Below are 57,395 nucleotides of genomic sequence, written 5' to 3' on the forward strand. Positions count from 1 at the left end.
ATCACCGATATATAGTAAGACTGCTGGGAGACCAGACGAACCGGTCGCAAAGCGATGCGTATTGGTCAAGCCAGCATACAAACCACCAGAAGCCCCACCAATCATTGCCGCAACTAACGGATATTTTTTTGGCAAATTGATTCCATATAAAGCGGGTTCAGTAATCCCCATGTAGGCAGTGATCGCCCCTGATACCGCCAACTGCTTAGTCTTTTTCTCTTTCGTACGCAATGCGACAACTGCTACTGCGGTTGCTTGAGCAATGTTTGAGACCAATGCCCCTGGACCAAAAATACTGTCATACCCAAGTTCTGCCATTTGCATCACCCCTAAAGGAGCAATCCCATTGTGCAAACCAAACATCACCATGATTGGTAAAAAGCCCCCAATCAAAACTGCTGGAACCCAGCTAGCATGGACACTTAAGAAGGTAAAGAAAGTTGCCAAATAGCCACCCAAGATACTACCGATCGGTCCAAATAGCGAGAAGGCTAATGTACCCATTATCAAGAATGTTAGCATTGGAACAAAAACCAGTTCTACTGATTTTGGAATCACTTTGTTCAAAAACTTTTCAACATACGATTGGAAAAAAATCACGATCAGGATCGGAATAACTGATCCCGTATAGTTTGCTAATGTAAAAGGAATAACCCCAAAAAAGTGAACGGGTTCGTCTGCTGTGACCAAGGCACCCCAATTAGGATGCATCATCATAGCAGCCACTGAAGCCGCTAAAATCGGATTGCATCGCAATTTTTGTGCCACAGTGAAGGCCAGGATCATTGGTAAGAAGAAGAAAACACCATCTGCAAAAAGATTCAGCATGTAATAGGTTTGCGAATCAGCGGTGATCACATCAAAGACGATCAACAAAGCCAAAACTGCCTTAACCATTCCAGCACCGGACAATGCCGGAATAATTGGTTGAAACGTTCCTGCCACAAAATCGATCACTGCAGCTGCCGGTCCTTTTTTCTCCCCAGGCTCTGACGTCCCTGATGATTGAAGCGAAACCAATTTTGTGACTTCTTCATAGACATCTTTGACATGTGTTCCAATCACGACTTGATGCACCCCTGCGTTATTGATGTATTTGGCAACCCCATCGAGTGCCTCTAATTCTCCTTCATCTATACGCTTTTCATCTTTGACTTTAAAGCGTAATCGTGTTTGACAATGATAGGCATCCGTGATATTTTCTTGTCCCCCCAGATACTGGACGATTTTTTTTGCTAATGATTGATAATTTTCACTCATACATTCCACCCCTAGATAAATTTCAAAGAAAATCTATGTTGTATGTGCTCACCGGTAAAACATACTGTTCTTTCTGCCAGCAATGTACCATTTTTAGAGAGCGGTTCCAATACATTTTCCTAAAGTCGAAATGGATTTCACCTTTTCATTAAATACCGCTCTTTTTTCGAAATTTATTCCACGAAAAGCCCCCGCATTGCCTTGACGAAGCCAGGAGAAACAATGGTATAATTTACTCTATGAATGCGACACTTTTGAATTGTGGCAATCAAAAACAATCGATGAGCGCACGCCATAGAATAATCATGTAAAAAAAGGCGGCACAATACTCTCTTAAAATTACTGGAACTGCAGCTTCTTTCCCCCAAACCGTTGAAGCACCTCATAATGGAACAACGATTCAGCATAGCCTGTTACGAACGGCGATGCTGCGTTGGATTAAAAAAACAGGCGAAGGGAACGAAAAAAAATGACAAACGCACAACAAGCAATTCCTCCAAAAACGATTGTCTTTAACGAAAAAGCTTTTCAAAAAACGGATCAAACGATCATTCGATGGTTAGGAAATTCCGGCATTCTTTTAAACAGCCGGGGTACTTGTATCATGGTCGATCCGGTCTTAGAAGGATTTGACCTGCCGTTACTGATCGATCTGCCAATCAAACCGTCGGCAGTTCCTCACTTAGATGCGGTATTGATCACCCATTCGGATAACGATCATTACAGCATTCCGACAATTGACAAATTAGTTTCTGTTACCGACAGCTTTCATGGACCCAAGTATGTCGCCGAACTTATACAAGAGCACTTTCATGTTGCTGCCCAAGGCCACGATATCTATGATTCATTCACCGTGAAGAATTTGACGATTTCTTTAACAAAGGCGTATCACCTTTGGCAAAATGAAACGACAAAATTTGATCGGGTCTTCCAAATTGAGGACTATTGTGGCTTTTGGATCGATACACCTGATGGCTCCTTGTGGATTCCTGGAGATTCTCGTCTTTTACCAGAGCAATTAGAGATGCCTCAGCCAGATGCGATCTTGTTTGACTTTAACGACAACGCGTGGCACATCGGCTTTGAGAATGCCGTCAAGCTGGCAAACAACTATCCGCATGCTGAATTGATCCTCTCCCATTGGGGAACAGTGGATGCTCCGCATATCGATGCCTTTAATGGGGATCCTGAAGCTTTGTACGATCGGATCGTCAATCCAAAGCGGATTCGTCTTGTCGCTGCCGGTGAGCCTATCGAATTGAAATCAACCACTCCTAACAATGTACAATAGGGAAAAAGGACCACACCATATTCGGTGCGGTCCTTTTATTCTTCTGCCATCTCTTTAAACGTCGTTTTTCGGCTCGTCTCTAAAAAACGAGCATTGGTGATTTTCATTTGGATATTTTCCTGATAATCGAGGGAAAAAATCTTAGCAAACAAAACTGTCAAAAGGAACTGAATCGATTCTTCTGTGGAAAAATTTCCGATTTTGGAATACAGTTTTTCTCGGCTAGCAATCGTCAAGACGATCGTCGAATAGTCCCGCAAATAGTTCTCTCCACCACTCGTAATACTGATAATCGGCACACCATTTTTCAACAATGTTTTCACATTTTTCATAGGATACGTTTCTGAATTATTACCAGAATAAGAGATCAGAATGGCACAATCCTGTGGGGTCAGCGTATTAGAAATCAAGCCAGATTCATCCGCATCTGCAAGAAAGGCTTTTTTATGGATCGTGTTTAAGTTGCGTTTAAACAGCTGTCCGAAATAAGAATTTGGACTACGCCCATAGATGACGATGGTTTGAGCGCCATTGATGAGCCTCGCAGCTTGATTCAGGTCTTTTACGGTCATAAGTGCCGCTGTTTCTTTAATCGTTTGCATACGCAAGTTCGCCAAGTTTTCAATGATTTCTAATGTGTCTGCAGCTTCATCAAAAGGAATGTTCACATCGATTGCTGCTGACCCATCATCAAAATGAGCCAATTCGTGCATGAAGGCATATACAAATTCTTTCCAACCAGAAAAGCCAAAATATTTTGCAAAACGGACCAGCGTCGGCTTGGAAGTATGGGTCAGTTTTGCGATTTCTTCCATGCTATACTCACTAACTTTTTCTCGATTGCTTAATAAAAAGTCACCGATCGTTCGTCTCGCATCATTTTGTTTAAACGCTGCTTCTTCAATTTTTTGAAAAAGATACATCTGGTTCTCCCCTCTGATTGACGCCTGCAGTTTGTCTAGTACGCTCAACTCACCATTGTTTCTTTTTATTATAAGCGATGAGAAGGATGAAATGAAGATGGAAAAACGAGGATTAAGCTAGCTTTCGCCTATCCTCGTTCAAAATACAGAAAGTATTTATTTCCCAAAAAAGCTAGGACACCAATCAAGCACAACAAGCCCCCTGACAGGATCATCTGCATCCCTGCTGTTTCATTGCCGCTGACTAGTATCAGCAAGCGTGATGCATAAGGTGCTAACGTGACCCCTAAATTGTAAGCAACGATCGAGACGATCGTGCCAAACTTAGCTTCCGCTTCACCACCAGTCGTCAGCAAGTGGGTGAAAAAAGGCATGATGCTGCGAAAGGCAAAACCTAATAGTAAAGAACAACCCAAGAGCAGCCCCAGCGTCTGCAAGGGATACGTCAAATAGATGCTGCTTCCTGCAAGCAATGCCGCAACGGGCAGCAACCAGCGATGTAGGCGGCTATATATCAAGCCAAAGGCATTGCCTGCGATAAATGCCCCCGTCGCAATGGCGGCGATCATGTTACTGCCATCGGTCGCATCACCGATTCCTTTTTCCAACAACAACGGGGTGATCTGCAGATTGTAGTTGATAAACAAGACAACGATCAGAAACAAGAGCACACCCAAAACAAATGACTTTTGTTTCCGTTCTGTTGAAACCGTGACGTTCGCTATCAGAGCCGCATCAGTGGTCGCTTTTGTTTCGTTGGGAATAAATACCTGAACAAAAAAGAGACTGATCAAGGCAAAGCCATAAACGAAGAAAGAGATCTCCCAACTGATCTTCACTAGCTGTCCTACCAGCAAAGTCATAAAGATACCGCCTAAACCACCGACGGCACTTTCTAACCCAAGAGCCTTGGCTTTCTTTTGCGGCTCATTTTGAAACAACAAACTAATCATTTGAATCGCCAAACGATTGAATAAACCGATCCCAAAGCCAAGAATCGCGCGCGAAAGAAACAAGACGGGAAAGCTCCCCTGATACCATGCCGGCAGCGTGCCAAAAATCGCCACAATGACCAAGCCGGTGACCATCGTGTATTTTTTGCCGATCCTTTTTTCGATCATGCTAGTAGTAAAAATCCCCAGCAAAAGAAACAATGACGGAATCGTGGTCAGTAACCCGACGTAGACCGTATCTACTTCTGGAAAGCTTGCCGCAATTGCGGGAACATTGGCAGAAATCGCCGGTGCCGAATAAACGACCATTGCCACCGACAACAGTGCCAGCAACTTCATTGAAAAAAATTTCATAGTTACCCCTTTTCTTTTTACAAAATACTTTTTTTGTTTCTCTGAGCTCAACCGGATAAGACACCAAAGCAATCTTTTCCTACCTCTTTATTATTTGCTGGATCGCCAGCATTTGACCAATGCTTCCTACGCTGAGGCTTTATGCTTGAAAAGCATTGGTCTTCTGCATTTGCTGCAGACCGTCACCGATTGTCTGCGAAAAAACCTTGCAGTCTGTTTTACTGCAAGGTTTCCTTCGATCATTCATTTTTTAACATCCTATCAGCTACATAAGACACCCCAAGAGAACTTATTTCTGCAGCTGTTCTATGACATCTTTCGTAATTGCCTCAGCAGTGATACCAAGTTCGGATAAAACGTCCGCTGCTCGGTAATTATCATAAAATTTCTTTTCTAAGCCATAGTTTTTGACGGCAATCTCACGATCACCAAGATAGCTGGCAATCATTTGTCCATAGCCGCCCTCTCGTATGCCGTCTTCCAACGTGACAACGAGTTTATGCGCTCGTGCCACAGCATCCAACAATTCGTTGTCGACCCCTGAAATAAACTTAGGATTGATCACCGTTGGGGTAATTCCATGTTGCATTTCCAATTGTTCAGCGATCTCTTCTGCTAGCGCATAAAAGTTTCCGACACCGACGATGGCTACCTGCGTGCCAGCTTGAGTCACCTCATTTTTTTGATCGCTGTAGTCAGTAGAGGCTGCCACTGCCGTTTCGTTGACAGGTCCAACCGGTACTCGGATCGCAACTGGAGCGTTGGTTTGTTCCAGCGACCAATCCAACATTGCTAGATATTCTTCTTTAGAGGTTGGCGCAAGATAAACAAGGTTAGGAATATGTGCCAAAAAGGGGATATCAAAAATTCCCAAATGGCTCTCGTCATTCATTCCATGAATCGATGCACCGTATACCAGAATCGTTCCAGGCAGATGATTTAGGGCCAAATCATGGGAAATTTGATCAAAACTACGTTGCATAAAGGTAGAAAAAACGGCCCAGACAGGTTTCGCTCCATTTTTTGCTAACCCAGCAACCATCGATACCGCATGTTCTTCTGCAATACCCACATCTACAAATTGTTTACCTGCTTTTTCTCGTTGTTCTGGAGAAAAAAGCAGCATCGGTGTACCAGCATTTACTGCCACAACTTTAGGATCTGTCGCCATTTTTTCTAATAAATAATCCGTCGTTAAGCTGTTGTAGGTTACTTGATTGCCGCCAGCAGAAATATATTCGCCTGTTTCTAAATGAAAGGGACCACCTGCATGAAACTTTTCACGATTTTCTTCCGCAAACTTGAAGCCTTTGCCTTTGATCGTATGAATGTGTAATAAAACAGGATGATCAATGTCTTTCACTTTTTCAAATAAAGCGATCAAGGCAGCGAGGTCATTTCCGTCATCTAAATAGTGGTACTCAAAACCAATCGCTTTGAACAGATTATCTGCTGCTTGCCCCTTGGTTTCCCGCAATGCCCGCAAATTCTGATACATCCCCCCATGGTTTTCTGCGATTGATTGGTCATTGTCGTTGAGGATCACGATGGTATTGGTGCCTAATTCCACAATATTGTTCAAGCCTTCAAACGCTAAGCCACCTGATAGAGAACCATCGCCAATGACGGCAACGACGTTATACGTTTCATTTTTTAGGTCACGGGCTTTCGCCACACCATTTGCCAACGAAACTGAGGTGGAGGTATGACCGACCGTAAAGAGATCGTGCTCGCTTTCTTTCGGATTCGTGTAACCAGAAACCGCATCATACTGAGCAGCATCAAGAAAGGCATGGGCGCGTCCCGTCAACATTTTGTGGATATAGGTCTGATGAGACACATCAAAAATCAGCTTATCGGTGGGGGAATCAAAGACCTTATGCAACGCGATCGTCATCTCAACCATCCCCAGATTGGGGCCATTGTGCCCCCCATGGTGACTGATTTTTTCCAATAAAGCAGTTCGTGCTTCTACTACCAGTTCTTTAAGTTGCCCACTGGTCAATTTTTTTAACGCTTTGGGGCTTTTGATTTTTTCTAATAACATGTACATACCTCCTGTAAAAATGTTTGAATGGTTCGTGTGTTTACTCACAAGGAAAAAGACACGAAATCGAAATGAGTGGATCGTTCTCTAAAATGAAAAAAAGCGGCAATCGGAGATGGACGCTCTTTTTTAAATTCCTGTCAAACCAAGAAATAGCAAGTTATCCTGAAGGGAAATTGTGATTTTTCTTAGTTCTAACAATCGCTGCTCATTTCTTCTATCTAAAAAGATACCACCTAGAGTTGACTTTAGGTCAAGTGGTTATTGAAACATTTTTAACAAAACGAGGTTGATTTTTCCTAATTATTGAAACAATTGCAGGTTTATTCTCTATAAATTTTCTTTTCTAATACATATTCCTAGAAGTTCATTTGATATGTCATAGTAAATTATAAAAAACTGCCATTAAACAGGATCCATTCCCTGCTTAATGGCAGTTTGCTTATTTCCGATACATCTTCAATTCCAAGAACAAATCATTATAGATGCCCAGATACTCAGCACCTAAGTTTTCATAGACTTCGAGGTGTTCCATCAATTCATCGGATGGATAGAATTGTTCGTCTTCGGTGATCTCGTCAGGCAGTAATGCCATGGCTTCTTGGTTAGGTGTGGAATAGCCGATGTATTCTGCGTTTTGTGCAGCGTTCTCGGGTTCTAGCATAAAGTTCAAGAAGGCGTAAGCACCGGCTTCGTTTTGTGAGGTCTTAGGAATGACCATATTATCAAACCACAGGTTGGAACCTTCCGAAGGGATCACATAATGAATGTGCTCGTTTTCGTACATCATGTCGGCTGCTTCCCCAGAAAATGTGACCGCAACCGATGCTTCTTCATTTGCCATGTACATCTTGATTTCATCTGCGACGATGGCTTTGATGTTTGGGGTCATGGTCCGCAGCTTATTGAATGCCTCTTGCAGCTGATCATCGTCTTTGCTGTTTAGAGAATAGCCTAAGCTGTCCAAACCTAATCCCATCACTTCACGCGCGCCATCGATCAGCATGATGCTATTTGCTAATTCGGGTTTCCAAAGATCGTCCCATTGGGTGATCTCACCTTCATCAAAGAACTTATCGTTATAGACGATCCCCAGTGTTCCCCAGAAATAAGGGATCGAATATTGATTGCCAGGATCAAAACTCAGGTCTAAAAAGCGAGGGTCGATATTGTCTAGCCCTTTGATTTTGCTGTGATCCAATGGTTTTAAAAGATTTTGTTCCATCATTTTCTCAATCATGTATTCACTCGGTATGGCGATGTCATAGGACGTACCACCTTGTTGGATCTTCGTGAACATCGCTTCATTTGAGTCAAAGGTTTCATAATTGACCTTGTAGCCAGTCTCTTCTTCAAACTTACTGATCAAATCTGGGTCGATGTAGTCGCCCCAGTTGTAGATGTTGACGACCTCAGCACCTGCCATACCAGAGGAGCGTTCCAATTCACGGACACCAAAGAGCAAGATCAGGACGATCGCAACAATACCGATAATCAGAGATTGTAGTCGTTTCATCGCAGATTTGCCACCTCCACACGGCGGTTTTTACGCAATTTCTTCGCGCCGTTTTCTTTACTGATAAAGTAATAGCCTACCACCAGGATCATGGAGAATAAGAAGACAAGTGTACTTAATGCATTGATTTCTAAACTGATTCCTTGACGTGCTCTAGAATAGATCTCTACCGATAAGGTACTAAAGCCATTGCCTGTCACAAAGAATGTCACGGCAAAATCATCGAGTGAATAAGTAAAGGCCATGAAATAGCCGGCGATGATGCCCGGTGTCAAGAAAGGCAAAATGATATTTTTAATGACTTGAAAATTATTCGCGCCTAAATCACGGGCAGCATCGATCATTGAATCGTTCATCTCTTGCAGTTTCGGCAAGACCATCAACACCACGATCGGGATACTAAAGGCGATATGCGAAAGCAATACGCTGAAAAAGCCTAAGCTAAACCCACGGAACAAGTTGCCGATCATCGTAAAGAAAATCAAGAAGCTAGCACCAATGATGACATCTGGTGAAACCAACAAAATATTATTCAAACTCAACAATGCCGTTCTCGTTCGGCGTTTGCGGGTATAGTAGATGCCCATCGCACCAAATGTGCCGATGATCGTTGCCAGTAATGCTGATAAAAATGCCAGCATAAAGGTGTTCAACACGATGATCATCAAGCGGGTATCTTGAAAGACGGATTGGTAATGTTCAAAAGTGAAACCCGTAAAAGCATTCATGGTGCCTCCTTCATTGAAGGAATAGAAAATCAAATAAAAGATCGGCACGTACAAAAGAATAAAGACGACGATCAGATAAAGATTCGACCAGCGAAATTTTTTCATTTACGTTGCCCTCCTTTTTTCTTTTCTCCCGTAAACAGCATCACGAGGAACATAGCGATGATCAAAATGACGCCGATGGTCGAACCCATGCCCCAGTTTTGGGTAACGAGAAAGTGCTGCTCGATCGCCGTACCAAGCGTGATTACGCGATTGCCCCCAATCAAACGGGTCAACATGAAGAGGGAGAGCGACGGAATGAAGACGGCTTGGACGCCGCTTTTCACACCGTTTAACGACAGAGGGAAAATCACTCGTCGAAACGTATCATAGCTGTTTGCCCCTAAATCGCGACTGGCACTGATCAAAGAGGGATTCATTTCTTCTAAGGCATTAAAAATCGGCATGATCATAAAGGGCAGTTCGATATAGACGGCAACCGTCAAAAAGCTAAAGTCGGTAAACAAAATCTGCTTTGGTCCAACACCCATGATTTCTAGGAAGTTGTTGACACTGCCATGAATGCCGAAAATCCCAATAAACGCATAGGCTTTTAACAATAAGTTGACCCACGTTGGTAAGATGATCAACAGCAGCCACAAATCTTTGTGACGCAGCTTAGTTAAGAAATAGGCTGTCGGGTAGCTGATCACTAAGGTAATCACGGTGATCAAAAAGGCATACCAAACCGAGTTTAAGGTCATGATCAAATATTTGCCAGAACCTAAGTAGCTTTGATAATTGACCAGCGAAAAGTTGCCGTTCATATCAAAAAAGGATTGGTAGATGATCAATAAGACTGGTGCAATAACAAATAGCAATAACCAAAAGACATAGGGTATCGCATAAAAACGACGCATTTTCGTCATTAGCTTTCCCTCCTAATCTTCGTAGCTCTCTAAACGAGCATCAAAATCTTCTTCGGACTCATTGAAACGCATGACGTGGATGTCTTCTGGTTCAAAGGAAAGCCCGATCTTGCTTCCTTCAGTGGCTTTTCTTGTAGAGTGAACCATCCATTCGTTGCCTTGTTCGTCATAACAAATGATCTCGTAATGCACGCCTCGGAACAATTGCGTGTCTACTTCAACGACCAGCTTGCCTTTTTCCGCCGTCGTCAAATTCAAATCTTCTGGACGGATCACGATCTCAACAGCTTCATTCGGCCGCATCCCGCCATCGACACATTCAAATTGCTTGCCGACAAACTCCACTAAGTTGTCTTCGATCATCGTACCTGTGACGATGTTGCTTTCACCGACAAAATCCGCCACGAAATGGTTGATTGGTTCATCGTAAATATCCACTGGTGTGCCGCTTTGGACGATCTTCCCTTTGTTCATAACGAAAATCTCATCACTCATCGCCAACGCTTCTTCTTGGTCATGGGTGACAAAAATAAAGGTGATGCCTAGTCGCTGCTGCAATTCCCGCAGCTCGTATTGCATGTCGGTTCGCAATTTCAAATCCAATGCGGACAATGGTTCATCCAGGAGCAATACTTTGGGTTCATTGACGATCGCTCGTGCGATTGCGACCCGTTGGCGTTGACCTCCAGACATTTCGCTGATTTCACGATTCTCATAACCAGGAAGTTGTACTAGCCGCAACGCTTCTAAGACTTTTTTATTCACTTCATCTTTTGGTAATTTTTTGATTCGCAGACCAAATGCCACATTTTCAAAAACGTTCATATGTGGGAATAAGGCGTAATCTTGAAAGACAGTATTCACTTGCCGTTGATTGGCAGGAACGTCATTGATTCTTTGTCCATCAAAATAAACGTCGCCTTCTGTTGCGTCCGAAAAACCCGCAATGATGCGTAAGATGGTTGTTTTTCCACAACCTGAAGGACCTAACAATGTATAAAAGCGACCTTCTTCAATATCAAAACTCACTTTTTTCAAAACTGTTTCATCATCATCAAATCGCTTCACCACATTGTTGAATGAAATTATTGTTTTTCCCACACTCTTTCCTCCTGTACTATAAATAAGAATCTGTCACGACTACAAGCACACGGCTTTTTTTGCCCGCAATATTTTTTAATTGATGCGGCTCAGTCGCCTGATAATAAATCGATTGGCCTTTACGAGCCTTGTACTGCGTTTCTCCTAGTGTCAAGGCCACACTGCCCTCTAAGACATAGATAAATGTTTCTGCTAACGATGGTTCAAAGGTCTTGTATTCGCCCGCTTTATCAAAGGTCAGCAAGACTGGCTCCATTTCTTTTTCATTGGAATCGGGAATCAGCCACTTCAATTCATAGCCATTTTCTTCATCATAATAAAGCGTGCTGTCTTCTTCGCGATAAACCACTTGATGCTGCGCATTTTCTTCTCGGAAAAATTCCTCTGGTGTCACGCCTAAAACTTCTAAGATCGTAAAAAAAGTTTCCATAGAAGGCGAACTCAAATCACGCTCCAACTGTGAGATATAGCCTTTCGTCAAATCGGTCCGCTCGCCTAATTCTTCTTGGGTCAAATTCTTTTGAACGCGCAAATTGCGCAGCTTCTCGCCAATCTCCATGTTCATTCCCCCTTTGATTGACACAACTTCAAATAAAAAAGTTTGCTATAAGTAAACTTCATGTTTAATTTCACTTTTTCTAGTATACAAATAATTGCAAAAAACACAAGCTTTTTTTCTTCATTTTTTTGAATTCTTTTCTCTCTGATCAAAAAAAGGAGTGACGCTAAACGCTTGTATTATAAAGGAAAGGAATGGCGGTCCCGTCATTTTCGCTTTTCACAGGTTTAAAAGAACAACTTCTATTTTAAAGAAGAAAAGGTAGATTTAATAATAATCTGTTTTTACTGATTTTTTGATAAGAAGACCTGCCTTTTCTTGCTTCACTGGTTAAAAAAATAAAACTTATGGTATTATGAGTACAAACCATCAAAGGAGTGTCTGAAATGACGAATTTCTCTACCTTTCGTGTCATGAATGAACCAAATTTTACTGCTTCACTCACAACTGCAACCCTTGACGAGCTGCCAGCAGGCGATGTGCTTGTCCGTGTTGATTACTCAGATGTCAATTACAAAGATGCCTTGGCAGCAAAAGAAAATGGCGGCGTGATCCGCACGTATCCGATGACGCCGGGAATCGATTTAGCAGGGGAAGTCGTGGACAGTCAGTCTGCTGATTTTGCCCCAGGCGACCAAGTCTTAGTGACAGGTTATGGCTTAGGGGTTTCTCACCCAGGCGGTTACAGTCAATTTCAACGGGTCCCAGCCGAGTGGCTCGTGAAACGTTCTGCTGGTTTTTCAGCAAAAGACAGTATGACCTATGGCACTGCTGGGTTCACAGCAGCTTTAGCAGTGCAAGAATTAGAACAGCTGCACTTAGCAAAAGACGCTGCTATTTTGGTGACAGGCGCTAGCGGTGGCGTCGGCAGTGTCAGCATTGCTTTATTGAAAAAACTGGGCTATACAAATATAGTGGCGCTATCTCGGAAAAACGATGCGCAATGGTTGTTAGACCTAGGCGCAGCAAAAATCATTAGTCCTGATGACGTGGTACCAGAAAAGGTCAAACCATTAGCAAAACAAACGTTTGCAGCGGTCATCGATACAGTTGGCGGTCCATTGCTTGCGGCAGTGCTTCCGCAAATCGCGTATGGGGGCGGTGCCTTCTTATGCGGCAATGCTGGTGGAATCAAAATCGAAACGACTGTCTTACCCTTTATTTTGCGTGGGATTCGCGTAATTGGGATCGATTCGGTCAATGTTTCCCATGAGATCCGCTCGGCATTATGGGAGAAATTAGCGGGTGAGTGGAATGTGATCGATCAGCTTTACACGAAAGCCATCACTTTGGAAGACTTGCCAGAAACATTGGCAGCTTTATTAGCTGGTACGCACCAAGGACGGACGATCGTTGAGGTGTCACAAGCGCAATGAGAATTTTGATTACGGCTGGCGGTACTTCCGAAAAAATCGATGATGTCCGTGCAATCACGAATCATTCCACGGGCTCACTTGGTCAAGCCATTGCCAAGGAATGGCTGCAATACCCTGAGGTGGCCATCGATTACGTTACGACGAAAACTGCCAAACAACCGCCGACCGATCCACGCGTTACCTGTCATTTCATTGAAGGGACCACGGACTTGTTGACGCGGTTGACCGATTTATTGACGACCCATTCGTATGCTGCTGTGATCCACAGTATGGCAGTCAGTGATTTCACCCCTGCTGCTCATTTTTCAGAAGCAGCGTTTTATGAAGCAATCAACGATGCCCTACCAGCTTATGACAACCAGGTCACTCCGGCATTGATGGCACACGTGCTCACACAATCTGAAACAACGGCAGGCAAAGTTTCTTCCAATACTGATCATTTGTTTTTAGTGTTGAAGAAAACCCCGAAAGTGATCCAAACCATCAAAGCATTACAGCCGACAACCTTATTAGTCGGATTCAAATTATTAGTAGACGTAGCGGAAGCCGAGTTGTTTGCGGTCGCACGAAAAAGTCTGCTGGCTAGCCAAGCGGATTATGTGTTGGCCAACGACTTGACGCAAATTTCTGGAAACCAGCATGTCGGACACCTTTTGACACAAGAAGGACAAATCGGGACTGGCCGCACAAAAGCTGAGATCGCAACCTTGATCGTTGACACATTACGCAATGACCTGCGTGCTTAGCTAGATGTTTTTTTAGAAAAGGAGAAAGAAACATGAAACAAAAACACGTTCTGCTTGGCGTCAGCGGCAGTATCTCTGCATACAAAGCAGCCGACCTAACCAATGAATTAACCAAAAAGGGCTATGCAGTGGATGTCTTAATGACTCAAAATAGCACACAATTTATTACGCCTTTGACTCTACAGTCATTATCCAAACGCCCGATCCATGTGGATGTTATGCAAGAACGTCAACCAGATCGCATCAATCATATTGAACTAGCCAAACAAGCCGATCTTTTCTTGCTCGCCCCAGCCAGTGCTAACAGTATTGGCAAGCTGGCGCATGGGATAGCCGATGATTTGATCTCAACAGTTGCCTTAGCGTTGCCGTTATCCGTGCCCCGCTTGATTGCGCCAGCCATGAATACCGTCATGTACGAAAACCCGATTGTTCAAAGAAATTTGGGGAGTTTGAAAGAAGTCGGCTTCCAAGAGATTGAACCCCGTGAAGCGTTACTGGCTTGCGGTGATTTCGGCAGAGGCGCATTAGCAGCAACAGAAACGATTCTTGAAAAAGCATTGACTGCTTTGGAAGTACGGAGTGTCTAACAATGAAAAAAATATCAACTTTTGAACTTGTCTTAACAGCTTTCTTTTTAGGAATCTTGATTCTTTTAGCATCGGTTCCCTTTCTTGGGTTTATTCCCTTAGGACCAATCAATGCGACAACGATGCACATTCCTGTGATCATCGCTTCCATTGTATTAGGCCCTCGGATCGGCGGCTTTTTAGGCGGCGCCTTTGGGATCATCAGTATGGTGCGTTCGACCTGGATCATCACCCCGCTTTCTTTTGTCTTCTCCCCTTTCGTACCGATTTATGGGAGTGATCAAGGAAGCTGGAAAGCGATCCTCGTAGCGTTGATTCCTCGTATTTTGATTGGTGTCGTTCCTTACTTTGTGTACAAAGGCTGTCAAAAAATCTGGAAAAACAAACAGCAAAGTCTTTCGCTACTGATTGCTGGTGTCGCTGGAGGCTTGACGAATACGATCCTGGTAATGAACTTGATCTACTTCTTGTTCCAGCAAGAATATGCGGAGGTTGTGGGGAAAGCTGGCAATGCTGTCTATGCAGCGATTTTAGGTGTAATCTTCGCCCAAGGTGTACCTGAAGCCATTGTAGCGGGAATCGCCACGATGGCAGTTGGAACCGTCCTTTTACGCTTAGTCATGAATCGCAAAAAAAATCGTATCTAAAAAAATAGCGACCGCCCAAAGTTAGCTTTTTGGCTAACTTAGGCGGTCGCTTCCCTTTTGAGTGTCTTATAAACTTTGTGTCACTTGGAGTGCTTCGACAAGCTCTTGATACTGCTCTTGGGTCAAATACTCTTCATAAAATGTCAGATAATCATCGATATCTGCTTGGGTCAAATAAGGCAGCTCTTGCTTGATTTGCAGCAGCAGTTCTTCAAACTCCTCATCCGTCAGCATATAAGAAGACCAATCATCGGTTTCATCATAGCTATCCCAGTACTCATCATCATAATCATTTTCATACCCATCGTCATAGCTGTCATCCCAACCATAATCATAGGGAGAAAACAATTCTTCTGGGTCAATCAATTCTTCCGCTGTAGGGATTGCAACAGCAGTATCACTTTTCTTCCCTGTAAAAGTCACCGTGGCTCCGATAGTGGTTTGCAGCTCATCCGCTTGCACGAAGTGAAAAGCCATTTTCTGCTGATTTGTTTTCGTATTGACGGTCATGGTTAAGTCAAACTGCTCGACTTCTTCCAACATCGTTTCTAATTCGGCGACTTGCTTTTGATCGGCGCCGTGTTCTTGGGCATAATCTGCATAATCTGCCAATTCTTCTTTGGTAAACGTGTGGCTGATCGTATCTCCATCTCTTTTGAAAGCATCCGGTTCAAAGGTTTTCAGATAGTCTGCAAATGTCTCATTATGAAAAAGACTGTTCATGGTAAAGAGGTTTTCAGGCTCTTTTTCTGCTTCGGTTGTCCCCTCGCCGTCCTCTGCAAAAGTTCCTTCGCCAAAGTAAGAATCTAAGGTTTCTTGATCGATGCGCAGGTATTTGCCTTCATATTCCGCAGCGTCTGGTTTTGTCCCATAACTGTCACTACCAAATGCGCTGATATACCCTTGCAGTGTTTCATAGATTTCAGCTGACACATACGCTTCTTGTTTTTCTGGATCGACGATCAGCTTGATCGGCAGCTCCTGCCCCCCAAAAGCGACTGCCAGATTGAGTAAAATCGCTTTGGTTTCTTTGTCCTGGACGAAGTCCCCTTTAAATGACGAGCCGACTAACTGTGACATCAACATAGAGGCATACCTATCGGCTTCTTGACCGTATTCGCTGCTGCTGCCCATCTCAAAGGTATCGATCGTCGCTTGGAATTCACCAGCATTCACTGCTTGCTGATTCGTCAACTGTTCGGCAAACTGTTCTTGCGGTAATTTCGTACAACCGCCGAAAAGAAAGGCGAACCCAACAAACAAAATGACGCGTCCCCACTTTTTCATCCTGCTCACTCCTTTTCGTTTATTGTACCGAAGACTGAGAAAGCTTACAAACCTAAGCTCTTTTTTATCAGCTCTCATAAAAAAAGACTGCCCCTCGGGACAATCTTTTCGCTAATCTATTCTTCGCCGATGATTCGGACTTCTGTTTCTAAGGTGACATCAAAGGTTTCTTTGATGACTTGTTGGATATGAGCGATCAGTTCAACGTAATCCGTTGCAGTGGCTTGATCGACATTCACGATAAAGCCCGCATGTTTTTCCGAAATTTGGGCTCCGCCCCATTTCAATCCTTGTAAGCCTGCATCTTGGATCAGCTTTCCGGTAAAATGACCGACTGGACGTTTAAAGACACTCCCACAAGAGGGGTATTCTAGCGGTTGCTTCAATTGCCGCAATTCTGTCAGTTCATCCATCCGCTTTTTGATTTGCTCTTGATCGCCTTTTGCTAAATCAAAGCGACTGCTCAAAATGATCATCTTTTGCTCTTGCAATTTGCTATGACGATAAGCAAATTCCATTTCTTCCTTGGTATAAGTCACGATTTGACCATTAGCCAGCAAAACGTCGCAGGACGCAAAGACATCTTGGATTTCGCCATCATAGGCGCCAGCATTCATAAAGACGGCACCGCCGACACTGCCAGGAATCCCGCAGGCAAATTCAAAACCAGTCAACGATTCATGCAAAGCGACATAGGTGGTATCGATCAACTTTGCTCCAGCATCGACGATCAAAGAAGTGCCGTCTACCACGATTTGGTTCATTTCTGATAGCATGATCACCACGCCACGAATACCACCGTCACGGACGATCAAGTTGCTGGCATTTCCTAAGACGATCCAAGGAATCGCTTGTTCTCGGCAATAATCAAGTAGCTGTTTGGCTTCATCTGCTGTTTTGGGAAAAGCCAAAATGTCTGCCGGTCCACCAGTTTTTGTATACGTATAGTTCAATAAGGGTTCATCTTTTAATAAGGCAATTTCAGGGAATTGCGCAATCATCAAGTCTTTATTCACGAGAAGGTTTCCTTTCACAATAAACATCTCACTTATTTTAGCATGTTCAAGGAAAAGTTGCTACCTCTGGTGAATCAAAGAAAAGCTTAATGGTCGAATGACCCATAAGCGCCTCTTTTCGAATGACTTGATTAATAAAGAGTAAGCTTCAAAAAAAGTGTTTTGTTATTTCAGATAATCGTTCTTTCATCTCCGTAGTGACTTTATCGAATACTTCTAAGTTGCTGCGATGCAAGAAGTCCACACTGCAAATATGCTGACAAAGAATCGACCCTTGAACTTTACTTTATTGTGTTTCGGTAACTGTTTGAAACGCATTCGATCGAGCAAATTTTTCTTCTACATATTTTTTTGAGCTACTGATTGGCATCACTAAGATGGTATTGAAACTCTTGTTATAATAATCATTACTAACCACTACACTCGGTCTTTTTTTTGCCATTTCATTTCCTTTGGTGGGATTTAAGTCAATAAAAGAATATCTCCTTGCCTTACCATTCAATGTTCTCCTCACCTAAATCTTTTTCAAAAAACATCTCACCTGTGTCAAATTTTCCCATTTCTTCTATGATCGCTAATTCTTGTTTCCAAAAAGCTTCAAAAGGAAGGCGCTGCTTTTTCGCCTCTTACCTTGATCTCACCTTCTGGGGTAAATTCAAAAATTACCCAGTGATTCTCTTTTAAGCCTAGTATTTGCCGCACACTTTTTGGAATAGTTATTTGATTTTTCGAAGTCATTTTCGCTGAAACTTGCGCTTTGATCGTCATGAAACTGCCCCCTTTTCAAAATGACTGTATCATAAAATGGAAGTAAACGTAAGGAGCCATCGTTCCTTTTCCGTACTACAAACGAATTTTCTCTAGCATCCAAATTTAATCCTTATTCTTCCTCCTTGTTTTCCTCATTCCGCTCACTTGCTTTGCGCTTCTGGCTTTTTTAGGTAAAATGGGAGGCGTAGTGGAAAAGAAGGAGGAGTCTCAATGAAATTTATTTCTTGGAATGTGAATGGTTTACGGGCCATCGTTAAAAAAAATTTTTCTGAAGTGTTTGAAGCCCTCGATGCTGATTTCTTTTGTTTACAAGAAACAAAGCTGCAAGAAGGTCAGATCGAATTGGATTTACCAGGCTATCATCAATACTGGAATTATGCGGAGAAGAAAGGCTATTCTGGCACAGCAATTTTCGCAAAAGAACCTGCACTATCGGTCCGTTATGGATTAGGAATCGAAGAACATGATACGGAAGGTCGCGTCATCACGCTGGAGTATCCTGAATTTTTCTTGATTACTTGCTACACACCAAATTCCCAAAATGAATTGCGCCGCTTGGATTATCGCATGACTTGGGAAGATGCCTTTTTGGCTTACTTGACTGAATTGAAACAACAAAAGCCAGTGATTCTCTGTGGTGATTTGAATGTTGCCCATAAAAATATCGACATCAAAAACTGGAAAACCAATCAAAAAAGTGCTGGGTTTACACCTGAAGAACGGGAAAAGTTTTCGACTCTTTTGGCTGCTGGCTTTACCGATACGTTCCGCTATTTCTATCCAGATGCAGAAGGTATTTATTCTTGGTGGAGCTACCGTTTCAACGCTCGCAAAAACAATGCTGGCTGGCGCATCGATTACTTTGTCGTTTCGGATGACTTAAATGAGCGCTTGCTAGACGCCAAGATCCATACAGATATCATTGGCAGTGACCATTGTCCGGTGGAACTGGATCTCAACTAACCGTAGGAAAACTTCAGTTTTTCTTAACGTTTGTTCGCTTTTCATTCTTTGATTTTGTGCTAGAATGGCAATGAGGTGAGTCTGATGAATTTTATCGCAATGGACTTTGAAACAGCAAATTATCAAAAGCATAGTGCCTGTTCCCTTGCACTAGTCATGGTACAAGATAGCAAAATCGTGGGCGAATATTACACATTGATCCAACCGGAAACGGAATTTTTTTGGAAAAACATTCAAATTCATGGCATCCGTCCAGAAGATGTACAAGAAGCGCCTAAGTTTCCTGACGTATGGAAACAAATCCAACAATATTATCAACTGAACAGTTTGATCGTTGCGCATAACGCTGGTTTTGATACTGGAGTTTTGGCGGGATGTCTTGATTATTATGGGTTGTCACAACCAAATTATCTTTCCTTATGCACGGTGCGAACGAGCCGCAAGCTGTATCCAGAATTTACGAACCACAAATTAAACACGGTTTGTGAGCAATTACAGATTCCTTTACTAAACCACCATGATGCACTAGAAGATAGTCGGGCATGTGCCCAAATCTTATTGCGTCAAGAAGAAGAATTTGGTATCGATCCATTAAAAAAATTGGTTTTAGTCAAATAAATAAGAACGTGCGTCCTAAAGTCAGCATTGCGCTAGCCTTTAGGACGCACGTTTTCATTTAAGGAAGGATTCATTTTAAGTCAGATCGATCCAATAATGACAGATTATAGCGCCATCTTCAGGATCAATGACTTTTTCTGTCAATTTACCACCGTTGTTTTCAATGACTTTGGCGGAGGCGCGATTGGCTTCTTCACAGGTTACTAACACGTTGTTCAAGCCAAATTGTTTGGCCTTTACCAATGACTGTGCCAACATTGCCGAGCCGATGCCTTGCTTTCGATGGTCTGGGTGCACTGAATACCCGATGTGTCCGCCAATTTGTCGCAAATACGCATTAAGTGTCAGACGCAGATTCAAGAGACCGACCACTTTTTGATCTTGGATAGCCAGATAGGTACGGGCGGGAACGAATCCTTCTGGTACCGTTTCTGCTGTTTTAAAATCCACCAATCCCTCTAGCCAGTCTTTGGCTGTCGGACTTTCTACAAGTCCTGCCCCACCATGGATGACTTCTTGATTCTTCTCGAAGGCTTGCCGATACGCTTCGATTTGATCGCAGTCTGCGATCGTCGGTTCCCGAAACTCCATTTCCTTCACTCCTTTTTTATGATTCAAAAAGACGTGCCATCATCAAGACGTCAACTTTTTGCCCCTCGCGGGTTTGCACCGCTTCTTTCATACAGCCTTCTGTTAAAAAACCAAATTTTTGATACAGATGGATCGCCCGTAAATTTCTCGCTTGAACGGTCAACTCGATGCGGGTCAATTCGCCAACTTCTACTACCCAGTCCAGTAATTCTTCAATCAGGAGCGAACCTAAGCCTAAGCCCCAATAGTCTTTTAAAATCGAGATACCGATCTCCCCGACATGGGCTAATTGCCACTCTTCATGGCCTTTGACTGATGCCATGGCGATCAATTGTTCTTGATCAAATGCCAACAACAGCAAATAGTCGTCCCGTTCATAGATAGCGTCCAGCTGTTCTGCCAATAAGGCTTCTGGCAACGCCAAGCCGCTTTCGTCCATCAAAAGAAAATCCGTTTCTTCTCCTAGCTGTTGACTGACTGCTAACACAGCTTTGGCATCAGCACCCGTAGCTTCTTTGATCTGTAATTGGATCTCACTCATGGGCTGCCTGCCATTTTGTTGTGATCCGTTGCAAAAAGGCGGTTGCTTTGGTGCCATATGCATGACATTTCACAAGACGTTTTTGTTCATCTGTATCATCTTTTTCCAAAATCAGTTCTAAATAATCCTCTGGCAGGGAGGCTTCTAAGAGATTGCCCCATTCGATCACACACAAGCCATCCCCTTCGAAATAATCATCCAGTCCTAAATCTTCTGCACCGTATTCCACCCGATAGACATCCATATGATACAGCGGTAGCCGCCCATTGGTATATTCACGAATGATCGTATAGGTCGGACTTTTGATCAGTTGCTCGATTCCTAGCCCCAAGGCGATGCCTTTCGTCAAGGTTGTTTTGCCAGCACCTAAATCGCCCGTCAATACCAGATTATCCCCTGGCTCGGCTGCCTCTCCAATGATTTTTGCAAATGCTGCGGTTGCTTCTAAGTCGTTAATGGTAAACATAGTCCCCATCCTTTGATCAATCTAATTTACTAGTTGCTAGTATAGCTTGTTTTTCAAGGAATTGTAAAGAAGGAGCTTAGGGAAAATTTCCCGACGATCACTGGATCGTTGCTTTTGCGCACACTTCCTCCTTTGCTGCCCTCAACTTTCCAAGAGCAAAACAAAAAACTGACCCTCAAGGGATCAGTTTTTCATAAGTGCAGCGATTGGCTACTTATTTTTCCATTAGTGTTTGTGCCGCAGTAATGATTGATAATTTGTAGACATCTTCTTCATTTGAACCACGAGACAAATCAGAGATTGGTTTGTTCAATCCTTGTAAGATTGGTCCAATTGCTTCAAAGTTACCGAAACGTTGGGCGATCTTGTAGCCAATGTTTCCTGATTGTAAATCTGGGAAAACAAAGACGGTTGCTTTACCTGCTACTTCAGATTCAGGAGCTTTCAATTGCGCAACTGCTGAGATATACGCAGCATCGAATTGCAATTCTCCATCGATTTGGTATTCTGGTGCCAATTCTTTGGCGATTTTTGTTGCTTCAACGACTTTATCTACTTCTGGTGCTTTCGCAGACCCTTTCGTTGAGAAGCTTAACATAGCAACTTTTGGATCGATTTCAAATAATTCAGCGGTTTTCGCTGAGTCAACAGCGATTTCTGCCAATTCTTGTGCAGTTGGGTTTACATTGATGGCACAGTCTGAGAACAAGTATTTTTCTTGGTCACGACCACGAACCATTAAGAAAGCACCACTTGTACGGCTAATGCCTGGTTTTGTTTTGATGATTTGTAAAGCGGGTCTTACTGTATCACCCGTAGAATGGATCGCTCCTGAAACCATTCCTTCAGTAATGCCCATGTAAGTCAACATTGTACCGAAATAGTTGACATCTTTTAAGATTTCTTCTGCTTGTTCTTTCGTTGCTTTGCCGTTGCGGCGTTCCACAAAAGCTTCAACCATTTCATCCCAACGATCATAATTTTCAGGATCTAAAATTTCAAAGTTTGATACGTTGATTCCGCGAGCTTCCGCTGCTTTTTCGATTTCAACCGGGTTACCGATCAAAACAGGTTCAATTAATTCTTCTGAACGTAAACGGCTAGCAGCACCTAGGATACGAGGATCTGTTGCTTCAGGAAAAACGATTTTGATATGACGACGCACGATTTTAAATTTTAAACTTTCGAATAATTCCACGGGTAAAGACCTCCAGTTTTTTTATACCCTTCCATTGTACAATAATTGCGAAAAAAAGAACAGATAAAAATCCTGTATTAGTCGATTATTTTAAATATCGTTACCTTTTTCACAAATTTACTCATTCTAAATAACACAGTTTTACAACTGTGTTATTTTTTCGGGCAACGCCCAGGAAATCGGTTCTTCCCCTAACGCCAGCAATGCTTGATTGATCTTAGAAAAAGGCTTCGAACCAAAGAATCCTCGATGCGCTGATAACGGACTTGGATGAGGCGCTGTTATAATAATATGTTTGCTAGTATCTAGCAACGCGGCTTTCTTTTGGGCGGGTTTGCCCCAAAGCACAAAAATGACCGGTTCTTCTCGTTGATTCAATTTTTCGATGATCGTATCAGTCAGCTGCTCCCAGCCATGCCCGTGATGTGAATAGGCTTGCCCTTCACGTACTGTCAACACGGTATTCAACAATAAGACCCCTTGTTGCGCCCAAGGCACGAGATAACCATGGGACACAGGTGGAATCCCTAAGTCATCAGCTAGTTCTTTGTAAATATTCCGCAACGAAGGCGGTATTTTGACCCCCGGCTGTACGGAAAACGACAGTCCGTGGGCTTGGTGAGGCCCATGATAAGGATCTTGACCTAAGATGACGACTTTTACGTCATGGTATGGCGTCAGTTTTAAGGCTTCATAAATATGATCCATCGCTGGATGGATCGTTTGCTGGGCATATTCTTGTTTCAAGAAAGTCCGCAGTTGTTGGTAGTACGGCTGCTCAAATGATTCCTGCAATTGTTCTTGCCAATCATTGTCCAATAGTCGTTTCATGGCGAATCTCCTTTGTTTTCTTCTAGGATAACAAATCCCTCCCCTTAGAAACAAGAATTACTCTTCGAAAGAAAAAAATGCGCGATTTATGGTACACTATTTGTAGAAACGATTAAGAAAGGACGCTGACAATGATCAAATTAATTGCTTCTGATATGGATGGTACGCTTTTAAATGCTAGTATGCAGATTTCAGAAGAAAATATCCAAGCAATCAAATATACCCAATCCAAAGGAATCGAATTTATGGTCGCAACTGGCCGTAACCGCAAAGAGGCTTTGCCGCCGCTGCAAGAAGCCGGGATCGACTGTGCAATGATCACCTTGAATGGTGCCCAAGTCTACGACGAAGCGGGTAATTCATTATTTACTGTGCCGATCAGCCATGAACAAACTCGTTCGTTGATCGACCTACTAAAAGAAAACGACATCTATTTTGAGATCTCCACGAGCAACGGGATCTATTCGGAAAGCCAAACACGTCGGATCGAAAATTTTGCGATCCACACGGCAGAAGCAATGCCCCATTTAACCCATAAGATGGCGATTGCTATGACAGCAGCCCGTTTAGAATTTTTACCGATCAATTATGTCGATGATTTCAGTGAGTTGTTTTCGATCGAAGAATTAGAATTTTTGAAAGTGATCTGCTTCCATCAAGATGGTGCGCGGGTATTGGGTCCTATCACGAAAATCATCGATGGGTACGGCGATTTAGTGGTGACTTCTTCTGGACAAAACAATATTGAGATCAACCACCGAAACGCGCAAAAAGGAATCGCAGTGGCGCATGTCGCTAAAGATCGGATGATCTCACTGGAGGAAGTGATGACGATCGGTGACAACTTAAATGACGTAAGTATGCTGCAACTGGCAGGCGTTAGTTTTGCAATGGGAAATGGCGAGTTAGAGGTAAAAGAAGCCGCGAAGTATTTGACGGACACCAATATTGAGTCTGGTGTCGGCAAAGCGATCGTTCGGGCAATTGATGAAAATCTTTAAATCACGCAGCTTTTTGGGGATACATGAGGAGGCGTAAGTATGTCAGAATTTTTCATCCAAGAAAGACAACTTAGCAGAGTCACACGCACCATTGTCAAAGATGAAACAGGCAAATCACTGTTTTTAATGGTGGGCCGTTGGGGAACTAAGGGCGATGCTCTTTCCCTTTACCGCTTGAATGGGCAAATGGTTGCTAGTATCAAACAAATCAGCTTTACTTTTGGTACGCGCTTTGAGATCTACAAAGACTTTGAGAAAGTCGGTACACTGCAAAAAATCTTTAACTGGCCGGGTGATTTCTACTATATCCAGCAACTTCACTGGGCGGTCCACGGCGATATCTACAATCATCGCTATGGGATCCATCATTTCAATAAAAAGATCATGGAAATGGATAAGGCGACCTTATTGACGGGGGATTATTATGTACTGGATGTCGTTGATGATCGGGATGCACCAGTCTGCATCTGTATCGCTGCCGTCATGGATTACTGGCTGTACAATCGGCACCGCAAGAAAGACCATCCTCTTGAGCTTCGACTAACAAATGGAACCAGCTGAAAAATCAGCTGGTTCTTTTTTGCATATGGTCGTATAGGTGGCCACTGATCTCTCTTTGGGCCACGACTTCAAAGCCATGCTTTTCATAGAGCCGCTTCGCATGGGGATTTGCTCGGTCAACACTCAAGCCGATCACCTCATAGCCATCTCTAGAAGCAATTTTCGGCAACGCTTCTAATAAGGCTGAGCCGACACCTTTGCCGCGAAATTTCTCAGCCACACAGATGGTATCTAAGTACCATTCATTTGGTAAGGTTTCTTCATCGATAAACAGCTTCATGTCTTTACTCAAACCGTACTGTTCCAGCACTTTATCTAGAGGCTGATCGATCGTCGCCTCTTCTTTGTCTGGGTATCCAAAGGCGACCCCAGCAACCTCCCCGTCGATCTCATTGACCAACGCACGGCGAAAGCCGTAACGATAGTCGGGTTCTAGCATGGCATCTGCCAAGATCTCTAAGGTCTTTGCTTCACCGATCTCTTTGACAAAGGGCAATTCCATATCCTTTAAAATGACTAAAACGAGTTCAGCCATGACAAAGCGATCTTCTTTTTTTGCAAATCTTATCACGTTTTCTCCTCCTTGCTTCTATACATAGAATAACAATTCTCTCAAGAAAAACCAAGTTGAATCGACAAAGGATCCACACAAAGTTTTCCCTATTTATTCATGCAATTCCAACGGCAAGCCGTCTGGATCTTGGAAAAAGGTCATTTTCTTATTCGTAAAGGTATCGAAACGAATCGGTTCACACGCAATTCCTTTGGCGGCTAACTTTGCCACGACTGCTTCAATATTTTCCACCGCAAATGCCAAATGTCGCAAGCCAGTTGCTTCAGGGAAACTTGCTCTTGCTGGTGGGTTTTCCACCACAAACAGTTCTATTTCTGATTCCCCAAAGCGCAGGTCGATTTTTACATCTTTCTTTTCTGGGCGCGCATGTTCACGAATCACTTCAAAGCCTAATTTCTCTACATAAAATTCTTTGGTCTGCTGGTAATCACTGGCGATGATCGCCACATGATGCATTTTTGAAAACATTATTGCCACTCCTTTGTATTGGACTCCTCTCTCAGTTTAAAGCCTTTGGCTGCATTTTACTAGAAAAGACTGCCGAAGTTCTCCTCTTTTCATAAATGGTTTCTGTTATACTAGAAAGCGGAAGGTGATGAAAAAAATGAAACTACTTTATATTTCAATCTCTGGAAATACTCGTGCATTCGTCAACCGCTTGTTGGCCTATGCGGATCAGCAAGACACTCCGAGTACTTGGGAAGCCAAAGAAATTCATGACAACAGTGTGTTTGAACAAGAAGACGAACCTTATGTGGTTTTTGTCCCTACCTATTTAGAAGGTGGAAATGGCGTCGATAACGGCGATCAGGAGATTCTCACAGAAACCATGCGGGAATACATTGACTATGAAAACAACGCAGCTCTTTGCTTAGGCGTGATCGGCAGTGGCAACAAAAACTTCAATTATCAATATTGCTTGACCGCAAAGCAATATGCGGAACAATTTTCGATCCCGTTCTTAGCGGATTTCGAGCTGCGAGGCACGACCCAAGATATTGAACGGATCTATGCTTGTTTGAAAGAAATCGATCCTGCCCACAGCAACACTTAACTTTAGCCAGCATTCATTAGCCATTAGGAGGACTTTTGCATATGGAACCACAAACGATGGTCATTTTGATCATACTCGCCAGCATTCTCATCTTGACCGCACTAGATATCTGGAATCGATACAAAGTACGCCGTTACGTTCGGCTTGCTTGGGGAAAGCTTCCCCGTCAGCCCCGCTTTGATAAAGAAGCGAGTTTGAAAAAGGCTTGGCTGACTGAGAAGAAGTTTCACGATTTTGATAGCGAGGTCGATGACATCACTTGGTATGACTTGGATGGCTTTTCGTTGTTTGAGTCCATTAATCTGACGTTTTCCAGTGTTGGTTCAGAAGCATTGTACCAGCAATTACGCAATTTTCGCTTCAAGACGGACAAACAACTGACCAAATTGATCGACTTTTTTGCTACTGACAGTGCCGCACGCGAACAATCCCAATATACGTTTGCTCGTTTAGGAAAACAAGATGATAATTTCTCAAAAGCCTACTTGGCCAATGAAGCTGCGCAATCGATCGGTTCTCTGCCGTTCTTTGTCTTTTTAGGTGTGCTGCCGTTAGTCGGCATCTTGCTGCTCCTGCTGGGGTTTGTCCAAGGCATCCTGTTGACGTTGGTTAGTGTCGTTTTCAATACGATCTATTACTCCATCAAAAAAGCCAAGCTGGAAACAGAACTGAACAGCATGCGCTATTTGGTTCAAACGATTGCCTGTGGCAGTCAGATCGCTAAAATCAACACGCCCCTCCAAGATGAGATCAAACAATCCTTGGCACCATTAAAAAAGATCACTCGTTTCGCCTTTTCGTTTCGTGCCAAAAACGGCAGCGAAGGAGACATGTTGTTTGAATACATCAATATCATTTTTATGCTGCCGTTTATTTCCTATCAAACGGTCACTACTACCCTGGCAAAGCACCAACAAGCAGCCATCGATCTGTGGAATTTGCTGGGAAAATTGGAAGTCGCAGCCGCCATTTTAAATTTTCGCACGTATATGCCCATCACTTGCCTACCGACCTTCCAAACAAGCGGAGGTGTACAAGCAACGGGTACGTATCACCCGCTTCTAAGTGAAGCAGTCATGAATGATGTTGCTTGGACCCACAATACCCTCGTGACTGGCTCCAATGCCTCGGGCAAATCGACGTATGTCAAAAGCATCGCCATCAATTGCATCTTGGCACAAACGATCCAGACAGCAGTTGCCGAAACCTTTACGATGGTTCCCGGTCACGTCATTACCTCGATGGCTGTCGAAGATGACTTGTTTGAAGGCGACAGCTATTTCGTCGCGGAAATCAAATCCATCAAACGCCTGCTAGACACCGTTGCCACGAACCAGCGCTGCTATTGTTTTGTTGATGAGATTTTAAAAGGAACCAATACGGTGGAACGGATCGCTGCTTCTGCCAGCATCATCCATTGGCTGCGTGCCTACCCATCATTGGCATTTGTCGCCACCCATGACATTGAGCTGACTGAAATTTTAAAAAACGACTGCCGCAACATTCATTTTTCTGAACAAGTCACGGAAGATGACGGCATCTCCTTTGATTACAAGGTCAAATCCGGTCCTGCCTTGAGCCGCAACGCGATCGCCCTCTTAAAAGTCATGGGCTACCCTGAAACGATCGTTCAAGACGCCTATGCCGCCGCCAATGATTTTGATCAAAACCGTAAATGGCAGGATTTATAACTTCCTACAAACAAAAGCGCCTTATCCTGTGACTAACACTGGGATAAGGCGCTATTTTACGTTTCAGTTAGTCAAACAAACCAGTCGTTAAACTGTATTGCTCTCCTTGTAACACATCGTATTGGATCAAATTGTAGGCATCATAGATTTCTTGGGCTTCTTGATCCAATGCAAGGGTCGTCTGCCATTGCCCGCCTTGATAGTATTGACCCATTTCAAAAGCTGGCAGCTCATCTTGCAAGGCCAATAACAACTGGTAAAACCCGCTCGTTGGTTGGTCACTGGCTTCTAATAGGTTCGGCGCAAAGTAAAAGGGACTTGTTACAGGTACATCTTCTGGGGCAAAATTTCCTTGCGAATCGACCATCAAAAACTCCGTTTCATGCAGGGCAGCCGTTTCATTTTGCTCCTTGATCTCATCGGCATAAATGCCTGGTAAATGATCCCCCCAAAAGACGACCAGCGTTCGCCGATCCAGCTGTTCTAATTCAGCTACAAAGTTTTTCAATGCTGTACTGCTGTAGGAGATATCCTGCAGGTAGTTTTCCAAAGAAGCCATATTGCCCGGACCGCTTGCTTGGTAATTCAAGGTATCGTATTTACCAGCATACGGCATATGGGTCTGCATCGTTACTAAATGAACAAATTGCGGTTGCTGATCGTTTTCCAACAATGCCAGCACTTCTTTGTAGGCCGCCTCATCAGAAATATAAGGATTATTTTCGATTTTGTCGGTATAGGTCATCGTCTCTTGATCGATAAACTGTTCAAACCCCATCACCCCATAGACATCCTTGCGTTTGTACATCGATGTATCGTAAGGATGGATCGCCGTTGCCGTATACCCTGATTGTTCCAAGAAAGAAACCAAGGATGGCAGTTGCGTCAATTTCGGCACCAGCATCGTGTAAGGCGTTGTCATCTGTGGATTCAATAGGCCCATGGCAAAACCAGTCAACGCTTCAAACTCGATGTTTGCCGTACCGCCTCCATAATTTTGCGAAAGCATTTTTCCACTGATGGTTTGATCGGCGACGTGGTAATAGTCTTTCAACGGATCGCCGGTGATCGACAAGCCATTTAAATGGCTCGGGTCGGAAAAGCTCTCGCTCATCACATAGACGATATTTGGTGCTTCACTTTCACGGTCTTGATTTTTCTCCGCAGCCTGTGCATTGTAGGTGTCCGCAATCGCTTGGATCGCTTCTTTTGAATACCCCTCAGGCTTCGTCATGGCATCTACCCGCAGGTTGTACAAAAACCCACCGATGAATCCCGTATTGTAGTAGTTCATTTTTTGTGAATACGGAATCCAGAGCGCCGTCTGATTGTAGGCTTTGCGTAAAAGGTTGTTGCTGTCGTTGAAGTGTGAAACATAGACTAAGCCCAGCGAGCATACGACCAGCACCGCTCCTCGCATCACTTGCAAACGCAGGTTTAATTTGCGGCTGCGATAGATACTCCAGCCGATCGCCCCGATCGCAGCCAGAGCGAAGAGGATGGCTAAGAAAAAGGCGCTATTGCCGATCATGGTTCGTAGAAGGTCGAATTGAGTGACCATCTTTAAATCATCGGGATAGATTGGTTCTTGGCGATAGACCATCTTTGTGTGGTTGGCATACCCTAAGATTCCGATGACGACACTATAAAAGACGCCTCCGATCAGTACCGAACCTGCCAAACTGGCAAACACCCCATACACCAGCAGCAGCACCCCACAAGCCAAGAAAAACTTTGCTGTATGCCACGAAAAGGCAAATTTCAGAGCTAATTCAACGGAAAGATTGTTTTGACACCATTGCAAATATAAATTACTGAAAATGATCAACAGGACGATGGCGATGCCTTTTAATGCGATCTTCAGATAAGGATGGCTATTTATTTTCACGAAGGAACATTCCTCCTTTTCTACACATTCTAGGTACCCTCGTATTTTATGCTTTCGAGGCAAGAAAGTAAAGCCGAGGTAAGAAGCTTTTGTTATTTTTAAAGAAAGCAAGCCTCATAAAAAAAGAGTCTAAGGTTTCTTGCCCCCTAGACTCTTCTTTCTATCCGAATGGAACTCAATCATTGGTTTCGTTTATTTCCAAAAATCATCAAAAATCGTGACTGGCAAGTGGCGTTTGTGTTGCGTTTTGTTCCACCAGTTTTCAATGGTTTGTTGGGCTTCAGCCGAAATTTCCTTGCCTTCTAAATAGTCATCGATGTCGTTGTAGGTCACTCCTAAAGCTGCTTCATCTGCCACTAAAGGTTTACCATCTTCCAAGTCCGCAGTTGGGACTTTTGTATACAACGCTTCTGGCGCGCCTAAATATTGCAAGAGTTGACGGCCTTGGCGCTTATTCAAACGAAACAGTGGTAAAATATCGGCTCCGCCATCCCCGTACTTCGTAAAGAAGCCGGTGATGTTTTCCGCAGCATGATCTGTTCCCAGAACAGCTCCTGCTTTTTCACCCGCAATGGCATATTGCGTGATCATCCGTTGACGGGCTTTGATATTGCCTTTATTAAAGTCGGAAACCGCTAACCCTGCTTCTTCCACCGCTTGTACTTGCGCATCGACGGCGGCTTTGATGTTTACCCGCAGCTCAATGTCTGGTTGGATAAACGCTAGCGCTTTTTTGGCATCTTCTTCGTCTGCTTGTTCCCCATAAGGTAAGCGTACCCCTATGAACTGATAGTTGGGATTCCCAGTTTCGCTGCGCATTTCCTCCATCGTCAATTGCGCAAGCCGTCCAGCTAACGTCGAATCTTGTCCACCACTGATCCCCAAGACAAACGTATGCAAGAACGGATTCTTTTGCAGATACGCCTTTAAAAAATCAATACTCTTACGAACTTCTTCTTTCGGGTCGATGGTCGGTAAGACTCCTAATTCTTTGATAATTTCTTGTTGCATGGTCATAGAAACGCCTCCTCTTATTTTTTGAAGCAGCTGACTGATCCTAGGACCAGCGCAGTTGCGGATTACAAAATCGCGCCATTGGTTTGTTTGCGTACTTTTTCAATCGTGCGCATTTTATGATCCCAGCATTCTTGCGAAAGATCGACTGGGTATTTCTGTGGATTCAAGTCACGTTTGTACTCGTCCCAAAGGGAATCCAAGCAATTCGTCGCATAGGCTTTGATGTGTTCTAAGTCAGGCACTTGATACACTTGCTGGCCATCTACAAAGATGTCTTGCAATAATGGTCGCGCATCAAAGTTCGTCACTGTTTTGTTGATAAAGGTATGAACAGGATGGAACATGAACAGTTCGTCTTCTGCTTGTGGATTTTCTTCCCATAGCGTGACATAATCGCCTTCTGACTTGCCGTCAGATTTACGGGTGATCCGCCAAACTTGTTTTTTCCCAGGGGTCGAAACCTTTTCAGCATTGCTGGATAATTTGATGGTGTCGATCATTTCTCCCTGCTCATTTTCGATGGCCACCAGTTTATAAACCGCGCCTAATGCCGGTTGATCGTAAGCGGTGATCAGCTTGGTGCCGACACCCCACACATCGATTTTCGCCTTTTGCATTTTCAAGCTTAGAATCGTATTTTCGTCTAGATCATTGGAAGCATAGACTTTGGCTTCCGTGAATCCCGCTTCATCCAGCTGTTCACGGACTTTTTTCGAGATATACGCCATATCGCCGCTGTCGATCCGCACACCTAAGAAATTGATCTTATCCCCCATCTCTTTAGCCACACGAATCGCATTTGGCACACCTAAGCGCAATGTATCATAGGTATCGACTAAGAATACGCAATCTTTGTGGGTTTGGGCATACGCCATAAATGCATCATAGTCATTGCCGTAGGATTGCACGAGGGAATGGGCGTGGGTTCCGCTGGCTGGGATGCCAAAAATCTTCCCTGCCCGCACATTACTCGTCGCATCTGCTCCGCCAATATAAGCCGCTCGGGTCCCCCAAATGGCTGCATCCAATTCTTGTGCCCGCCGTGAACCAAATTCCAACAAGGGATCCGTGCCGATCACGGATTTGATGCGGGCCGCTTTCGTGGCGATCAGTGTTTGGAAATTGACCATATTCAGTAACGCCGTTTCGATCAACTGTGCTTGTGCCAACGGCCCTTCTACTTGAATGATCGGTTCATTGTTGAAGACTAAATCGCCTTCTAACGCAGAACGAACGGTACAAGCAAACTTGAACTCCTTTAGATACTCTAAAAAGGCTTCTGGATAGCCACCGATTTCTCGCAAGTAGGCAATATCCGTTTCTGAAAAGGATAAATCGTTCAAATAGTCGATCAGTCGTTCCAGACCGGCAAAGATCGCATAGCCGTTTTCAAAAGGCATGTCACGGAAATAGCATTCAAACACCGCATTACGATCGGCTCTGCCTAACTCCCAATAGGTTTGCATCATGTTGATTTGGTAGAGATCGGTGTGCAGCGTCAAGCTGTCATCTTTAAATAATTTCTGCATGTTCTTACTCCCTCTAGCTTACTTCTTCTCATTATAGCAAAAAAAACACAAAAGACAGAAAATCTTGTTTTTTTCAAAAAAAAGTTGGGTTTTTGCTAGTACAAGGCAATCCATCTGAGAACAAATTGCTCAAAAGCATGGGTCAGCCTCCTACTTATTGGCGCATCATTCCTGCGCGCGTGTAAGGTCGCCCCTTTGTTCAACGTTTGATTGCTCTTGCAACGTGCATGTCCCAACTTCTTTCAACTACTATTCTTTCACAGGCAATTGAACAAGAATGACATCTTTCCTCGGTTTAGAAAAGGTGATGCCTCTTGCTTCCATTTCTTTACGAATATTAACATTGACGGTCACGTCTTTGCGATCGACCTTCAGCAAACGATGAATCGCTGTGTCGACTTCTTCCCGACTGATTTTCTTTTTATTGTTGATCAATACTAAAGAAATCGTATCAAAACTATCCACATAGAGAATCTGCGTCCGATCAAGCGAGTACAATTTATAGTATTTGATCGCTATTTTGTCGAATAGATACTTGGAGATGTTCGGGTAAAAAGTTTCCATATTTAGATTTTGGTTTACTGGGGTTTCAATCAACTTCATGCACAACATCCTCTCTCGAAACTAATTCTGTTAAAATAAAGCGGCCAACACCGCCATCTTCCGCGCGCTCAATGGTTCGATCACAAACTGCTTTGATCGCTGGGCTGGCATTTGCTACAGCCAAAGAAACATCCACCGCTTCAAACATCGCAAGGTCATTTTCACCATCACCGATCCCGTAGCTTTTGGCAGCGGGAAAAGCTTCTAAAAAGGAACGGATCGCGGCACCTTTGGTCGCCAATGGATCAACGATCTCCAGTGTTTGGACAAAGGATTGAAAAATCGCAGCCGTTTCTGATTGGATCATCTCCCGTAGCCGTTCTCTTTTTTCGTCTGACGCTTCCATCAGTTCGATTTTGATGACCTTTATCTCTGGATGTTCCTTCATAAACTGCAGCACGTCGTCTTTATGAAGACATTCGTTGTAAAAGAACTCATATTTGTAGTCAACGATGATTTGTCCTCGCTCCCCTAACTCCGCGAGTAACTGCTTGCGGCTTTCTTGAAACTGCGCTTCATACAAATGCGCTTGTGGGGAAATGATGCCATGGTCAGTATGTAAGAAATAAAAAACCTCTTCTGTTTCTAAGATACCAATCACTTGCGCCAATGTCTTATAGGGCAAAGTATGCGTCAAAACAGGCGCTTCTCCTTTTACCATCAGACCAGCGCCGTTTCCAAAAATCACATCGCAGGAAAGGCCTTCTTCCGCCATCATATCTTGAACAAGCTCAAATCCTCGCCCTGTGACAAACACAAAGTGATCCCCTTGATCTTGCAAACAACGGATGGCTTCTTTATTGATCTCATGAATCGGGTGCCCCATTTCTTGGAACGTCCCATCAATATCAGAAAAAACTATTTGCATCTTATCTTCCTTTCTTTGTTATAATTATAGCACATTTTAAAAAACGCAAAAAAATTTTCTTGACTTTGTCGTTACGTCAACCTTTAGGATACAGGTGTAAGGAGGGAAAAGCCGATGGAATATACGATCAGTGCCTTAGCTAAACTGTCAGGAGTCAGCAGCCGTACCCTGCGGTATTATGATCAGATCAAGTTGTTACAACCGCAACGCACCAACTCAGCTGGTTACCGTATCTACGGGAGACAGGAAGTCGATCGCCTACAGCAGATTTTATATTTTAAGTCTTTTGGGCTGTCATTAGAAACGATCCGCGGAATCTTGGATAAGCCACAAGAATCGATCCAAACGGTCTTGTTGCAGCATTACCAACAGCTTTTACAAGAGCGAGCAGCCCTGGACAGTCTTTTGACCACCTTGGCGCAAACAATTGATTATTATGAAGGAGAAAAGACGATGACCGATCAAGAGAAATTCAGTTATTTTAAGGAACAAAAAATTCGTGAAAACGAAGCGAACTACGGTGCCGAATTACGAGAAGCCTACGGTGAGGAAATCATCGAACAAAGCAACCAAAAGTGGCAGCAGATGACCCAAGTCGATTATCAAGCACTGACCGACAACGAAAACCGCTTATTGCAGCTGATAAAAGAGCTATTGAATGAAAAGGAAGGGAAACGAATCCCTTCTGACAAAGCCGAAAAGGCTTTTGCTGCGCATCAAGCATGGCTTAAACAAGCAGCGCCCTTTTACTCAGCAGAATATCACCGATCTTTAGGGGAAATGTACGTTCAAGACGAGCGTTTTACCGCCTATTACGATCAAAAAGCAGGCGTCGGCAGCGCGCAGCTGTTGAAACAGATCATTGACCATTACACCAAATCCCATTAAATAAACGATGCGCAAGCACTGCCCGCTCAGGGGCACTGTTTGCGCATCGTTTCGTCTGTAGCTATCGTTTGATGAACTCATAAGGCATGCGATAGTTGCCGCTTTTTTCCATTACCGCCAATTGGACGGCAGTCTCCCCACAAGCTTGCAAGTGATGATCGATCGTTGAAAGCTGCAGCAGCTCGCTGATGTATAGATTGTCCCGTCCAATCACGAGCCATTCTCCCGGCGCCTGCGACTGGATCCCAGCAGCAACATGATCCCCATTGGTGAAAATCGCTTCGACTCCTTTATATGCAAAATAAGCAGCCGCTTCTTTGCCATCTTCTTCCGTCAAACAATCCCAAAAAATCAAGTCTTCGGAAAAGGTCGAAAAATAGTCATGAGCCAAACGGACCGTGATTTTTGAATTGCTGCTGAGCTTGCGGCTACGTCCCAATGTCACGCCGATTTTCTGGATGCCTTGTTCCTTAAAATACGTGAAGACCTCCTTGATCGATTCCTCTCGATCGATATAAGTGCAGCCGTCAGTCAAATACGAGATATTTTCACAAAAGACGATGCGTCCGTATGAACGATAAGGCAATAAGGTTTCGATCGGATTCGCCCGCGAGGTAATGATCAAAGCATCAAAGCTTTTCGCCGCAAATTCTTGCAAATATGCTTCCTCTACTTGCGGATCATAGTTCGTGGCTAAAAGCGTCACCTTATAGCCACGAGCAAACGCTGCTGTCGTGATGCCGCTCAATAATCGATCAAAATAGGGATGATTGACAAACGGTAGGATCACGCCGATGTTTTTGGTTTTGCCGACACTTAATGCCCGCGCCGTGTAATTCGGAATATAGTTGACCTCTTCCATGACAGCCAGGATCTTACGACGCTTTTCTTCACTGACATAAGGATTGTTATTAATGACTCGTGAAACCGTTGAGACCGAATAGCCGGTCAAGCGTGCAATATCCCGAATGTTTGCCATGACTCACTGCTCCTTAAACGAATAATTGTTCTTTCATATAGTCTATCACACTTAGCCCACATGTATAAAATTCATAGTAATCGTTGTGATGGATAAATCCGATGCGCTGAGACCCGAAGTGTTCATCACACGTCAAGTGACTGATCTCATCCACAGGAATTTCTACTAACCGTTCTTGAAAGAACCCTTTTGGCTTCGTCAATACCAGTTGTTGTCCATCAAATGCCAACGTCACATAACAACATTCCGCACCATTTTTCTTCATGTATGTATTCATGTTTCCATCCCGCCTTCCTTTTTATAAATCAAGCATACTGTATGAAACGCGTCTCAGAGCAAGTCATTTGTTTCACTTTTTGACAAAAACCGATCGCCCTTCATGTGAATCACTTCGCATATTTTGCTTTTGTTGGTACAATAAAAAGAGAACAGTGCGAAAAAAAGCGCTATTTTTTAAGGAGGACCGCAAAGTGACATTAGAAGAAGCTTTTTTATTAGACACCTTGCGTTGCCGCTTCAAATTTTTAAGAGAAGAACGCGGATTGAGCCCAAAAGAAGTATGCCAGCATCTCGATGTGTCTTACCCCGATTACACCTTATACGAAGCAGGCGATCGCTTACCCGATGTATTGACGCTGCTACACGCAGCTTCCCTCTATAATGTTTCTGTCGATTACTTATTAGGACAGACAGAACGACCAGAACGGTATTTATGCTAACAATCGACTTTATCGAAAAAACGATCAAATGGTCGTTTTTTCTTTTGCCTCTTTCCCACTTTTCATCGATTAGCAACAATTGTTATCTAATCAAATGAAAAAAATCAAATCATGCGGTTCTTCTTGAAAAAAAATGATAGAATAAACCATCATACATAGAAGGAGTTCAAACAAACATGACCTATGCACTAGAACTAACCGATTTACGCAAAGTCTATGCTACCGGCGTTGAAGCGTTGCGGGGCATAAATTTGACGGTGGAAGAAGGCGACTTTTATGCCTTGTTAGGCCCAAACGGCGCTGGAAAGTCCACCACCATCGGCATTATCACCTCTCTTGTCAATAAATCTTCGGGAAGCGTCAAAGTCTTCGGCTACGATTTAGACAAAGAATTGGTCCAAGTCAAACAACAGATTGGTCTGGTTCCCCAAGAATTCAATTTCAATCCCTTTGAAACGGTCCAGCAGATCGTTGTCAATCAAGCTGGGTATTATGGTGTCCCTCGCAACGAAGCCATCAAGCGCAGCGAAAAATACCTGAAGCAGTCGAATTTGTGGGAAAAACGCAATGTTCGTGCGCGGATGCTGTCGGGCGGGATGAAACGCCGTTTGATGATTGCTCGTGCCCTGATGCATGAACCACGGCTATTGATTTTGGATGAACCGACGGCAGGTGTCGATATCGAATTACGGCGGGAAATGTGGAGCTTTTTGCGGGAATTGAACCAAAAGGGCACAACGATCATTTTGACGACCCATTATTTAGAAGAGGCGGAAATGCTTTGCCGCAACATCGGGATCATCCAATCTGGTGAACTGATCGAAAACACCAGCATGAAGTCCTTATTGGCAAAACTGCAATTTGAAACCTTTCTTTTTGATATCGCACCGATCAAGCAAGCACCAACGATCACTGGGTATCCGATCCAAATGGAAGATGAACAGACCATCGCTGTTGAAGTCGCTCGAGATCAAGGCGTCAACGATCTTTTTGCCCAATTCAGTCAGCAAGGGATCAATGTCCTCTCCATGCGCAACAAATCCAATCGCTTGGAAGAACTATTTTTGAAAATCACCGAAGAATCACACGAAGCGGAGGAAAACCATGTTTAGTCTTTATTTTACAGCCTTAAAAAGTTTAGCGGTCAAAGAGACCAACCGCTATTTACGGATTTGGGTGCAGACCCTCGTCCCACCCGTCATCACTACTTCCTTATACTTTATTATCTTTGGGAAAATGATCGGCAGCCGCATCGGCGAAATGGGCGGCTTTTCTTATATGGAATTTATCGTTCCTGGGCTGATCATGATGTCAACGATCACTAGTTCTTACTCTAACGTGTCATCTTCCTTCTTTTCACAGAAGTTTCAAAAAAACATTGAGGAACTCTTAGTGGCGCCGGTCCCTACCCACGTCATCATTTGGGGCTTTGTCTTTGGCGGACTTGGCCGTAGTATCTTGGTGGGCACATTGGTGACCATCATTTCCCTTTTCTTCGTCCCATTACATGTTTATTCTTGGGTCATCGTTGTCTTAACCCTTGTCATGACCGCCATCTTATTTTCATTAGCAGGGTTGCTAAATGGGATCTTCGCCCAATCCTTTGACGATGTTTCCATCGTGCCAACCTTTGTTTTACAACCATTGACCTATCTTGGAGGCGTCTTTTACTCCATCAGCATGCTGCCGCCGATTTGGCAAACGATCTCCAAAGTCAACCCGATCGTGTATATGATCTCTGGTTTCCGTTACGGCTTTTTGGGCACCATCGATGTCCCGATTTTCCTCTCCATCGGTATTTTGGTCTTGTTCATTGTCGTCTTATACAGCGTATGCTGGTACTTGATCCAAAAAGGCCGCGGGCTGCGTAGTTAATTGAACTTAAAATTTATTTTATAGCTTCTTAGCGATTCCCAGTGGGGGTCGCTTTTTTTCATTTAATTTCAGAAACTACTCCTAAAGACTGATTTATTGGCAACTATTTGTGATAGTCTTAACTTATTAACGTTTTTAGAGGAGGAATGTAATGATCGTTTTAGAAACAAGAAAGTTAACGAGGGTTTATGGAAAAGGAGAAACTAGATTCGATGCCTTGAAGGGCATTGATTTAAAAATCTATGCGGGTGAGTCAGTGGCAATTATCGGTAAAAGTGGTTCAGGTAAGTCTACATTGATGCACTTATTAGCCTTGTTGGACCAGCCTACTAGCGGAGATCTATTTTTACTTGGAAGAAATGTCAAAGGAAAAAAGGCTGCTGAATTAAACAAACTGCGAAACGAAACCTTTGGCTTCGTGTTTCAGCAATTTTTTATGAACGCCAAAGATACGGTTCATGACAACGTGATGCTGCCATTGAAAATCAGCGGTATGCGTCGAAATCAACGAAAAAAACTGGTAGATGAAGCACTACAAGCCGTAGAATTGGGTGATAAAGCAAAAAATAAAGCATCTGACCTTTCTGGCGGTCAAAAACAACGGGTCTGTATTGCCCGAGCACTCGTCAACAAACCCAAAATCATTTTTGCCGATGAGCCTACTGGAAATCTTGATTCAGCGACGGGAGAAAAAGTCGAAGAGCTATTATTTGATCTTAACGAAAAAGAAAATATCACCCTAGTCATCGTCACCCACGATCCTGATCTAGCTGCCCGCTGTGATCGGCAGATCCATATTAAAGATGGTTTAGTGATTGAGGAGGACGATAAATGAAATTCAACGATTTGTTAAAAACTTCTGCGAAAAATCTGTTGCGAAACAAAGGCCGAACACTCCTGACGATCATTGCTATTTTTATTGGTGCCTTTACCATTTATCTAACGATGGGTATCAACACCGGTATTAATAATTACCTCGATCAACAAATTACAGCTGCCGGTGACAATAGCCTACTAGCAGTCTACAAAATGGATGGCAGTAATAATATAATACCAGCGTCCACTATTCAAGAATACGATCCAGAGAAATCCTCTGCAGAAGCTAACGTAATTACACCTGCAGATATGGAAGTAATTGAAAGTATCGAGCATATTGATACCGTTAAACCAATCAGCTTTTTAGTAGCGGATTACATTCAGGGGAGTTCCACTACGAAATATCAACTCAACGCAATGGCTTCTGGTGATATCGATTTAGAATTAGAAGCTGGTCGACAAGTCAATAATGAAGTTGATGGATTTGAAGTCATTCTTGATCAAGATTATGTGGAAATTTTAGGCTTTAAAGATGCCAAAGAGGCTTTGGAAAAAGAAGTTACTATTGGAGTGTCTTCTCATGCAACTGGTGAACAAGAAACTGTCACAGCAACAATTGTTGGGGTTCGCCATTTCAGCTTTATTCAAGCTGGAATGACTATTTTTAATCAGGCTTTGAGTCAAAAAGTGTTGGAAATTTATGAAGTAGGCTTACCAGAAAACTTAAAAAACCAATCTTTTGTTGTACAGGCATATCTAGAAGAAAATTTATCCAGTGAAGCAATCGATACCATCAAAGAATCTTTACAAGAAAATGGCTTCCAAGGAATGACTGTGGAAGATGAAATCAATATGTTTCGTATGGTAATTGATGCGATTACTGGCGTCTTGACTTTATTTGGGGCAATTTCACTGTTAGCTGCCAGCTTTGGTATTATCAATACATTGTATATGTCTGTTCAAGACCGAACCCGTGAGATTGGCTTAATGAAAGCCTTAGGAATGAGACGCAGCAAAGTTTTTCTGACCTTTAGCTTCGAAGCACTCTTAATTGGTTTCTTCGGCGCTTTCAGTGGGATCGTCGCCGCTTTTAGTTTAGGAAATATCATCAACGACTATGCTTCAAGCACGTTTCTTGAAGCTTTGACCGGATTTCAATTGATTGGTTTTTCTTGGTCGAACACGCTGACTGTTATGGGTGTCATCTTATCGATTGCCTTTTTAGCCGGCACATTGCCTGCTAACCGAGCAGGTAAACTAGATCCAATCCAAGCTTTGCGTTATGAATAAACATAAATAGTTACTGGACAAATAAAAAAGATGAACTTCGTTAACGAAGCTCATCTTTTTTCTTTTATTAGGCATTCAAGACGACTTTTTCCAGCAATGCACCGGCTTGGTGTCTGCCTTCTAAATCAGTACTTCCAGAAAATTGCTGCACGCGATCCATGTTGGTGATCAAAACGATCACCATGGTTTCTTTGCCTTGCTGCTTGATAAACGGCAGATCCATTTGTGCCAGTTTGGTTTGCGGAGTGACTTGCTCCCCAGCTTTGACAAAGACTTCAAAGCCTTGACCGCCAAGGGAAACTGTATCGATCCCCATATGCACAAGAACTTCAACGCCGTTTTGGGTTTTGATCCCGACGGCATGTTTTGAAGGGAACACAGTGGTGACTTCGCCACTGACTGGTGCAAAGATTTGGCCATCTTGGGACTCGATGGCATAGCCTTCTCCCATCATTTTCGTTGAAAAAACTTCATCTGGTACATCTTCTAATGGGACGTATTCACCATGGGTCACGGCATGCAGATCCACTTCGTTGGTGTAACGATCGCCTTCTGCTGCTTGATTTGGTACCAAGAACCAGCTCATGGCAAAAGATAAGCCGATCGCCAAGATGATCCCTAGAACGGCGTAGACAAAGTATTCCCCGATATAGGCTGGCAAACTAAAGATACTTGAAAGAATGTACCCATAAATACGAACACCGAAGAAACTGATGAAGGCAGAAGCTACAGAACTACCAACTGTTGCTGCGATAAAGGCTTTTTTATACTTCGACAAAATCCCGAATAACGCAGGTTCTGTGATCCCTAACAAGCCTGAAACCGCCGACGATAGAATGATCGATTTTTCTTCTTTGGTTTTGACTTTGAAATAAATAGCTGCTGTTGCGCCGGTGATTGCCATATTTGCCATAAACATCATTGGCATCAGCATATCATATCCTTGATTGGCAAAGTTTTGCAAAGCGATCGGGGTCATGGCATGATGCAGTCCCGTGAAGATTGCGATTGGTCGAATCGCCCCTACCACGATTCCTGCTAAGACAGGCGAGATAGTGAATAATCCAGCCACGCCAGCAGCCAATAAGTTTCCTAGATGGATACTGATTGGGCCAATGACCGTTAATGTCAAGATACCAGCGACAAACAACGAAATCGTCGGTGTAAACACGGTACGCAGCACTTGTGGTAAGAGTTTATCGACCCAACGGTAAATATAGCTGAGTGCCAGCACGGCAAAGATAATGGGAATCACTGTCCCTGCATAGTTAAAGACGGGTACTGGCAGTACGCCGAACAAACGAAAGGCGGAAATGCTTCCTTCGGCTACCGCATTGGTCATTGTTGGAAATTGCAGCGTTGCCGCGATTGCGATCGCTAAATATTGATTGGTTTTAAAAATCCGAGCGGCAGAAGCAGCAACAAAAAATGGCAAGAATGTGAATACGCCGCTCGCAATCATGTCGATCACTAAATAGGTATCTGTTTGATTAGAGATGACATTCAATGCCACCAATCCAGCCATCAATCCTTTGATCATTCCTGCGCCAGCGATAGCTGGAACGATCGGACCAAAAACGCCAGAAACGGTATCCATAAATAAAGAAACGGCGCCTTTTTTCTCAGATGACTCCCCTTGGTTCGCTTCATCAAGTCCTAATTCTTTGGCCAAAGGTGCATAATAATCAGCAACATCCGTTCCTATCACTACTTGCAGCTGATTGCTTTGATATTTTGTTCCTACGACTTTGGGTGTTTTTTCTAACGCCGCATAGTCGACTTTTTTCTCATCCTTTAAATCAAAACGCAAGCGAGTCATACAGTGCCATGCATTGTTGATATTGTCTGATCCGCCAACATCTTTAATGATCTGTTTTACGATGTCTTCTTTGGTCATCTTTTTTTCCCCCTGTTGTTTGCTAACGGTCCTGATCCTTTTGACGGGCGCCCTTTCAGGTGTTTCCGTTTTCACACACATAGTAGCATGCTCACACAGACTTGTAAAACCAGTCCTTTTTTGATAAAACTAGAATAAAAACGCTATATATCAACGTTTTATTATAAAATAGGCAAAAATTGGACTGGTTTTATGGTGTATATCCAGTTTTTATTAGACCAAATTGACAGCGGTTGCCAAGCATGTTTCAATGGCTATAGCAACTAGAGACAAAAATTGGAGTGAATGAAATGACACCAACGATCATCACCGACGTCAAAGCCTTTGCGATCAAACCTGATCGTCATAACCTTGTTGTCGTTAAAGTAGAAACGAACAAAGGCGTATCTGGGTTAGGTTGTGCAACCTTCCAGTTTCGCCCACTAGCCGTAAAAACCGTCGTTGACGAGTATTTACGCCCCCTCTTACTTGGCCGCGATGCCAATCAAATCGAAGATCTTTGGCAAGTGATGAATGTCAATTCTTACTGGCGGAATGGTCCGATCACCAACAATGCCATCTCAGGAGTCGACATGGCTTTATGGGACATCAAGGGACAATTAGCCGATATGCCATTGTATCAACTGTTAGGTGGAAAAGCGCGTACGGCGATTCCCGCCTATACCCATGCCGTGGCAGATAATCTCGAAGACCTTTATCAAGAAATCGATCGCTTCTTGGCTGAGGGCTATCGCTATATCCGTTGCCAATTAGGCTTTTATGGTGGAAATCCTAGCCAACTGCAAACACCCGATCAGCCCATCGCTGGTTCCTATTTTGATCAAACAGACTACATGGACACAACACTGAAAATGTTTGCTGCGATCCAAGAACGATACGGCAATCAATTTCAAATGCTGCATGACGTGCATGAACGGCTACATCCAAACCAAGCGATTCAATTTGCAAAAGCCGCTGAGCCTTTCAATCTCTTTTTCCTAGAAGATATTTTGCCGCCGGATCAAAACAAGTGGTTGCAGCAACTCCGCAGCCAGTCGGCGACCCCGATCGCGACCGGCGAATTGTTCAATAATCCGATGGAATGGCAAGAGCTAGTCAAAAATCAACAGATTGACTTTATGCGCGCCCATGTCTCACAAATTGGTGGGATCACGCCAGCATTGAAATTGGCTCACTTCTGCGATGCGATGGGCATTCGGATCGCTTGGCACACGCCGTCTGATATCAGCCCTGTCGGCTTAGCCGTCAACACCCATCTAAATATCCATCTCCATAATGCCGCGATCCAAGAAACGATTGCGATCCCAGCAAATACCCAGTCGGTCTTTGGTGGTAGTCCGCAACCTGAAAACGGCTATTTTTATCCCATCGAGAAAAGTGGGATCGGAATCACGTTCGATGAAGCAGCAGCTGCGGAATTTCCCGTGGTTTACCGTCCTCATGAATGGACCCAGAGCCGTACACCAGACGGCACTTTGATCACTCCTTAAACACAACAAAAGACATCCCCTGTCCAATCGACAGGGGATGTCTTTGTTCTCTCTGGGTAAGGACAACGCAACTGGCACATTTGCTTTTCCAAAATCAATCGATGCGTGAGCGATGGATCTCACGGTCAAAGGGACGGATATAGGTCACAGCATAATCAATGGCAACGATATTGCTGAACTCATACACGCGGCCGTCTTCTAAAATCGCCCGATTGCTGATCTGCATTGCCGGCGTCCCCCGCTTGCACAATAAAATACCCGATTGCGCGGTCGATGTGGTGATGGGGGTATAGCTGGTAATGTAGTGGGAAATGCGGTATCCGCAGCTTTCGACATAGCGTTGGATCGAGTGCTCCACGATTTCTTGTGTCAATTCGGGAAATAGGCTGACGGGCAATTTAGAGGTTTCCAGCTGTTCGATTTTATAATTGACGATCCGCACTCGTTCAAAGGTCCAGACTTCCTCGTCTGGGCCTATTTGGAAAATCTGCTGTTCATCCAACGTTGCTACCGCCTTATTCAAGGAAATCATTTTGGAATGGATGCGGTCATAAGGGGTGCGGGTCAAGGAATTAAAGATCATTGGATTTTTGACCCATTTTTCATGGATAAAAATCCCTGAACCTTGAACCACTTTGACGATCCCGATCTCTTCAAGGTTTTTGATTGCTTGCTGGATCGTAAACCGAGAAACACCATAGGTTTGCGCAAGAGTTCTTTGGTTGGGTAGTTTGCCGGCAGAAAATTCTTCCTGATAGATTTTACTCAACAGATCTTGTACGATAAATTCACGTTTTTTCATAACGGCTCCTTCATTTGACCGGGAGCGATCTCGCTCATGGACCAACTGCAAGCCTTCATATCGATACGACCACTGGCTTTGAAGACCACCCCTTCATCGACGAGTGCTGCTTTTCGCACATTGGCGGAGGGACCAACTAAGACGCCATCTGCCCGCACGACACGATGGGCAGGGACATCCTGAGGGCTCAAGCGCATCGCTCGACCGACTGCTCGCGCGCCGTTGATTTGTCCCAATTTCCACGCAATCTGACTATAGGAGACGACTTTACCAAAAGGGATCTGCCGCGCCAGCGCATAGACTTCTTCATAGAATGGATTCATACTGTTCGCTCCTTCTTTGATTCTTTCTATCATAGTACTGGATTCCCTGCCAATAGTAAATGAACAGACGCAACTTTAGCAATAGCCATACAAACACTCGATTCGTTCTCTAGCAAGCCAAGAACGAATCGAGTAGTCATTAGTTTGGAAAATCAAAGTAGGTTTTCGCATTGTGATAAGAGATATCTGCGACGATCTGCCCTAAATATATTTCATCTGCTGGTAGTTGTCCGTCTTCCACCCATTCACTGATCACCTGACACAAAATCCGCCGGAAATACTCGTGGCGTGGATAAGACAAAAAGCTGCGAGAATCCGTCAGCATGCCGACGAAGTTTCCAAGAATCCCGCCTTCTGCTAGGGTCGTCAACTGATGCCGCATACCAGAATACGTATCATTGAACCACCAAGCAGAGCCTAATTGCAGCTTGCCTTTGCTCTCTTCTTGGAACGCCCCCATCAGCGCAGTCAACACTGGATAATCTTTGGGGTTCAGTGAATACAAAATCGTCTTTGGCAGTAAGCTTTCCGCCTGAAGCTGCGCCAATGTCCGACTTAAGCCGCTCGCTAGACGGTCGTCCCCCATCGCATCACCGCCGCTATCAGGTCCTAGTTGTTGGAAAAGTTTTTGATTGTTGTTGCGAGTCGCCATCAGATGCAATTGCGCGGTCCAGCCTTGCTTTGCGTATTGGCGCATCAAGTCAATCAGCAAGCCGGTTTGAAACTGTCTGATTTCTTCATTAGTCAGTGTCCCAGTGGTCAAACGCTTCTGAAAAATCGCTTCAAGTGCAGCGGTATCGTAGGCTTCCTCTCCAAGACGTGACAGACTGTGATCTGCTAAACGACAGCCCCGTTGCTGGAAGTAGGAAATACGCACGGTCAATGCTTCAACCAGCGTTTGATAGCTAGTGATTTCTTTGCTCGCAGCTGCAGCCAATTGCTTAAGGTATGCTGGAAATTCTGAATTCTGCAGATTAATTGCTTTGTCAGGACGAAAGGTAGGATACACAGCAAAGGATTCTTCTGCCAGCTTTTGATGATACGTCAACGAATCAATGGGATCATCCGTCGTACAGATCACCTCAACGGCCATCTTTTTGATCAGCCCTCGTGGTGAAAATTCCTTCGTCTGCAACTGTTGATTGGCTTTTTCCCAAATGCTTGCTGCATTGGCTAGTGTCAACCGCTCATCAATACCAAAGATTCGCTTCAATTCCAAATTGGTCCAGACATATAATGGATTGCCAATGCAAGCCTCCAAGGTCTGCGCCCAAGCACAGAATTTTTCGTAGTCATCAGCATCGCCAGTGATCAAAGATTCTGCAACACCATTGGCTCGCATCAAGCGCCATTTGTAATGGTCCCCCGCCAGCCACGCTTGGGTCAGATTGGTGAAGTTTTGGTCTTCGAAAATCTCTTTCGGATCTAAATGGCAATGGTAATCAATGATCGGCTGCTTTTTTGCATACCCATGGTATAACTCTTTGGCAAAGCTGTTTTTCAAAATAAAATCGTCAGTTAAAAACATTTCTTCGCTCCTTTTCTTAACGCCCCACGCTCTTGTCGATGGCTTCCCACAACCCTAATAAGTAGGAAGCGCCGATCGCCCGATCATATAAGCCATAGCCTGGACGTCCCGTTTCTCCCCAGATCATTCGCCCATGATCTGGTCGAATATAGCCGTCAAAGCCATTTTTGTACATCGCTTCTAGGATCTGATACATGTCTAACGAGCCTTCAGAGGAGAGATGCGGTGCTTCATAAAAGTCTTTGTCATTGCCCAAGTATTGAATGTTACGAACATGAGCAAAAGGAATTCGATCCCGGCGACAAAACTCAGCCAAAATCTCATAGACATTATTGGCTGGGTCTTCGGCGATACTGCCAGTACAAAGTGTGATACCATTTGACGGACTGTCGACCACGTTACAGACCCAATCCAGATCATCACGGTTTTTAACGATACGCGGCAGACCAAAAATCGAATAGGGAGGATCATCTGGATGAACAGCCATCTTGATGCCGACCTCTTCGCAGGTGGGAATGATGGCTTTTAGGAAATAAGCAAAGTTTTCTCTTAATTTGTCATCATCGACATCCTTATACGCAGCAAACAATTCTTTGACATGAGCCAAACGTTCTGGTTCCCAGCCTGGCAAGGTATAGCCAGAGCTTGACTCCTCAACTTCTTTGACGATCTCTTCTGGGTCTTTGTCGATCCCTGCTTTTTCAAATGCCATCGTAGAAGAACCATCGGCTAAGCGATAATCGAGATCCGTTTTGATCCAATCAAAAATCGGCATAAAATTATAGCAGATCACTTCGATCCCGTATGCTGCCAAATTACGAATCGTTTCTTTGTAGTTTTCGATATACAGGTCTCTCGAAGGCAAGCCAATCTTGATGTCATCATGAATATTGACACTTTCGATCACCTTCAGAGAAAGTCCAGCTGCTTCGACTTCTTCCACGAGCGCCTTGATCCGTTCTTTGGGCCAAACTGCTCCAGCAGGCAAATCAAAGAGTGTACCGACGATGCCTTTCATCCCAGGAATTTGACGGATATCTGCTAACTTGATTTTATCGTATTCTTTTCCATACCAACGAAATGTCATTTCCATTTTTTATTCAATCCCTTCTACTGTTTCATGTAATGTTTTACGGACTGCGCCGGTTCCTGCTAGCATCTTAGCGAACAAGTGACCCACGTTTTCAGCGATTCCTGCTTGATAGAGATCCAACCCGAAAATCTGCGGATTTGCTAAGATTGGGCGAATGATCCCTTGAACATCGGCGGCTGTCCCTAACTGACACTCCCGTAAAATCTCTTGCAATTCTGCTAAGAGGGGATCAGGACTTGGGACAAATAGATGGCCTTCATCATCGATCGCTAAGAGATAACGCAACCAGCCAGCAATCGCTAAGGGAATGAATGTCAGCTCAGAAGCCGAGCCTTCTTTCTCCACATACTTTTTGATGGTTTCGCCAAAACGGATGGCGATTTTCTGTGAGGTGTCTGCGGCGATGCGCTGTGGGGTGTCAGGAATCAGCGGATTCGGTAAACGAAGACCGACCACCTCATCGATAAATTTCTTTGGCTGAATGATCTCAGGATCTTCCACTACCGGTAAGCCTTCACGATAGCCGATTCCTTTGATCAAAGCGACAATATCTGGATCGGTCATTTCCGCAGCAATGGATGTATAGCCGAGTAAACAGCCGAACAAACTCATTGCCGTATGCAATGGATTCAAACAAGTTGTGACTTTCATACTATCGGTTTTGTCTACGATCTCTCGACTCGTCAAGATCACCCCTGCTTTGTCTAAATTCGGGCGACCGTTCGGGAAATCATCTTCAATCACCAAGTAATGAGTCGCCTCTGTGTTAGCAAACGGAGCGATCGTCGTTCCTTTATCGGTCCGGATGACTGGCAACTGCTGAATGCCAGCTGCTGCTAATTCTTCTGCAACTGCTGTTGAAGGATTTGGCGTAATCCGATCGATCATTGACCACGGAAACGTCACTTGCGCGTTGTTTTCTAAGTATCGAACAAACGCTTCTGAAACATGCCCCAGCTTTTGCCACTCTTTTGCGATGGTGACAATCGCCGCTTGGAAACGGAGCCCATTTTGCGAAAAATTATCGGTGGAGACCATAGCGATCGGAAGAGCCCCTGATTGAAAACGATCCCATAAAAAGCTAGCCAAAATGCTCATTGTATGGTTGACCTGATGAGGACCCGCAGCGAGATCCGCTTGGACGACAGGCAGAAAATTCCCCTGACTGTCTTTTAAGCCATAGCCTTTTTCTGTGATTGTTACGGTGACCAGCTGCACAGAAGGATCGCTAAACAGCTGACGTACCTTTTGATAACTATCGGTGCAAGATGGATGACAATAATAACTGGCAGCTGTCGATTGCAAAAGTTTTTTCGTTAATTGACCATCCTCATGCATGATCACTTCTAGAATATCATTCTCATAAGGTGTATATACTTGATCGATTATCTGTTCATCAAATGTTTCGCAGACAACGATGCCGCTCGATAATTCGTTCTGATCAATCAAGGATTGTGCGATTTCTGCATGAAACGCTCGGTATAAATTTCCTCCGCCAAAATGAAGCCATCTCGGCTGTATTGCTGTTTGAGCATCAATCGCTGCTTTTTTTTCAGCAGGAAAAATGACGTGCGCCTTTTTCAAGACATTGTGATCAAACATGAATATCCTCCTTAAATTACACAAACTGATATATTAGTATTCTAATCTACACAAAAGAAAAATGCAAGCATTTTCAAGAGAGTAACCTGCAATTTTTTGGTTCGCAAGAATGATTCTTCTCTGCGAACAAAGGCTAGTTCTTTCTCTAGACTGTTCCATTTCTGGTTTGACCTTACTGCGTTAAATGAACAAGACAAAAAAACACAGTGAAGTGGCGTTCACTTCGCTGTGTTTTGTAATAGGCATAGCAGAATTTGACTGTGTTTCGCATCATTCAATGGGATGATAACTAAAACCTTGCCCCAGTACTTCTGAGACATTATTGACGATCACAAACGCTTTTGGGTCAATCGTCTCAATGATTTGTCTGATCTGCATAAACTCTTGGTCGCTGGCAACGATCAGCAGCACTTGCTTGTCGGCTTGCTGGTAACCGCCTTGGGCAGCCAACAGGGTCGCACCCCGAGCTGTTTTATCAAAGACCGCTTCTCGAATCTCATTCACGTGGTTCTCACTTAAGATCATAATAGATTTCTTTCGGTTAAAGCCGGTTTCAATGTAGGTCATCACACCAGAGGTGATCACGATCGATAAGATCGCAAACAAGAACTCTTCAAACCCGAAAACGAACAAGTTCATGGAAACAACGATCGCATCGGTCGCCAGCAAGCCAATCGCTGGATTCAAATTAAAGTATTTCTTGAAAATCAGCGGTGGAATCGTTGTGCCGCCGCTGGAAGACTGATTTTTGTACAAAATCGCTACTCCTAAAGCAAAAATCGCACTGCCAAAAATCACGGAAAGCAACCGGTCTTCAGCCACCATATATTCCGGAACTAAAGCAATTGCTACTGGAAAAGCAAAACTACCATAGAGGACTTTCATAAAAGGCCCCTTCCCTAAAAAGGCATAGGCAAGAATAAGCATGAGAATATTCAAGACCATGATCACAGCCGCTCGGTCCCAACCGAGTGCTGACTCTAATAAAATACCGATTCCGCTGACACCGCCAGCTGCCACATGATGCGGTCCTAAAAATAAATTGATGCTTGCCGCTAACAAGAAAAGTGCTGCGGTGATTTTTCCATAGGTTTTCAGAATTGTCATTTGTTTCCTCTTTTCTCTGTCATTTTCACGGTTTATTCAAGCTGCTTTGCAGCCATTCTTACTCCTCACTATACGCCCATTTGATGTCACCGACAAAATTTATGTTTAGCCAGAGGGAATAACCGGAAATCTGTTGGCTGATTGCCTGATTCAATCGTTCTCGCAAGGGATCTTGCTGACCTACTGTATCGAGAGGAGTTGCAGGTAAAATCACTACATCTAATTCCACAATGACTTGATTACCGACTTTGGCGGTACGTAACACAAAGTCCACCACTTCTTCTGCGCGCAATTCTTTTTCAACGATCGTCATGATGGTCTCCCGCAGTTCTTCTTTTGGGGTAGAGGAAGTCAATTCTAAAATCGCTGCTTTCAACTCTTTTATCGAAAGCTGGATAAAGAACAAGGTGATCCCGATGGAGATGATTGGGTCGACATACATCGCAAAATTCCCATAGGGACTGGCTTGGATCAGCCAGGACACAAGAAATGAACCGACGACACCCAGACTAAAGAAAAAGCCGAAACGCCATTGTTCTAGTTCCACCCAATAAAAGGGATGGGTCAGTGGTTTCTTTTTTAAGTACAAGTAAAAAGAGAAACAGTAGATCGTACCAACCAGCGAGAAATACAAACCGATTGGATCAATCATGCCATCACTGACGTGTAATAAACTAAAAGCAGACTCAATGATCCCATAAATTGAGATCAGCAGGATGATACTATATTGAATAAATACCACTAATGGCATCAATGCCTCTTTACCGAATGGGAAACGTTCAAAATCTTGGGCTTGGATATATTTTGCCACGTACAAAGCAATCAGTGACATCACTGCACCAATCAATGTATAGACCCCATCTAACAAGAGGACGTTATAACTGACCAGCAACCCAAAAAGCAAGGCCCCGCCACCATAGATACTCCCAGCGACAATCGATGCCAACAAAAGCTTGCGTATTTTTTTCTTTTCACTCATGATATTCCTCATCTTTCACAAAAAAACTATTCTTTTGATTGCGTTCTTCTATCTATAAGCCTATCTTCCCATATAAATAACATGAAAAACAGTCAATTTTTTCATACAAAGCGGAAAAAAATAGTGTCGCTGTCAATCATTCACTCTATTCTCTAATGACGTATATACGGTTTTCCTCTTCCTCTCTTTTTACATTCTGGTGTAAATCCCCTTGACTACACAGATTGATTCCCTTATCATCAAGGGTAACCATATTCAATCAGAATTTTCAGAATATTCCGTTATATTTTTCATGACGGCGATTCATTGGAAGACAGGGAGGATGAAGAGAGTGAAAGAAACAAAACAAGTCCCATGGACAGGAGAACCAAATCAACGTGCGATCAACTATTTGAATGAAGAAGGCAAAGTGATCGTTTGCCCAACCAAAGTCGGCTATATCATTGCCGTCTCTGATAAAAAAGGGCTGGAACGCAAGTTTTCAGCAAAGAATCGCAAGCGTAACAAACCAGGCGTCGTTCTTTGCAGCTCATTGGAACAGCTACATGAATTAGCCGAATTAAATGCGGAAACCGCCGCCGTTTACGAAACTTGCTGGAACAATGACGTGTTATTCGGTGCGATTTTGCCTTGGAAAGAATCAGGAAAAGCCTATATCCCAAACGATGGTTCAGAAGAATTGATGACGGACGTTCGGGGAACCAGCTGTTTTGTGATCAAATTCGGTGTCCCTGGTGAGCAGATTTCAAAAGAACTTTGGGATCAGAAAAAGAAATTGCTTTTCGCCAGCTCAGCGAACCCTTCAGGCAAAGGAAACCGCGGACTTGTTGAAGGAATCGGCGAACAAATCGCGCAAGAAGCCGATCTAATCATTGAAGGAAACGACTATGTTGCATCGATCCAACCAGACAAAACGCTGGAAACCCGCTATGAGCAAGGAGTCATGGTTTCTTTCGTTGATAAAGACGGCAACTTGATTCCTGAGCAAGGAGACCAACGCTCCATCACTCCCGCACCTGTTTTGATCCGTAAAGGACTCGATGTTGAAAAAATCCAAATGTACCTTTCTGATCACTTCAACTCATGGGACTATCGCCACGGGGAGTACTATTAAGTCTTTTTGTAATAGACAAACGCTTGTTGATCCTCTATTCTAAATCAGTACAGCTATATTTCGTCAGATTCAACAGCAGTTGGAAACTGTCATCGAAACAAGCGAAAGAGAGTGAAGACCGCCTTGCGAGTCTTCACTCTCTTTTTTTCAGCAATTTCATTGATTCTTTCGCTTGATTTTTCGAGCATCCAGCAACCATACGTTTAAGAAATCGGACATCGTTTAGTCTATCTGCTGTATAGATTGCTGTTTGAGCCATCCGTTGGGTAAAGGTATGTTTTCTTATCGTGCTTCCCAGCGTTTTTTGATTTCAAAGGCAATCGATTTTGGTCTGCGGTCGCGAGTAAATATCCCCTTCTTATTGCCATCGATCCGACGAATATTCGCAGCTGTTGCAAAATCCGCAAAATTCCATAAGTGTTCCCCAACAACGTAATCTAAAGCATCCAGCACTTCAAAATTGGCTTTGTAAAAATCAATTTGGAATTCTTCTGAATAAGGTGTCCGATAGAGTGAATGCAAGCCTGAAATCGTGTCCGCTCCGAATTCAGAAAACATGATCGGTTTATCAGGGTACTTTTCGTGCCACTTTTCAATTTCTTGTCGAAGCCCTATCATTGCAGAGTCAAGATCCCCGTGCTCTATATACCAGCCATAATAGCGATTCAAACAAAGAATATCAACGAGTTCTGCTGCTTGATCTAAATCTGGCGATGCATTGACGATGTTTGGTATCACAATAGGCCGTTTTTGATGGTCCAATGCTTTAGCCAATTCAACCAACGGTTTAAAATATGCTCCGGCACCTTCTTGATGACTCGCTGGTTCATTCGCGATCGCCCATACAACCACACATGCATGGTTCTTATCACGTTCAATCAACTCTTGAATCACCTTGTGATGGTTCTCATGTGTTCTCAGCGTTTCCCAAGTATTCTTCTTGTTATTGTTCAAATTGACATCTACGTGAAAATTAGTAAACAGTCCCACACCGGGAACCTCGTCAATAACAACGATTCCTTCACGATCAGCAAGCCGCATTTCTTCTTCTGAATAAGGATAGTGTGATGTTCGAAAAGAATTCGCACCCAGCCATTTCATAAGGTTTTTATCCAGATTCGCAACAGCGCCGTTGTACCCCTTACCTAATACAGGGAAATCTTCGTGTTTGCCGAAACCTTTAAAATAAAACTCTTTATCATTGATATAGACTTTATTCTGTTTTATTTGAATCGTTCGAACACCGAATTCTTCAGTATAGGTATCGATCAAAAGTTCTTTATCAAAGAGCGATACCTCTAATCGATAAAGATAAGCATCCAACGGTTGCCAGAGTCGAGTTTCAGAGATTACTAACGGTTGTTCAACATCACTGCTTTGGGCGATCAACTGATTGTCTTCATCCCAAATTTTCAGCTTGATGGTATCATAGTTCCCAGTAATAGACACTTCTGGCCGAACCGTTGTTACCCCACCGTGATACTCATAATGGATCACGATATCATCAATATATGTTTTTTTCGTTGTGTATAGTTTCACAGGACGATGGATACCACAATAATTGTAAAAATCAAAACGAGGTGTTACCGATGGTCGGCCATTTTTTTCTTGATAAAATCCACATGGCAGTGTACTTTCATCCAAGATATTTGAAACACACACTTTTAAATCGTTTTTCCCAGCATGAACCAAAGAATCAATGTCTATTTCAAAGGGAGTAAATCCGCCAATATGATGAGCTGCTTTTATTCCATTGATATAAACAACTGCTTCATGAGTCACGGAGGCAAAGCGCAACACTTTTCTTTCATCCATTAGAGAAATCGGGATCATCATTTCTGTTTCATACCAGAAGTTTCCAACATGTTTCCTAATTGTTTCATCAATTACTTGGTCATCAATAGACCCTGGTACCGCGATCAAGAAAGGATCTTTCAAAGGTTTCGCTGGATCAATTGCTTCATTCTGTTTTTCAACTTGAACACGCCAGATGCCGCTTAAATCGATCAGCGAACGTGTTTCATTCATCACGGGATACAACATTTTATCTACCTGCTTTCTGCATGTTTTTGTTCCTCTAAGTATGCATCTTTATCGATCAATTTGAACCATGGATACCAAAGGATCGGCGACAAAATCAACTGCAAAAGAAGCTGCAGAATAATGATCGATACACTACCGCCAATACTAGCATGAAACCCTACTGGCAATCCAAAGATCGCTTGTGCACCAATCGTTCGTTCGATGAATCCGATATTGGTTAAGAAGTACGCGATTCCTAAACAAATCGAATTATTGAAAATAAAAGGTACAGCCATTTTAAAGTTTAGAACTAATGGAGTTCCAAAAATTACCGGTTCAGTGATACCAAATAATGCAGGGATGATCGAAATTTTTCCCATCTCTTTATAGCGTTGGCTTTTGCTTACAAACAGCATCAGCAAGACCAGTCCCAGTGCCGATCCTCCCCAGCAAACGATATTGATAAATGCATGAGTAACAATATTCGGTAATGGCTGCCCTGCTTCATAGGCAGTCAGATTCTCAACATTCAAAGCCATCCAGATCGGTGTGACGATTGGTCCAATAACATTCGTTCCATGAATACCCAAGAACCACAAAAATTGTTGAAAAGCAATAATCAGCATGACCGCCCAGATAGAACTTCCGACTCCTTGCAACGGCGTTTGAACGATCGTAAAAATCAGCTGATGCAGATTGCCAAAGGAAGTAAGACTAAACAAGTACGCGACAAAACCGGAAAGTGTACCCAATAAAATAGTTGGGATCAGTGCTTCGAATGAACGCGATACCATGGGTGGGACACTCGCAGGCATTTTGATTGTCCACTTCCGTTCCTTAATAAATACATAGCCTCGACCAACTAAAAGCCCAATTATTATTGCAGAAAACATACCGCTCGTTCCAATCCAAGTAAGTGGAATCGCAGTGATATTGGCCTCGTCGACGGTATAATTGCCTAATGGTGTAAAGATCAAGAAGCTCATGATTGCAATCAACCCGACAGTTGTACCATCTTCTCCCAAGTTAAATTTGGCCGTCAAATTTTTTGCTATCAAAAAGACAAGATAAATTGAAATTGCACCAATCGTCAAATTGTTGATTGCGCCAAAAAACACATCAAGTCCGATAGTGACGAAAAATTCCGCAACACTTGGTATTGGGAATGCACGAAAAATAACTGCAAATGAACCAAAAATCATAATACCGATCAGTGCCATCATTGCATCAGAAATCGATTTTATATACTTATTATTACTGAATTTCGTGACCCCTGCCAAGACCCCATCAAAAGTAGCCATTATTTTTTCCATCTGTTTCTCCTTCTCTCTATAATATAAACTTCTTCCTTTGCTATTAATTAAAATGTGCACTTGTTAACTAATATATTAGAATATTAGCATGCGCTTTCAAAGGTTGCAATAGTTTTTTTTATCTTTATTAGTTATACTGAAAAGACAAACTAATATATTAATAAAAATAGGAGACGCCAAATGACTATAGCAAGCTATAAAGACGAAGCTTATCACATCATTAAAGAAAAGATTATTCGATTGGAATTATTGCCTGGGGAAAAAATCTCAAGAAAACAATTTGTGTCTATGCTGGATATCGGTGATACTCCCGTTAGAGAGGCCATTCTTCAACTGAAAAGAGAAGGGTTGTTAGTCATAAGACCTCAAAGCGGAACGTTTATCTCCAAAATAAATATGCAGCAAGTTCGGGAAGCAAAATTTGTACGAGAAAAATTAGAATCTGCTATTGTGGTTGAAGCGGTTGGAATTATTGATGATGCACAAATTGAATCCCTTCGGCAAATCGTCGAGATGCAAGAGATTTACCTAAAAAACGGCAACTCGGAAAAATTCTTTGAATTGGACGAAGAGTTTCACCAATTTTTTTACCTGGTGACCGATAAAACACATGTTTATACTTGGTTGCTGGATTTAAATGTTCATTTGAATCGCTACCGCCATTTGACCTTAAAAGTAAAAGACTTTGACTGGATGAACATCCTGCAGCAGCATTGGGATATTTATGAAGCGCTGAAAGCCAAAGATGCAGACCTTATCGCAAATTTAGTTTCTCGTCATTTAGACCTTGTTGATGAAAATTATGAAGCTGTTTATGGTGAGTTTCATGAGTACTTTGATTAATTCTACGCATTGAAATCCGCAGAAATTGGATTGCTTGTATGAATGGATAAAACATAATCCGCTGTTTGTCCCTAACTGCATTGATAAAGAACAAAGAATAAAAGACCCGTTCGGAAACTTTCCAACGGGTCTTTTATTCTTCTGGAATGACATGATTTATTACGTTCAATTATTCAAAAACGCTTAGGTATCATTTAGCAACGAATAATCGTCCTTGCTGTTTTGAGTAGACGTAAAATGGTTAAGCACACTCTCAAAAAAAATCATGACTTCTACCTATTGCTTAGTAAAAGTGCTCTGCTACTTAATTAGGATTCAGTTTATTTCGATTTGAGTTGGGCTCACAAGATTTTGGTGAGAAAGATGTGCCACCTCTATAAAAATTTTCGCAGTCTTCTAAGAATTCGTGGCTATCTTCCCTACTTTCGAGTCAACGTGAGCCAATTTATTGTCTACTGTGTGTGGGCTTTCTTTCCCTTTTTACTGTGTTTATGGTTAGCAGAGATTGTCAAACATTGATTTTCTTCCTTTCTTGGCTTCATGTTTTTTTACAATGAATTTCCTATTTTTACCTCGAATGAATTAAGTCACATCAATTTAAATCGCTGCAAAAAAAGTGATCATGCGCTCAGCATCATCACTTTC

General features: G+C 43.3%; 57 protein-coding genes (1 of these 57 only partly in view). 20 read left to right on the forward strand and 37 right to left on the reverse strand.

Features of this window, described 5'->3' with window-relative positions; translation table 11 throughout:
- Nucleotides 1-1,260 carry the 5' portion of a beta-glucoside-specific PTS transporter subunit IIABC gene (locus A5867_RS14590; protein WP_087627894.1) on the reverse strand. The gene continues 597 nt to the left of window position 1, outside the view, so 1,260 of the gene's 1,857 nt are visible here — the first part of the coding sequence; it begins with the start codon at nt 1,258-1,260; its stop codon lies beyond the left edge, outside the window.
- Nucleotides 1,261-1,729: 469 nt separating this feature from the next.
- Between A5867_RS14590 and A5867_RS14595 the strand changes: the two genes are divergently transcribed.
- Nucleotides 1,730-2,551: an MBL fold metallo-hydrolase gene (locus tag A5867_RS14595; RefSeq protein ID WP_087627895.1), complete on the forward strand. Its 822-nt coding sequence runs from the start codon at nt 1,730-1,732 to the stop codon at nt 2,549-2,551.
- Nucleotides 2,552-2,586: 35 nt separating this feature from the next.
- On the opposite strand, the gene A5867_RS14600 is transcribed toward A5867_RS14595, so the two are convergent.
- The 8 genes from A5867_RS14600 to A5867_RS14635 all read right to left on the reverse strand — a co-directional run bounded on the left by A5867_RS14600 (nt 2,587) and on the right by A5867_RS14635 (nt 11,643).
- Nucleotides 2,587-3,474 carry a MurR/RpiR family transcriptional regulator gene (locus A5867_RS14600; protein WP_074933326.1) on the reverse strand — a complete coding sequence of 296 codons (888 nt, stop codon included), beginning with the start codon at nt 3,472-3,474 and terminating at the stop codon, nt 2,587-2,589.
- A gap of 128 nt (nt 3,475-3,602) precedes the next feature.
- The gene (locus A5867_RS14605; RefSeq protein WP_087627896.1) at nt 3,603-4,781 is read right to left on the reverse strand and encodes an MFS transporter; all 1,179 of its coding nucleotides are present in this window, start codon (nt 4,779-4,781) and stop codon (nt 3,603-3,605) included.
- A 289-nt stretch (nt 4,782-5,070) separates the two neighbouring features.
- Nucleotides 5,071-6,828 (reverse strand): 1-deoxy-D-xylulose-5-phosphate synthase, encoded by a 1,758-nt coding sequence (locus tag A5867_RS14610; protein WP_087627897.1) that lies wholly within the window; start codon nt 6,826-6,828, stop codon nt 5,071-5,073.
- Between the two features lie 442 nt (nt 6,829-7,270).
- The gene (locus A5867_RS14615) at nt 7,271-8,344 is read right to left on the reverse strand and encodes an ABC transporter substrate-binding protein (RefSeq protein WP_010749877.1); all 1,074 of its coding nucleotides are present in this window, start codon (nt 8,342-8,344) and stop codon (nt 7,271-7,273) included.
- Complete coding sequence (locus A5867_RS14620) at nt 8,341-9,177, reverse strand: ABC transporter permease (protein ID WP_005228535.1); 837 nt, start codon at nt 9,175-9,177, stop codon at nt 8,341-8,343. The genes A5867_RS14615 and A5867_RS14620 overlap by 4 nt, the downstream gene beginning before the upstream one ends.
- Nucleotides 9,174-9,983 carry an ABC transporter permease gene (locus tag A5867_RS14625; protein ID WP_010749878.1) on the reverse strand — a complete coding sequence of 270 codons (810 nt, stop codon included), beginning with the start codon at nt 9,981-9,983 and terminating at the stop codon, nt 9,174-9,176. Before A5867_RS14625 ends, A5867_RS14620 begins: the two co-directional genes overlap by 4 nt.
- A 12-nt stretch (nt 9,984-9,995) precedes the next feature.
- Nucleotides 9,996-11,084, reverse strand: coding sequence for an ABC transporter ATP-binding protein (locus A5867_RS14630; protein ID WP_005228533.1), 1,089 nt, complete (start codon nt 11,082-11,084; stop codon nt 9,996-9,998).
- A 16-nt stretch (nt 11,085-11,100) separates the two neighbouring features.
- The gene (locus tag A5867_RS14635) at nt 11,101-11,643 is read right to left on the reverse strand and encodes an XRE family transcriptional regulator (protein WP_015510239.1); all 543 of its coding nucleotides are present in this window, start codon (nt 11,641-11,643) and stop codon (nt 11,101-11,103) included.
- A gap of 386 nt (nt 11,644-12,029) precedes the next feature.
- On the opposite strand from A5867_RS14635, the gene A5867_RS14640 reads away from it, so the two are divergent.
- The 4 genes from A5867_RS14640 to A5867_RS14655 are packed head-to-tail and all read left to right on the forward strand — an operon-like array spanning nt 12,030 to nt 15,002.
- Nucleotides 12,030-13,019 (forward strand): acryloyl-CoA reductase, encoded by a 990-nt coding sequence (locus A5867_RS14640; RefSeq protein WP_086337942.1) that lies wholly within the window; start codon nt 12,030-12,032, stop codon nt 13,017-13,019.
- Nucleotides 13,016-13,765 (forward strand): phosphopantothenate--cysteine ligase, encoded by a 750-nt coding sequence (gene coaB / locus A5867_RS14645; protein ID WP_087627898.1) that lies wholly within the window; start codon nt 13,016-13,018, stop codon nt 13,763-13,765. Before A5867_RS14640 ends, coaB begins: the two co-directional genes overlap by 4 nt.
- Before the next feature lie 32 nt (nt 13,766-13,797).
- Complete coding sequence (gene coaC / locus A5867_RS14650; protein WP_087627899.1) at nt 13,798-14,355, forward strand: phosphopantothenoylcysteine decarboxylase; 558 nt, start codon at nt 13,798-13,800, stop codon at nt 14,353-14,355.
- 2 nt (nt 14,356-14,357) lie between these two features.
- Nucleotides 14,358-15,002 carry an ECF transporter S component gene (locus A5867_RS14655; RefSeq protein WP_005228527.1) on the forward strand — a complete coding sequence of 215 codons (645 nt, stop codon included), beginning with the start codon at nt 14,358-14,360 and terminating at the stop codon, nt 15,000-15,002.
- 66 nt (nt 15,003-15,068) lie between these two features.
- Here A5867_RS14655 and A5867_RS14660 read toward each other — a convergent pair whose 3' ends face one another.
- The 4 genes from A5867_RS14660 to A5867_RS18240 form a co-directional block, all read right to left on the reverse strand.
- Nucleotides 15,069-16,289, reverse strand: coding sequence for a hypothetical protein (locus A5867_RS14660; RefSeq protein WP_087627900.1), 1,221 nt, complete (start codon nt 16,287-16,289; stop codon nt 15,069-15,071).
- A gap of 116 nt (nt 16,290-16,405) precedes the next feature.
- Entirely contained in the window at nt 16,406-17,305 is a 900-nt protein-coding gene (gene murB / locus A5867_RS14665) for a UDP-N-acetylmuramate dehydrogenase (protein WP_015510243.1), read from the reverse strand.
- Nucleotides 17,306-17,591: 286 nt separating this feature from the next.
- Nucleotides 17,592-17,747: a type II toxin-antitoxin system PemK/MazF family toxin gene (locus A5867_RS18235; RefSeq protein ID WP_228766564.1), complete on the reverse strand. Its 156-nt coding sequence runs from the start codon at nt 17,745-17,747 to the stop codon at nt 17,592-17,594.
- 155 nt (nt 17,748-17,902) lie between these two features.
- Nucleotides 17,903-18,073, reverse strand: coding sequence for an AbrB/MazE/SpoVT family DNA-binding domain-containing protein (locus A5867_RS18240; RefSeq protein ID WP_230319084.1), 171 nt, complete (start codon nt 18,071-18,073; stop codon nt 17,903-17,905).
- Nucleotides 18,074-18,286: 213 nt separating this feature from the next.
- Between A5867_RS18240 and A5867_RS14680 the strand changes: the two genes are divergently transcribed.
- Nucleotides 18,287-19,039 carry an exodeoxyribonuclease III gene (locus A5867_RS14680; protein WP_005234144.1) on the forward strand — a complete coding sequence of 251 codons (753 nt, stop codon included), beginning with the start codon at nt 18,287-18,289 and terminating at the stop codon, nt 19,037-19,039.
- An 84-nt stretch (nt 19,040-19,123) separates the two neighbouring features.
- Nucleotides 19,124-19,657, forward strand: a complete 534-nt coding sequence (locus A5867_RS14685) for a 3'-5' exonuclease (protein WP_010749886.1) — start codon at nt 19,124-19,126, stop codon at nt 19,655-19,657.
- A gap of 75 nt (nt 19,658-19,732) precedes the next feature.
- On the opposite strand, the gene A5867_RS14690 is transcribed toward A5867_RS14685, so the two are convergent.
- The 5 genes from A5867_RS14690 to A5867_RS14710 form a co-directional block, all read right to left on the reverse strand.
- The gene (locus A5867_RS14690) at nt 19,733-20,248 is read right to left on the reverse strand and encodes a GNAT family N-acetyltransferase (protein WP_010749887.1); all 516 of its coding nucleotides are present in this window, start codon (nt 20,246-20,248) and stop codon (nt 19,733-19,735) included.
- 16 nt (nt 20,249-20,264) lie between these two features.
- A complete protein-coding gene (locus tag A5867_RS14695; RefSeq protein ID WP_010749888.1) occupies nt 20,265-20,789 on the reverse strand; it encodes a GNAT family N-acetyltransferase in 525 nt (174 codons plus the stop codon).
- Nucleotides 20,782-21,255 (reverse strand): tRNA (adenosine(37)-N6)-threonylcarbamoyltransferase complex ATPase subunit type 1 TsaE, encoded by a 474-nt coding sequence (gene tsaE, locus A5867_RS14700; RefSeq protein ID WP_010749889.1) that lies wholly within the window; start codon nt 21,253-21,255, stop codon nt 20,782-20,784. The genes A5867_RS14695 and tsaE overlap by 8 nt, the downstream gene beginning before the upstream one ends.
- A gap of 214 nt (nt 21,256-21,469) precedes the next feature.
- Nucleotides 21,470-22,453 (reverse strand): phosphate acetyltransferase, encoded by a 984-nt coding sequence (pta, locus tag A5867_RS14705; protein WP_010749890.1) that lies wholly within the window; start codon nt 22,451-22,453, stop codon nt 21,470-21,472.
- 141 nt (nt 22,454-22,594) lie between these two features.
- Nucleotides 22,595-23,284: a uracil-DNA glycosylase gene (locus A5867_RS14710; RefSeq protein WP_015510245.1), complete on the reverse strand. Its 690-nt coding sequence runs from the start codon at nt 23,282-23,284 to the stop codon at nt 22,595-22,597.
- 131 nt (nt 23,285-23,415) lie between these two features.
- Between A5867_RS14710 and A5867_RS14715 the strand changes: the two genes are divergently transcribed.
- Nucleotides 23,416-24,285 (forward strand): Cof-type HAD-IIB family hydrolase, encoded by an 870-nt coding sequence (locus A5867_RS14715; protein WP_087627901.1) that lies wholly within the window; start codon nt 23,416-23,418, stop codon nt 24,283-24,285.
- Between the two features lie 39 nt (nt 24,286-24,324).
- Nucleotides 24,325-24,846, forward strand: a complete 522-nt coding sequence (locus tag A5867_RS14720) for a hypothetical protein (RefSeq protein WP_087627902.1) — start codon at nt 24,325-24,327, stop codon at nt 24,844-24,846.
- Between the two features lie 4 nt (nt 24,847-24,850).
- Here the strand turns inward: A5867_RS14720 and A5867_RS14725 are convergent, their stop codons facing one another.
- Together A5867_RS14725 and A5867_RS14730 are read right to left on the reverse strand one after the other, a co-directional pair.
- Nucleotides 24,851-25,417, reverse strand: coding sequence for a GNAT family N-acetyltransferase (locus A5867_RS14725; RefSeq protein ID WP_005228513.1), 567 nt, complete (start codon nt 25,415-25,417; stop codon nt 24,851-24,853).
- A gap of 93 nt (nt 25,418-25,510) precedes the next feature.
- On the reverse strand, nt 25,511-25,888 hold the full coding sequence (locus A5867_RS14730) for a VOC family protein (protein ID WP_087627903.1): 378 nt from the start codon (nt 25,886-25,888) through the stop codon (nt 25,511-25,513).
- 136 nt (nt 25,889-26,024) lie between these two features.
- Between A5867_RS14730 and nrdI the strand changes: the two genes are divergently transcribed.
- Together nrdI and A5867_RS14740 are read left to right on the forward strand one after the other, a co-directional pair.
- Nucleotides 26,025-26,474, forward strand: coding sequence for a class Ib ribonucleoside-diphosphate reductase assembly flavoprotein NrdI (nrdI, locus tag A5867_RS14735; protein ID WP_005228511.1), 450 nt, complete (start codon nt 26,025-26,027; stop codon nt 26,472-26,474).
- Nucleotides 26,475-26,515: 41 nt separating this feature from the next.
- Nucleotides 26,516-28,165, forward strand: coding sequence for a DNA mismatch repair protein MutS (locus tag A5867_RS14740; protein WP_087627904.1), 1,650 nt, complete (start codon nt 26,516-26,518; stop codon nt 28,163-28,165).
- 67 nt (nt 28,166-28,232) lie between these two features.
- Here A5867_RS14740 and A5867_RS14745 read toward each other — a convergent pair whose 3' ends face one another.
- From A5867_RS14745 to A5867_RS14765, 5 genes are all read right to left on the reverse strand, one after another.
- Nucleotides 28,233-30,053 (reverse strand): alkaline phosphatase family protein, encoded by a 1,821-nt coding sequence (locus A5867_RS14745; protein WP_034869124.1) that lies wholly within the window; start codon nt 30,051-30,053, stop codon nt 28,233-28,235.
- A gap of 192 nt (nt 30,054-30,245) precedes the next feature.
- On the reverse strand, nt 30,246-31,070 hold the full coding sequence (gene nadE / locus A5867_RS14750) for an ammonia-dependent NAD(+) synthetase (RefSeq protein ID WP_010749896.1): 825 nt from the start codon (nt 31,068-31,070) through the stop codon (nt 30,246-30,248).
- A gap of 62 nt (nt 31,071-31,132) precedes the next feature.
- Complete coding sequence (locus A5867_RS14755) at nt 31,133-32,599, reverse strand: nicotinate phosphoribosyltransferase (protein WP_005228507.1); 1,467 nt, start codon at nt 32,597-32,599, stop codon at nt 31,133-31,135.
- Between the two features lie 249 nt (nt 32,600-32,848).
- The gene (locus A5867_RS14760; protein ID WP_010749898.1) at nt 32,849-33,202 is read right to left on the reverse strand and encodes a DUF1827 family protein; all 354 of its coding nucleotides are present in this window, start codon (nt 33,200-33,202) and stop codon (nt 32,849-32,851) included.
- Entirely contained in the window at nt 33,189-34,070 is an 882-nt protein-coding gene (locus A5867_RS14765) for an HAD-IIB family hydrolase (protein ID WP_087627905.1), read from the reverse strand. Before A5867_RS14765 ends, A5867_RS14760 begins: the two co-directional genes overlap by 14 nt.
- Nucleotides 34,071-34,184: 114 nt before the next feature.
- On the opposite strand from A5867_RS14765, the gene A5867_RS14770 reads away from it, so the two are divergent.
- A complete protein-coding gene (locus A5867_RS14770) occupies nt 34,185-34,958 on the forward strand; it encodes a MerR family transcriptional regulator (protein ID WP_005228504.1) in 774 nt (257 codons plus the stop codon).
- A gap of 61 nt (nt 34,959-35,019) precedes the next feature.
- Here A5867_RS14770 and A5867_RS14775 read toward each other — a convergent pair whose 3' ends face one another.
- Together A5867_RS14775 and A5867_RS14780 are read right to left on the reverse strand one after the other, a co-directional pair.
- Nucleotides 35,020-35,937 carry a LacI family DNA-binding transcriptional regulator gene (locus tag A5867_RS14775; RefSeq protein ID WP_005228503.1) on the reverse strand — a complete coding sequence of 306 codons (918 nt, stop codon included), beginning with the start codon at nt 35,935-35,937 and terminating at the stop codon, nt 35,020-35,022.
- Between the two features lie 13 nt (nt 35,938-35,950).
- A complete protein-coding gene (locus A5867_RS14780; RefSeq protein WP_005228502.1) occupies nt 35,951-36,214 on the reverse strand; it encodes a hypothetical protein in 264 nt (87 codons plus the stop codon).
- Between the two features lie 193 nt (nt 36,215-36,407).
- Between A5867_RS14780 and A5867_RS14785 the strand changes: the two genes are divergently transcribed.
- The 5 genes from A5867_RS14785 to A5867_RS14805 all read left to right on the forward strand — a co-directional run bounded on the left by A5867_RS14785 (nt 36,408) and on the right by A5867_RS14805 (nt 40,637).
- Nucleotides 36,408-36,656: a helix-turn-helix transcriptional regulator gene (locus A5867_RS14785; RefSeq protein ID WP_005234115.1), complete on the forward strand. Its 249-nt coding sequence runs from the start codon at nt 36,408-36,410 to the stop codon at nt 36,654-36,656.
- A gap of 176 nt (nt 36,657-36,832) precedes the next feature.
- Nucleotides 36,833-37,768 (forward strand): ABC transporter ATP-binding protein, encoded by a 936-nt coding sequence (locus A5867_RS14790; RefSeq protein WP_005228500.1) that lies wholly within the window; start codon nt 36,833-36,835, stop codon nt 37,766-37,768.
- Nucleotides 37,761-38,531: an ABC transporter permease gene (locus A5867_RS14795; protein ID WP_005228499.1), complete on the forward strand. Its 771-nt coding sequence runs from the start codon at nt 37,761-37,763 to the stop codon at nt 38,529-38,531. The genes A5867_RS14790 and A5867_RS14795 overlap by 8 nt, the downstream gene beginning before the upstream one ends.
- A gap of 151 nt (nt 38,532-38,682) precedes the next feature.
- Nucleotides 38,683-39,366 carry an ABC transporter ATP-binding protein gene (locus tag A5867_RS14800; protein ID WP_005228498.1) on the forward strand — a complete coding sequence of 228 codons (684 nt, stop codon included), beginning with the start codon at nt 38,683-38,685 and terminating at the stop codon, nt 39,364-39,366.
- Nucleotides 39,363-40,637, forward strand: coding sequence for an ABC transporter permease (locus A5867_RS14805; protein ID WP_087627906.1), 1,275 nt, complete (start codon nt 39,363-39,365; stop codon nt 40,635-40,637). Before A5867_RS14800 ends, A5867_RS14805 begins: the two co-directional genes overlap by 4 nt.
- 67 nt (nt 40,638-40,704) lie before the next feature.
- Here A5867_RS14805 and A5867_RS14810 read toward each other — a convergent pair whose 3' ends face one another.
- Nucleotides 40,705-42,534: a glucose PTS transporter subunit IIA gene (locus A5867_RS14810; RefSeq protein ID WP_087627907.1), complete on the reverse strand. Its 1,830-nt coding sequence runs from the start codon at nt 42,532-42,534 to the stop codon at nt 40,705-40,707.
- Nucleotides 42,535-42,824: 290 nt separating this feature from the next.
- Between A5867_RS14810 and A5867_RS14815 the strand changes: the two genes are divergently transcribed.
- Nucleotides 42,825-44,024 (forward strand): enolase C-terminal domain-like protein, encoded by a 1,200-nt coding sequence (locus A5867_RS14815; RefSeq protein ID WP_005234111.1) that lies wholly within the window; start codon nt 42,825-42,827, stop codon nt 44,022-44,024.
- Between the two features lie 94 nt (nt 44,025-44,118).
- Here the strand turns inward: A5867_RS14815 and A5867_RS14820 are convergent, their stop codons facing one another.
- From A5867_RS14820 to A5867_RS14850, 7 genes are all read right to left on the reverse strand, one after another.
- Entirely contained in the window at nt 44,119-44,826 is a 708-nt protein-coding gene (locus A5867_RS14820; RefSeq protein WP_005228494.1) for a GntR family transcriptional regulator, read from the reverse strand.
- Entirely contained in the window at nt 44,823-45,149 is a 327-nt protein-coding gene (locus A5867_RS14825) for an MGMT family protein (RefSeq protein WP_087627908.1), read from the reverse strand. The genes A5867_RS14820 and A5867_RS14825 overlap by 4 nt, the downstream gene beginning before the upstream one ends.
- A 139-nt stretch (nt 45,150-45,288) precedes the next feature.
- Complete coding sequence (gene uxaC / locus A5867_RS14830) at nt 45,289-46,677, reverse strand: glucuronate isomerase (protein WP_016608895.1); 1,389 nt, start codon at nt 46,675-46,677, stop codon at nt 45,289-45,291.
- A gap of 16 nt (nt 46,678-46,693) precedes the next feature.
- A complete protein-coding gene (gene uxuA, locus A5867_RS14835; RefSeq protein WP_010749907.1) occupies nt 46,694-47,770 on the reverse strand; it encodes a mannonate dehydratase in 1,077 nt (358 codons plus the stop codon).
- A 3-nt stretch (nt 47,771-47,773) separates the two neighbouring features.
- Nucleotides 47,774-49,372, reverse strand: coding sequence for a mannitol dehydrogenase family protein (locus A5867_RS14840; protein ID WP_087627909.1), 1,599 nt, complete (start codon nt 49,370-49,372; stop codon nt 47,774-47,776).
- A gap of 270 nt (nt 49,373-49,642) precedes the next feature.
- Nucleotides 49,643-50,479 carry a YitT family protein gene (locus tag A5867_RS14845; protein ID WP_015510257.1) on the reverse strand — a complete coding sequence of 279 codons (837 nt, stop codon included), beginning with the start codon at nt 50,477-50,479 and terminating at the stop codon, nt 49,643-49,645.
- A gap of 58 nt (nt 50,480-50,537) precedes the next feature.
- Nucleotides 50,538-51,458: a cation transporter gene (locus A5867_RS14850; protein WP_015510258.1), complete on the reverse strand. Its 921-nt coding sequence runs from the start codon at nt 51,456-51,458 to the stop codon at nt 50,538-50,540.
- A 322-nt stretch (nt 51,459-51,780) separates the two neighbouring features.
- On the opposite strand from A5867_RS14850, the gene A5867_RS14855 reads away from it, so the two are divergent.
- Nucleotides 51,781-52,572, forward strand: coding sequence for a Sua5/YciO/YrdC/YwlC family protein (locus A5867_RS14855; RefSeq protein WP_034859003.1), 792 nt, complete (start codon nt 51,781-51,783; stop codon nt 52,570-52,572).
- A gap of 282 nt (nt 52,573-52,854) precedes the next feature.
- On the opposite strand, the gene uidA is transcribed toward A5867_RS14855, so the two are convergent.
- Both uidA and A5867_RS14865 read right to left on the reverse strand, forming a co-directional pair.
- A complete protein-coding gene (gene uidA, locus A5867_RS14860; protein WP_060791417.1) occupies nt 52,855-54,615 on the reverse strand; it encodes a beta-glucuronidase in 1,761 nt (586 codons plus the stop codon).
- Between the two features lie 5 nt (nt 54,616-54,620).
- Entirely contained in the window at nt 54,621-55,907 is a 1,287-nt protein-coding gene (locus A5867_RS14865) for a PTS transporter subunit EIIC (protein WP_074535458.1), read from the reverse strand.
- 180 nt (nt 55,908-56,087) lie between these two features.
- Here A5867_RS14865 and A5867_RS14870 point away from each other — a divergent pair, with 180 nt between their 5' ends.
- The gene (locus A5867_RS14870; protein WP_074535457.1) at nt 56,088-56,750 is read left to right on the forward strand and encodes a GntR family transcriptional regulator; all 663 of its coding nucleotides are present in this window, start codon (nt 56,088-56,090) and stop codon (nt 56,748-56,750) included.
- Nucleotides 56,751-57,395 lie beyond the last annotated feature (645 nt).

The organism is Enterococcus sp. 6D12_DIV0197 (assembly GCF_002174385.1).
GTDB lineage: Bacteria > Bacillota > Bacilli > Lactobacillales > Enterococcaceae > Enterococcus_D > Enterococcus_D casseliflavus.

What these genes read in the sequence shown, in the direction of transcription:
- A5867_RS14770 (WP_005228504.1), top strand. Translation starts at nt 34,185, where the DNA reads ATGGAATATACGATCAGTGCCTTAGCTAAACTGTCAGGAGTCAGCAGC.
- A5867_RS14660 (WP_087627900.1), bottom strand. Translation starts at nt 16,289, where the DNA reads ATGAAAAAGTGGGGACGCGTCATTTTGTTTGTTGGGTTCGCCTTTCTT.
- A5867_RS14825 (WP_087627908.1), bottom strand. Translation starts at nt 45,149, where the DNA reads ATGAATCCATTCTATGAAGAAGTCTATGCGCTGGCGCGGCAGATCCCT.
- tsaE (WP_010749889.1), bottom strand. Translation starts at nt 21,255, where the DNA reads ATGTTTACCATTAACGACTTAGAAGCAACCGCAGCATTTGCAAAAATC.
- A5867_RS14610 (WP_087627897.1), bottom strand. Translation starts at nt 6,828, where the DNA reads ATGTTATTAGAAAAAATCAAAAGCCCCAAAGCGTTAAAAAAATTGACC.
- coaB (WP_087627898.1), top strand. Translation starts at nt 13,016, where the DNA reads ATGAGAATTTTGATTACGGCTGGCGGTACTTCCGAAAAAATCGATGAT.
- A5867_RS18240 (WP_230319084.1), bottom strand. Translation starts at nt 18,073, where the DNA reads ATGACGATCAAAGCGCAAGTTTCAGCGAAAATGACTTCGAAAAATCAA.
- A5867_RS14715 (WP_087627901.1), top strand. Translation starts at nt 23,416, where the DNA reads ATGATCAAATTAATTGCTTCTGATATGGATGGTACGCTTTTAAATGCT.
- A5867_RS14795 (WP_005228499.1), top strand. Translation starts at nt 37,761, where the DNA reads ATGTTTAGTCTTTATTTTACAGCCTTAAAAAGTTTAGCGGTCAAAGAG.
- A5867_RS14685 (WP_010749886.1), top strand. Translation starts at nt 19,124, where the DNA reads ATGAATTTTATCGCAATGGACTTTGAAACAGCAAATTATCAAAAGCAT.
- A5867_RS14800 (WP_005228498.1), top strand. Translation starts at nt 38,683, where the DNA reads ATGATCGTTTTAGAAACAAGAAAGTTAACGAGGGTTTATGGAAAAGGA.
- A5867_RS14855 (WP_034859003.1), top strand. Translation starts at nt 51,781, where the DNA reads ATGAAGAGAGTGAAAGAAACAAAACAAGTCCCATGGACAGGAGAACCA.
- coaC (WP_087627899.1), top strand. Translation starts at nt 13,798, where the DNA reads ATGAAACAAAAACACGTTCTGCTTGGCGTCAGCGGCAGTATCTCTGCA.
- A5867_RS14865 (WP_074535458.1), bottom strand. Translation starts at nt 55,907, where the DNA reads ATGGAAAAAATAATGGCTACTTTTGATGGGGTCTTGGCAGGGGTCACG.
- A5867_RS14695 (WP_010749888.1), bottom strand. Translation starts at nt 20,789, where the DNA reads ATGAGTGAGATCCAATTACAGATCAAAGAAGCTACGGGTGCTGATGCC.
- A5867_RS14820 (WP_005228494.1), bottom strand. Translation starts at nt 44,826, where the DNA reads ATGAAAAAACGTGAATTTATCGTACAAGATCTGTTGAGTAAAATCTAT.
- uxaC (WP_016608895.1), bottom strand. Translation starts at nt 46,677, where the DNA reads ATGTTTTTAACTGACGATTTTATTTTGAAAAACAGCTTTGCCAAAGAG.
- A5867_RS14625 (WP_010749878.1), bottom strand. Translation starts at nt 9,983, where the DNA reads ATGACGAAAATGCGTCGTTTTTATGCGATACCCTATGTCTTTTGGTTA.
- A5867_RS14615 (WP_010749877.1), bottom strand. Translation starts at nt 8,344, where the DNA reads ATGAAACGACTACAATCTCTGATTATCGGTATTGTTGCGATCGTCCTG.
- A5867_RS14605 (WP_087627896.1), bottom strand. Translation starts at nt 4,781, where the DNA reads ATGAAATTTTTTTCAATGAAGTTGCTGGCACTGTTGTCGGTGGCAATG.
- uidA (WP_060791417.1), bottom strand. Translation starts at nt 54,615, where the DNA reads ATGTTGTATCCCGTGATGAATGAAACACGTTCGCTGATCGATTTAAGC.
- A5867_RS14680 (WP_005234144.1), top strand. Translation starts at nt 18,287, where the DNA reads ATGAAATTTATTTCTTGGAATGTGAATGGTTTACGGGCCATCGTTAAA.
- A5867_RS14810 (WP_087627907.1), bottom strand. Translation starts at nt 42,534, where the DNA reads ATGACCAAAGAAGACATCGTAAAACAGATCATTAAAGATGTTGGCGGA.
- A5867_RS14850 (WP_015510258.1), bottom strand. Translation starts at nt 51,458, where the DNA reads ATGAGTGAAAAGAAAAAAATACGCAAGCTTTTGTTGGCATCGATTGTC.
- nadE (WP_010749896.1), bottom strand. Translation starts at nt 31,070, where the DNA reads ATGACCATGCAACAAGAAATTATCAAAGAATTAGGAGTCTTACCGACC.
- A5867_RS14805 (WP_087627906.1), top strand. Translation starts at nt 39,363, where the DNA reads ATGAAATTCAACGATTTGTTAAAAACTTCTGCGAAAAATCTGTTGCGA.
- A5867_RS14690 (WP_010749887.1), bottom strand. Translation starts at nt 20,248, where the DNA reads ATGGAGTTTCGGGAACCGACGATCGCAGACTGCGATCAAATCGAAGCG.
- A5867_RS18235 (WP_228766564.1), bottom strand. Translation starts at nt 17,747, where the DNA reads ATGGCAAAAAAAAGACCGAGTGTAGTGGTTAGTAATGATTATTATAAC.
- A5867_RS14730 (WP_087627903.1), bottom strand. Translation starts at nt 25,888, where the DNA reads ATGTTTTCAAAAATGCATCATGTGGCGATCATCGCCAGTGATTACCAG.
- A5867_RS14595 (WP_087627895.1), top strand. Translation starts at nt 1,730, where the DNA reads ATGACAAACGCACAACAAGCAATTCCTCCAAAAACGATTGTCTTTAAC.
- A5867_RS14655 (WP_005228527.1), top strand. Translation starts at nt 14,358, where the DNA reads ATGAAAAAAATATCAACTTTTGAACTTGTCTTAACAGCTTTCTTTTTA.
- A5867_RS14815 (WP_005234111.1), top strand. Translation starts at nt 42,825, where the DNA reads ATGACACCAACGATCATCACCGACGTCAAAGCCTTTGCGATCAAACCT.
- A5867_RS14780 (WP_005228502.1), bottom strand. Translation starts at nt 36,214, where the DNA reads ATGAATACATACATGAAGAAAAATGGTGCGGAATGTTGTTATGTGACG.
- A5867_RS14755 (WP_005228507.1), bottom strand. Translation starts at nt 32,599, where the DNA reads ATGCAGAAATTATTTAAAGATGACAGCTTGACGCTGCACACCGATCTC.
- A5867_RS14765 (WP_087627905.1), bottom strand. Translation starts at nt 34,070, where the DNA reads ATGCAAATAGTTTTTTCTGATATTGATGGGACGTTCCAAGAAATGGGG.
- A5867_RS14775 (WP_005228503.1), bottom strand. Translation starts at nt 35,937, where the DNA reads ATGGCAAACATTCGGGATATTGCACGCTTGACCGGCTATTCGGTCTCA.
- A5867_RS14790 (WP_005228500.1), top strand. Translation starts at nt 36,833, where the DNA reads ATGACCTATGCACTAGAACTAACCGATTTACGCAAAGTCTATGCTACC.
- A5867_RS14620 (WP_005228535.1), bottom strand. Translation starts at nt 9,177, where the DNA reads ATGAAAAAATTTCGCTGGTCGAATCTTTATCTGATCGTCGTCTTTATT.
- A5867_RS14710 (WP_015510245.1), bottom strand. Translation starts at nt 23,284, where the DNA reads ATGAAACGACTATTGGACAATGATTGGCAAGAACAATTGCAGGAATCA.
- A5867_RS14640 (WP_086337942.1), top strand. Translation starts at nt 12,030, where the DNA reads ATGACGAATTTCTCTACCTTTCGTGTCATGAATGAACCAAATTTTACT.
- A5867_RS14600 (WP_074933326.1), bottom strand. Translation starts at nt 3,474, where the DNA reads ATGTATCTTTTTCAAAAAATTGAAGAAGCAGCGTTTAAACAAAATGAT.
- A5867_RS14740 (WP_087627904.1), top strand. Translation starts at nt 26,516, where the DNA reads ATGGAACCACAAACGATGGTCATTTTGATCATACTCGCCAGCATTCTC.
- A5867_RS14840 (WP_087627909.1), bottom strand. Translation starts at nt 49,372, where the DNA reads ATGTTTGATCACAATGTCTTGAAAAAGGCGCACGTCATTTTTCCTGCT.
- A5867_RS14845 (WP_015510257.1), bottom strand. Translation starts at nt 50,479, where the DNA reads ATGACAATTCTGAAAACCTATGGAAAAATCACCGCAGCACTTTTCTTG.
- A5867_RS14720 (WP_087627902.1), top strand. Translation starts at nt 24,325, where the DNA reads ATGTCAGAATTTTTCATCCAAGAAAGACAACTTAGCAGAGTCACACGC.
- uxuA (WP_010749907.1), bottom strand. Translation starts at nt 47,770, where the DNA reads ATGGAAATGACATTTCGTTGGTATGGAAAAGAATACGATAAAATCAAG.
- nrdI (WP_005228511.1), top strand. Translation starts at nt 26,025, where the DNA reads ATGAAACTACTTTATATTTCAATCTCTGGAAATACTCGTGCATTCGTC.
- A5867_RS14635 (WP_015510239.1), bottom strand. Translation starts at nt 11,643, where the DNA reads ATGGAGATTGGCGAGAAGCTGCGCAATTTGCGCGTTCAAAAGAATTTG.
- A5867_RS14870 (WP_074535457.1), top strand. Translation starts at nt 56,088, where the DNA reads ATGACTATAGCAAGCTATAAAGACGAAGCTTATCACATCATTAAAGAA.
- A5867_RS14760 (WP_010749898.1), bottom strand. Translation starts at nt 33,202, where the DNA reads ATGAAGTTGATTGAAACCCCAGTAAACCAAAATCTAAATATGGAAACT.